Here is a 57,671-nt window from a genome sequence, read left to right on the forward strand (position 1 = left end):
TCGCCGGCCACGATTTCCTTGAGATCCGGGCCGGTTACATATTTCTCGATCTGGCGAGCCTGATCGTCCAGGCGTTTGAGAACCTGCATCTCTTCGTCGCGACCGAGCTTCGCCTTCGACACGGCCGACTTCATCACCCGGATCGTCTCGTCATAGACTTTCAGGGGCACCGGAAATGGGTGGCGGTCCTTGCCTCCATGGGCAAGCGAGAAGCGCGCCGGATCGGCGAACCGGCATGGTGCACCGTGCACGACTTCGGCCACCATCGCCAGCGCCTTGACGGTCCGCGCCCCAACGCCCGGCACCAGCAGGAGATGTTCGAAATCCTCTGGACCGCGGTCCGCAGCCGCCGCGAGCGTGGCGTGCAGACGTTTCATGTTGACGTCTTCCTGACGCACGTCGTGATGGGCAGGCATGATCAGATGCGGCAGCATCGGCTGCGCGGTTTGCCTGGCCTCGCGCCCGGGCTCGATAGCCACGACCTCCCGGACAATCCGATCCGGTCCGAGCGAAGCCAGCAGATCGAGCTGGCTGTTGCGCGAGGCCGCGGCACGGCGGTCGGCAAGATTGACGATCTCGCCCTGCCGCGCACCCTCGATCGCCGTATGAGGCGAATCCACGAAGCTGGTGATGCCCTCCGACAGCCAGTGGTAGCGCCGGGCCTGCCGCTTTTCGCCGTTCATGCCCTGTTGCACGACGACCCATTTGCCGTCATCCGTGACGATAAAACCGTGCAGATAAAGGTCGAAGCCATCCTGCACCGCCGCACTGTCGACCTTTGCGACGAGGCGACTGGTGGTCGCAAGGCCACCTCCGTCCAGACCCACGCGCTCGCCGATCGCAATCAACTCGCCGGGCGTCTCCCGAGAATTCCGCCCTCGCCCGCCGCAGACATGAATGCCGAGTTCGCCTGACAGAGGCGACAAACCACGCTTCAAGGCGCCGATGACGCTGGTGGTGATGCCGGAAGAGTGCCAGTCCATGCCCATCACGCATCCGAAAGACTGAAACCAGAACGGATGCGCCAGCCGGCGAAGAAATTCGTCTCGACCGTATTCGATGACGATCGCCTGGGTGATGATCGCGCCAAGTTTCGTCATGCGCTCGCCAAGCCACCGGGGAACCCGGCCACCGTGAAGCGGAAGATCGGCGCTGCCTGCTCTTTGGACCATTCGGCCTTATACACCGGCGGATGATCCTGTCACACAGGAAAGTTCTCCAAACGTTCTCATCTGCGCCGGCAGGCCGCAAGGCGACGGTCTCGGCCGGGAACATTAAGCACCATCGCAGGTTCTAATATAACCCTGCAGGCCCATGGCGGTTCGGCCCTGACCATGGGCGCACGACAGCATCAGAGCAGTCCCAAGAGTCTCTTCGAACGGCTCTGATGCTGTTGAGGATACGGCGACCACGCAAGGACTTCGAAATGAACCACAAGCACAGATACGACAAGCCGCGGAGGTCTTCGACCGAACTGCCAATAGGCTTGATGCTGCTCGCTGTCTTGGGGATTGCTGCGTATCTGTTCGTCGCCGGCGCGTTCTCCGGCGACAGTCAGAATGTCGCTGTCTATCTCCCGCAGACGGCGGCATCGAATCCGCGGTGAACACATCAGACGTCGGCCCACGCCGCTTGGTCATTGCCGAGATGAAACTCCGGCTCTCGGGGCATCTGAAAACTCAGCCCTTCCACACCGGCAGACAATGGACAGCTAGAAGCGAGCGCGCAGAAGGTTCAACTTGCCGTTCAGCCAATACTCGGCCCGTCTGGTCGCGGATTGAACTTCGTGCCCAAGCTCCTGGGTGTAGCGGCCTTTACACATGGTCGTGTCAGCCACCCACAATCCGCCAGCGAAAATTGCCATCAGGAGGAAACCGCGCATGGCCGCGCAGTATGCACATTCGATATTTCTAAAATACTAACGGAGATTCGTGCTGCGGCATGGCGCGAAGTTGGCCGACGGGCGCCGCACTCACGGCCCAATGCTAATCTCGTCGCGCAACGTTACCTTCTCGAAATCACTGATCAGAATATCGACGCGCACCTGCCAAGTGCCTGCCAGCGGGATGTTCATGTGCTCGATGCGCCAGTCCGCATCGCTGCGCCGCACGGCTGCGCGCTTGAACGGCTCGATGCCGGAATCAGGCTTGGACAGCACGAGCGTCACCTCCTTGGCGGCAAGCGGCTCAAGTTCGCCATTGAGAGTGTTGATCGATACCTCGACCTCGCCCACTCGTCCAGGCGCGACTTCAACGAAGGCCATTACCTTGTCAGTATGGATATGAACGCTTGCGGGCTGCGCCGCCACAGCCAGGAGCACGCGCGGCGGCGGCGTAAAGCGCCAACAAGACACGGCGCCGAAAATCAGGAAGATGATAAGCATCTCCGCGGCGATCGAGCGGACCAGCTGCGTCTTCGATACCCCATCGCCGGCCATGACCGGCTCCGTCAGACGCCAGCGATTTACGATCGCCAGCAGAAACAATCCCGCAAGCAATGCCATCTTGACCATAAAGACCTGGCCATAAGCGGTTTCCAGCAGCGCTCGCGGCTTCTCCACCTGTACGATGGTCAAGACAACACCCGCCGCGACAAGCACAACGAGCACGTAAGGGATGGACGCCGAGAACCGACGCAGCGCCCGGCGGCCCATCTCGTCACCGCGCCGCAACGCCAGTCCCAGGGGAGCCAGCGCTCCAACCCAGAGACTTATCGCGGCGGCGTGCAGGAACACGGCCGGGCGCATCAGCCATTGCGGCTCGGCCGTAGAAGCGTGGCCGCTCAGCGACAAGGCGACCGATGACACGATCAGCGCTGCCAGAGATGACAGGCAGGCAAACCGCCCCCTGCCGCTAAGCGCCACGGCGGCCACGCCAAAGGCAATGAGCGCCGCCATGGCTGTGCCACCGAAGCTCGTTGCCATCGCCGTGGACCAAACGGCCGGTTCGACAATGTGCGTCAGGGGAACTCTGAGCGCATCGAGCCCCTGAAAGCCCACGGCGGCAAGCGCACCAAGGAATCCTGTACCGAGCGCGATCGCAACGACCTTGCGCCCCGAACGGGTGCCGCAGGGCAACCAGCAGAGCGAAAACACGCCGCCAACGCCGATGAACAGGCCCACATAAAGTGCGAGTTTCGATAACAGGACGCCGGCATATACAACCCAGTCGATCTTATCTCCCATCACGGGCGGCGCGGCGCTCGTTGCGCCGACCGAAAAGACGACCGATCCACCGATCGGATGGCCGTCGGCGGAGGTCACACGCCAGCTAAGCACATGCGTGCCTCGCCCAAGGTCAGCCGGTGCTGCGATCTCGACGGCTCGATCTTTGAGCTCGAACCGTTCCAGAGGGATCGCTGTCCCATCCGGTCTGACGAGCTTCAAAGACAACGGCGAAACCGGCTCGCTGAAGGTCAACACGTAGACAGACGGCGCGGTGTCGACGACCGCGCCGTCCTTCGGTTCACTGGCGTTGAGCGATGCGTGGGCGAAGGCCACGGCGGCCTGCATCAGGACCCCGCACAGCGCGATTGCCATTAGCCTCGCCAGGTGCGTGAAGCTTCGTGGTGTCAGCGCCATGTGTGGTCTCCGGTCAATTGGCCTTCGCCGCCCGTGTTGCGGCGATCAGTGCCCGCTCTTCTTTCCGAGGAGCTTGATACCGGGTGCCGGATATTCGAGATCGTCACTCGACTTGCCTTCTGCCGGGATTTCGATCCAACGCTCGCTCGCGCCGTCAGGGCATTCCTGTACGATTGGCACGTAGAGTGTCTTGCCGACCGGCAGCCCGTCCGTCAGAAATGCGCGGAAGACGAACTCGTCATATTCGTCGTCGGCCAGGCTGCCGCCTTTCCAGACAATCTCCTTCACGCCTTCCTTCATCGGGGTACCGAAGTAGTCATAGGACTTCTCGTAGGCTCCCTTGATCTTCTCCACGGTCCAGCCGGCTTTCGGCATCGGCTTTGCCGCGATCACACCTTCGGGGATCTGGACCCGCACAGCAATCGTCGGCTTACCTTCGCAGCCATGCCCGATTCGAACGACCGCCTTGTAGGATCCGCCGACATGCGCTTCCGTCGTTTCGAGCGTGGCGTGGGCAAAGGCTGCCGTGGCGCTAATCGCGATGAAGGCAGTGGTGGTGATCAGTTTTGAAAACATATGCTATTCCTTTGAGATGATTGGCTTAGTCAGTTTGGACGTTTCATAGGAGGGCGCAGGAATACCTCCCGCGGGTCTCCGGTTGGATGCGGTGATCCAGAAAAGGTTGCCGACATTTTTCATCGGTAGTGCCCGCGATCACGCACAGGATCGATGTGCGGAGTGTCCGTCGGCTCAATGCCGACCTGCAGTCAGCTTTGGACCCCGTGAAAGGAGTGATCGTTGCGATGGTGCCGGCGCGCGCCGGCGAACGAAACGCCTACAGCGCCGCGCATCTTGTCAGACGCAGGACGGCCGAACGCAATCGATCAGGCAAGCAACCGTGGAGGCGCGCGAGGATAGCCGAGCCGGTGTTCGCCTGTCGGCAACGGACTTGCTGCGGGCCACAAATGCTGCTCCGCAGACGCGACTTGACGTGCAACAAACCCGTCGGCATCGGGCGCAGCCGCCAGGAACGGCGAGGACACGCAGCATCCGAGAAGGCAGCAATCGGCGGCGGTCCCATGATCGGTATCTTGATTGCCGTTGGCGGAATGATCCGCGCTGACGCAGAGCGTGTTGCCGAAAGCGTCGAGTTGCGGCAAGGCGAGCATCGAACTGGAGGCAAATGCGCCAGCCATCGATTGCAGCACGAACAGGCAGGCAGCGATAAACGCCAGTCGCCAACCGTTGCGTCGCCTCACCACAATCAAACTCCTTCTGCGCTGTTTTTCGGCAGTGTCCAGAGCCACCGCATAGCTATCGGTTACACGCGCGCCCGTCCTTGTTCCATAGCAAGTATGAAACCACGAGGGTATCGGAAAGCCGAGCGGACCCCATTATTCGAATTCGTCAGCAAAATCAGGTCGAAGGGGTGCGGTTCGTCAATCGGAGGGTGACGGCCCGCAAACGAGCACCGAACCGGCTGATCATCAGCCACTCTATGCCCGTCCTCAAGGCGCAACGCTGATCTGGTGGCGACGGCGGAAGAACTGTCAAAGGACTAATTCGCGACACCCAGTTTGCGCAACGGACTTGAGCCCAAGGCTCTGCCAAGTTTGCGATGAGAGACTTTTCCCTGGGAGCGATCGGGAGGGCGCCAGAAACGATCTGGCTCAGCCGCCGTCGGCGCGCAACGCCGTGCCCGTCACAGCCCGGCGGTATCCCGTGCCAGGTAAACGACGCCCGCCTGCAAAATAGATGCGGCTCAACCAGGGAGCGCACCGTGTCTTGGCAGCGTAATCAAACTTTCATTTTTCCATCATGCAGATTGGCAAGGACTGTCACACTCAGCTGTTAGCAAGCGCCCGGCTTCATTCGTGCCACCGATCCTGGTGTCCGCCAATCTGCAAGGAGCGTTTTGCAATGAGAGTCTCCGTCACTACGTCCGTATTCATCGGCCTGATGGCAAGCGTCGCGTTTGGCGCGTCGGCGGCAGCAGCCGAAAAGACGAAATTCGAATTCTGGTATGGCCTTTCGGGCGATCTTGGCGAACGTGTCCAGGATGCCTGCAAGAAGTTCAACGACAGCCAGTCCGAGTTCGAGATCGTCTGCACCTCGCAAAACGGTTATGACACGACCCTGCAAAACACGATTGCCGCCTACCGCGCCAAGAAGCAGCCGGCGATCACCCAGATCTATGATGCCGGCACGCTCGACATGATGCTGTCCGGCGCCTTCGTGCCCGCCAAGAAGCTGATGGCCGACAACGGCTACACCATTGACTGGGACAATTATTTCGGCGGCATCGCCAACTATTACGCCACTGCAAAGGGCGAGCTGAATTCCTTCCCGTTCAATTCCTCGACGGCCATGTTCTATTACAACGTCGACGCCTTCCAGAAGGCCGGCATCGACTTCAAGCCGGACACCTGGGAGCAGGTCGAGGAAGCGGCTCGCAAGCTGAAGGCCGCCGGCTACGAATGCCCGCTTGCTTTCAACTTCGACACCTGGCCGCTGATGGAGCAGTTCTCGGCCATCCACAACCAGCCGATTGCGACCAAGGCGAACGGCTATAATGGACTGGACGCCGAACTCGTCGTCAACAAGACCAAGTTCGTCGACCATGTGAAGTTCTTCAAGAAGATGGCCGACGAGAAGCTCTTCGTGGTCAAGACCAAGCAGCTCGGCATGGACATCGTCCCCGCCTTCACGTCCCAGACCTGCCAGATGATCCAGACCTCGATTGCCGACCATGGCACGATCGGCAAGACCCTTCCCGAGGGTGTGAAGTGGGAAGTCGCCATGTTGCCCGTATGGAAGGGCACCGAACGGCAGAACTCGCTCGTCGGCGGCGCATCGCTTTGGGTGCTCGCCGGTCGTCCGGAAGCGGAATACAAGGGTGCCGCCGCCTTCCTCAACTACCTCGCGACGCCGGAAATGGCCGAGTGGTGGTCGACGGTAACGGGCTACATCCCGGTGACCAAGACCGGCTTCGACGCCATGAAGGCCAACGGCTTCTACGACAAGGCACCGTACAAGGGGCGTGAGCTCGCCATCCAGAGCCTCTCCTTCACCCCTACCTCGGAAAACACCCGCGGCATTCGCCTCGGCGGCTTCACGCAGATCCGCAAGGAATTCGCGACCGCCCTTGAAGCGATCTTCATGCAGAACGCAGACGTGCAGGCCGAGCTCGACCGGACAGTGGAACGCGGCAACGCCGTTCTGCGTCGCTTCGAGAAGACCTACGCCGGGCAGACGCTGAACTAAAAATCTGATCCGTCCGGAGCCTGCCGCAGCATCGGCGGGCTCCGATTTCTATTCTTGCGCATCGGAAATTCGACATGGACAAGCGTGCGGCCTTTCGCAGCTGGTGGCTGCCCAGCCTATTCGCCCTGCCGCAGATCATTTTGATCCTGCTCTTTTTCTATTGGCCGGCCGTCGCCGTGCTGCGATGGGCCTTCACGCTGGAGCCGCCATTCGGGGGCGCTGCGGAATTCGTCGGTTTCACCAATTTCCAGGAGGTGTTCGCCGATCCGCTCTACTGGAACTCCGTCGGTATCAGCCTGGCATTCGCCCTTTGCGGCACGCTTGCCACCATTTTCATCGGACTTGTTCTTGCCCTTGCGGTCGACCGGCAATTACCGGGCTCCGCGCCGTTCCGGTTCCTCTACATCCTGCCTTATGCGATCGCCGGACCTGCGGCCGGCATGGCCTTCCGCTTCATCCTGTCGCCCGAGCGCGGACTGATGGCATCGGTCAACGCCGCGTTTCCTGACTTCTGGAACCCGGCCAAGTACGGCAGCCACGCCCTCATCCTCGTCATCGTCGTCTTCGCCTGGAAATGGGCGGGTTATACCTTCATCTTCCTTCTCGCTGGCCTGCAGTCGGTTCCGCGCTCGCTCATCGAGGCTGCCGCGATGGACGGCTGCGGCCCGATCCGCCGCGCCGTCGACATTCAGATACCGCTGCTCGCGCCAACACTCTTCTTCCTGCTGGTCATCATGATGACCGAAGGTTTCGTCGGCGCCGATACCTACGGCATCGTCGCCCGCACGACCGATGGCGGCCCGAACCACGGCACGGACGTGATGGTCTACCGCATCGTCGAGGAGGCGTTCCGCGGCTTGAACTACTCCGGCGCATCAGCCCAGAGCCTCGTGCTCATCGGTCTCATCATGATCTTCACCTTCATTCAGTTCCGCTTCATCGAGCGCCAGGTCCATTACAAGTGAGGCTCCCATGATCCAGCGGACCCCTTTCGCAAACGCGCTGACCTACGGCGTGATGATCTTCGGCTTCCTGCTGCTGATCGGCCCGTTCATCGTCATCCTGTCCGGCGCCAGCCAGACATTCCAGCAGGTCAACGCCATACCCTTCAGCTTCGTGCCGCAGGATCGCCTGTTCGAGAACATCGGCGCGGCCTGGTCGCGCGCCAACCTCGGAACGGCGATGCTGAACAGCTTCGTCATGGCGAGCCTCGTCACCATCGGCAAGGTGGCGCTGTCGGCGCTGACGGCCTTTGCCATCGTATTTTTCCGGACGCCGCTGAGAGGTTTCTTCTTCTGGATGGTGTTCATCACCCTGATGCTGCCGCTCGAGGTGCGCGTTGTGCCGACCTATGCGGTCGCCGCCGATCTGTTCCAGCCGGTTCGACTTCTGATCTCCGCCGTAACGGGCCTCGAGGTTTCGGTCGACTGGAACCTTCTCAATTCCTATGCCGGCCTCACACTGCCGCTGATCGCGACCGCGACCGGGACATTCCTCTATCGCCAGTTCTACCTGACCCTGCCCGACGAACTGGCGGAGGCCGCGCGCATGGACGGGTCGGGCGCGATCCGCTTTTTTATCGATATGCTCCTGCCGCTTTCGCGCACCAACATGCTGGCGCTGACGACGATCATGTTCGTCTATGGGTGGAACCAGTATCTCTGGCCGCTCCTGATGGTAACGGACCCCCAATACAAGACCACGATGATGTCGCTGGTTGCGCTCCTTCCGGCCGACAATGGCACTCCGGACTGGAACGTGACGCTCGCCGGATCGCTGATCATCATGCTGCCCCCGCTCATCGTCGTTGCCGTCCTGCAGCGGTGGTTCGTGCGCGGCCTCGTGGCCACGGAAAAATGACCCTGCTTTCCCCAAACAGAACAGACAGAGAGGTCCGCGCTCATGGCTGACATCACAATTCGCGCCGTTCGTAAATCCTACGGAAAGAACCCCACCCTGCACGGCATCGACCTCGCCTTCGCATCGGGAGAATTCGTCGTGATCCTCGGCCCGTCCGGCTGTGGAAAATCAACGCTTCTGCGGATGATCGCAGGGCTGGAGGAGATCACTTCCGGTGAGATCGCGATCAACGGGAAGGTTGTGAACAAGCTCGAACCGCGCGAACGCGGCTGCGCCATGGTGTTCCAGAACTACGCCCTCTATCCCCATATGACCGTCGCAGGAAACATCGGCTACGCTCTGAAGGTGGCAGGCGTCCCAAAGGCGGAGCGCCTGCGCCGGATCGAGGAAACGGCGAAGATCGTCGGACTTTCCGATTATCTCGATCGCAAGCCGGCAGCGCTTTCCGGTGGTCAGCGGCAGCGCGTCGCCATGGCACGCGCGATCATTCGCGAACCGAACGTCTTTCTTTTCGACGAACCGCTGTCAAACCTGGACGCCAAGCTGCGCGTCACCATGCGGGCCGAGATCCGCAAGCTGCATCAGCGTCTCGCGGCAACGTCCATCTTCGTCACCCACGATCAGGTGGAAGCAATGACGCTCGCGGACAAGCTGGTCGTGATGAACAAGGGCGTGGTCGAACAGGTGGGCCAGCCGCTCGATATCTACCATCGTCCGGCAAGCATCTTCGTTGCATCCTTCATCGGCTCGCCGGCGATGAACCTGTTCGATGCCACCGTCGACGTCGACAATGCCTGCCTCACATTCGGCGGCACGAAGATGCCGATCGACAGGGGCCTTGCCACGCGACTGGGCGCAAGGCAGATCACGGTCGGTATTCGCCCGGAACAATGCGTCGTTGCACCTGAGGGCATCTCGCTAAAGGTGGATTTCATCGAGGAGCTCGGCTCCGGCCGCGTCATCCACTCGGAACTGAACGGCTACCCCTTCGCCGCCAGCATCGACGAGCATACACGCGTGCGGCCCGGCGATCGGATCACCCTGGAACTGCCACCGGCGCACCTGCATCTCTTCGACCGGGAGACCGGCCGACGGATCGAGATCGATCTGGCGCCGCGCGCCATCCGCAGCCCTGCCAGCCAAACGACACTCCAAGCAGTCTGATCACACTTCAATAATCAGGAGACACAGTGATGAACGATATCATTTCCGCCGTAGGATTCTGCAACCGGACAGGCAAGGGCGATCTTTCGAGCCTTGATGCCTCCTTGCGTGAAGTTGCCGAGACGGGCGCCGACGCCTGTGAGATCGGAATCTACGCCGAAGAGATCGTCAGTGGCGGCCGCATCATCGAAGACCGCGTCCAGCACGTCGCCGAGATCACCCAAAAGTACACTTTCAACAGGCTTTCGCTTCACGGCCAGATCCTATCCAACTTCATGGATCGCCAGCACCATCATCTGCAGAAGAAGGTCGTACGGGCGATGCTCGAACTGTGCGACCGGCTCGGCGCGGGGATCCTCGTGCATCATTCCGGCGCAGCGCAGCTTGCCGCCGGAGAAAACGCCGCGGATCTCGACAAGATGGAACGCGACGCCCTTGCAGAGATGGCGGAGATCGCAAAAGGCTACGGCGTCCGCATCGCGCTCGAAAACATCTTCACGACGGAAAGCGGCCAGTACCGGCAAACCCCGAGCCAGGTCGCAGAAACGGTGCGGGCGATCGGTTCCAGCAACGTCGTCGCGCTCATCGACTTCTCGCATGCCTATATCGAGGCCACGCATCGCGGGCTGGATTTCCGTGACGAGCTGCGGGCTATGGCCCCGGTGGCTGGCCACCTGCATGTGCACGACAGTTTCGGTCTGCCCTATTCCATGAACCGCTTCTATCATCCGGCCGAGGCAACGGCGCTCGGCATCGGCGACCTGCATCTGCCGATCGGCTGGGGCGACATTGCCTGGGACGACATCTTTTCCGAACTGACCTTCCTTCCGGATACGACGCTGATCATGGAAATCGGCGCCGAGCGCTTTGCCGACCAGCAACCGGCCTGCCTGGAGCGGGCAAGGCGCCTTGCCGCAGCGGTTGGACAGCGTTCCGTCGCATGATGTTCCCGATTGCTCCACCGCACACGCGGTGGAGCAACCGAATGCACCCAACCGAAGCTTACCCTTCGGCCGCCTTGCGCCAAGACGGTCAACATGGAACGCGACCAAAGCCGCCCACTTCGTCCGAGATCGAATTGCTAGGCGAACACCATGCCGGGACAACCAGCAAGGATTGCCTGTCAATCCGAGCATCTTCCCCAGCTCAAGACGGCAAAAAGTTGCGGCAAGCGGCTCCCGGTCCCTCGTAGGCCAACCTGGCTCAGCCCGGATCCCTGACCTGGTCACCTTGCACAGGCCATGAACATTCTCGTTTGCGCACAATAATTAGAATATATGTATGCAAAATAACGCCAATCCTGTCGACATAACCTTCCCTTTCGCCGACACTTGCGAAATAACTTGGGCACCGAAGGCATTCGAGGATGGGGTGGGACAGCATGGACGGGACGCTCGCAAGGCGCGACAGCAATTTATTCGACAGGCTCGAAGGCATCATCAACAGACTGCCTGAGCCCTTCACGCTGCTGCTGGCGCTGGCGGCTCTGACGGCACTGGCATCTTTCCCATTGGCGCAAGCGGGCGTGTCGCTGGCTTTCTCGACGGTGGATCCGGCCACGGGCCAGGCCGTGGCGAAGACGGTCGCGATCGAGAACATCCTGACGGCCTCCTACTTTGCCAACCTGATCGTCGAATTCCCGAAGCTGCTGGTCGGCTTCCCGCCGATCGCCCTGACGCTGGTCGTGATGATGGGCATTTCGGTTGCCGAACATTCCGGCTTCCTCTCCTCGGTCATTCGCGGGCTTTTGCGACGGGTGCCGAAGTTCGCGATCATCAGCGTCGTCTCGTTCGTGGCAATCAACGGCGACCTCTTCGGCGACGCGGCGATGTTCGTACTGATGCCGCTTGCTGCGACGCTTTTCTACCAGATGGGGCTTAATCCCTGGCTCGGCATCATCCTGGTTTTCGTCGGCAACACCGCCGGATTTTCCGCTTCGCTCGTCATCAACCAGACGGACACGGTGCTCTCGGGCATCACCGCGAGCGTTCTGCCGCCGCAGGCGGCGGCGACCGTCTCGCCGATCATGAACTGGTATTTCAACGCGTTCAGCGCCTTCACCGCGACTGCGGCGATGCTGTTCATCACCTACTTCTTCGTTCCGTCGAAGCTCGCGCCGAACCGGGTGAGCGAACTGGAAATCGAAACGGAGGTCGTAGACGAAGCTGGCACCGGTCACGGCCGCGAAGGGCGGGGCCTTGTCGCAGCCGGCATCTTCACGGTGATCTATCTCGGACTCATCCTTGCCTCTCTCCTGCCGGAGGGCGGGGCGCTACGCGGCGAAGGCGGGCAGATCGTGCCGAAGTCACCCTTCATGGGCGGGATCGTCGTTCTGATTTCGCTCTACTTCGCGCTGTCGGGCATCGCCTACGGTTGGGCGTCCGGTCGGCTGAAATCGCTCGGCGAGGCGGCGGAATGGATGAAGAACGGCATTTCGTCGATGTCCTATTTCCTCGTGGTTTCCGCGGCAGCGGTGATCTTCCTAAAGCTCTTCAACGACAGCCACATCGGCGAATATATCGGCAGCTACGGTGTCGTGATGCTGCAGGGCATGCAGGCATCACCCGGTGTCGCGATCTTCCTCTTCCTGCTGCTTGTTTCGGTATCGAACCTCTTCATCATCTCCGGCAGCGTCCTGTGGATCATGTATGCGCCGATCTTCGTGCCGCTGATGCTGGCGCTTGGCTACAGCCCGGCCGCGACCCAGATGATCTACCGCATCGGCGATGCGCCGCTGAACGCGATCTGCCCGGTCAACCCCTTCCTCATCCTCGTGATCGGCCTGCTCAACAAGTGGCGGCCGAAGGGTACGGAGGCGGTAAAGGTCGGAACGCCGCTCATGCTGGCCATGCCCTACGCACTTGCCATCCTCGCGGTTCTCGTACTGCAGCTCGTCTTCTGGGTGCTGTGGGACCTGCCGCCTGGTCCCGGCGCAACGCTGATGGCACGGTGAACCGCGATGCGCTTTCTCAGTGAAACCAAGGTCCTTTCCCGCCACGAACTGCGGCGCGAGGGCGCGCGCCGTTGGCTAAGGCTGGAAATTTCCGGCCTTGCCCCGGTAAACCCCGGAGAGACCGTGCTCTTCTCCGAGGAGCGGCACAGCCCCCGCTGCCGGATCGCGACGGTCGAGACGTTTTCGGACGGCCATGCCGCGCTGGTCGCGAAGTTCGAGGCCGATGACCTCGTGCCAGCGGTGGGTGGCGGCCTGACGGTCTGGTCGAATGAAACCCCCGCCGTTTCTGTCGGAGCAGATTCGCTCATCGTCACCACGCCTGCCTTCCTCTACCGTGTCGCACCCTTCGAGCGGCGCGGGGCGACGGTGCTCGTCGAGGATGAAGGCGCGGACCTTTGGGAGGATTTGCGCCAGCGCTTAGAAGACGGCCTCGCTTGGACCTCCATCTTTCTCGCGCTCGAACCGGCCCGACTTCAGGCCTTCGCCGCCGAGTTCCCCGACGCCAACCCCTATCTCTTTGCCAATATGGACATGAGCTGCGGCATCGGAGCCTGCCGGAGCTGTCACGTGACGGTTTCGGACAACAAGGACGGCGAGGCGAGCTGTCGCGTCGGACCTTGGTTCGCACTGAAGCGGGTGAACCTCGTGCGCCTGCAATTTGCCTCCGCCCCCTTCATTTGAGGATCGCCGCCATGGATCTTTCCGTAACCGTACCGATGGGCGCAGGCAGCGTGACCTTCAAGAACCCGGTCATGTCGGCCGCGGGCACCTTCGGCAACATCGTCGAGTATCTTGACGTCTTCGACATCACGCGGCTCGGTGGAGTCGTCGCAAACTCCTTCCTTCCCTGGCAGGGCGAGCCGAACCGTTGCCGCCGATTTGCCCATACGGAGAGCGGCTATCTCTCCGCCTTCGGCATCAACAACATGACGCTCGATCGCTTCATTGCCGAGGTGCTGCCGCATCTCCCGGCGGAGGAGGTTCCAGTCTTCGTCAACATCAAGGCGCCGACGCGCGCGCAGCTCGTGGAAATGATCGGCGCCTGCGTCGAAAGCGGCCGGATCGCCGGGGTCGAGGTCAATGGCAACTTCCCCTATGCCGGCCGTGACGAACCCTCCTACTGGGACAATCCGCACGAGAACGAGGAGATGTTCCGCGCGCTTTCAGCCGCGGCTAAGGGCAAAGTGCTGCTATGGTCGAAGGCGGCCACGTCCGCAAAGATGATCATCGAGGACTTCGTATCCGCCTCGGAGCGAGGCGGCGCGGATGGAACGGTGCTCTTCAATGCCATTCCCGGCGCGCGCATCGATATCGAACGGCGCACCTTCGCATGCGGTTCCACGGGCTTTGGCGGTTACTCCGGTTCTGGGGTAAAGCCCTTCGCGCTGTGGCGCTGCGTGCAGGCGGCGCGCGTCGCCACACGTCCGGTGATCGGCTCGGGTGGGATCACCACGGCCGAGGATGTCGTTGAGTTCATCATGGCGGGCGCGCATCTCGTACAGATCGGCGCTGCCAGCATGAGCCGGCCCGATTATTTTCCTCGCCTGCTCGATGATCTCTATGCGCTTCTGGAGCGCCTCGGCGTGCGCTCGCTGGATGAAATCCGCGGATGTGCGCGAGCGGAGGCGGCCCCGGATATTTGAGCCGCAGGAGGGTAGAGCTTCGTCCACGCGGCGTGACGCCACCCTCCCCGGAGAGCCGTTCACATCACTGCAAAGTGTCGGCCTTCGATGTCCGTGAGCTCGGCACGGTATTCCCTATTCGTACGGTCAGCGCCGACGCGCGTGAATTCTAATGCGCCCGGGCAACGTCACGAGCTGTTGCGACATCACCCGACTTGTCGCGAGGATAAGCGTAGGCGCCGGCCTTTGAGGTGCGGAAGCCGCCACTTGCCAGTGCCTCGGCGAGCTTGACGGCGGCCACCACGCCATCGATGACCGGTACTCCGGCTTCGCGGGAAAGCCATTCGCACAGCTCCGCCATGCCGGCGCAACCGAGGACGATGGCATCGACGCCGTCCTCGCGTATCGCGATGCGCGCTTCGTCGAGGAGCTTCGCGCGCGCATTTTTCGGGTCGGCCTCGAGTGCCAGAACCGGCAGATCGACCGAGCGCACGCGGCGGCAGCGTGAGGCCGCGCCATATTGCGCTACGAGATCTTCGATCACCGGCACCGACCTCGGCAATGTGGTGATCACCGCGAAGCGGGTTGCCACCGTCATGGCAACCTGCACCGCGGCCTGGCAGATACCGATAACCGGGCCGGTGGCCACCTCGCGCGCGGCCGCAAGACCAGGATCATCGAAGCAGGCGATCACATGCGCCGACGCACCCCGCTTCTCCGCCGCGCGGATCGCCGCCAGCATCGCCGGGACGGCCCTTGCCTCATCGGCATAGCCTTCGATCGAAGCCGGTGTGCCCATCGCAGTTTCGGCATCGATGACGAAGCCTTCCAATCGCACAGCTTCGGCCGCACGTACAATCTGATCGGTCATGGACGCTGTCGAGTTGGGATTGATGACGTGTATGCGGATCATCGGGTGGCCCTTTCCGGCCTGGGATTCACTTGTGCGTGCTCGAAGGGCAACAGCTCCTCCGGCTTCTTGAGCTCGAACTGTCGATCTGAGGTGATGTAGTTGTCGGCATGCAGCCGAGCGATCGGCTGATAGGTCTCGGGATTGGCATAGCGCCCCTGCGCATCAAGGCACCGGTCCTGGATATGCATGTGCACGACCCTGCCGATGACCAGCACGCGCTTGTGATAATCGAGGATCTGCTCGACCCTGCATTCGAAGCTGCAGGGACTTTCGGCGATGCGGGCGGCGTCGATCTGCTCGCACGCTATCGGCGTCAGACGGGCGAAATCGAGCTCATCGACTTCTGAGGCGAAATTGACACCACAGACGATCATCGCGTCGGCGAGCGCCATGTCGACCATGTTGACGACGAATTCGCCGGTTCGGCGGATGTTCGCGACAGTATCCTTCTCGTCGCCATTGCCTCGGTTCTGGATCCCGAGCACGACCAATGGCGGTTCATGGGAGAACACGTTGAAGAAGCTCATGGGCGCTGCATTGTTGTGTCCGGCTGGCGATCGCGTGCCAACAAGCGCGATGGGGCGCGGGCCGATGAAGTTGGTCAGCAGCCGATAGCGATCGGGAGGCGGAAGCGTGGTGAAATCTATATTCATGTCCGGATCTCCTGCTTGCTAGGTCAAAGAATTCATCGCGGCAGCGCGAAGACAGCGCACGCCCTCACCGTCGACCGCATTGGGAAACGGCGTCGGTGCACGGCCAAGCGCGGCCAAGAGCATTGATCGCTCGAGCGCACAGACACGGCCGGCATCGGCATATATCTTTCGGCAGGAACGATAGATTTTCACGAAAGCATCACCGGCCCTCCGGCCGGCAACGGGTACGTTGCGCGTGGAGCTCTCCCCGACAGCACCAATCGCCGATACAGAGCTATATTGCATCCCTTATTCTGTCAATATCGTATCCACTTATTGCATACAATTAGACGCGAATCCGCGAAAGAAGTGGCCATCCACCTGCACGAAAACGAACCGCCACCGTAAAGCGCCGAGAACTATATTAAAAAAAAATCAGCCCGTTACGGCAATAAGACGAGATCTGGAGACCCATAGAGCGAGAAAGCGCACCGGCTCCCTTACACCGCGACACGGACCGCCCATTCCGATCTCCGCCACACGGAATTGCATACGATGCGCACTAACATGGCATTGGCACGATTGAGCATTCCCAGCTCCAACAGCAAGCCAGAGGGCGCTAGGGCCTAAAGACCTTCTTCTTTTGCGTAAGCAGCAAGCAGATTGGCCAAGTCGTCTTCATCTTTGCTTTTCAGCAGGGCTCGGACCGTTATGGCTTCGATGTGATGGCCCATCAAATCACGTGCTTTTTCGCGGTCATTCCGCGCAAGGGCAGCAATCAGGGTGCGATGCTCGGATACGGCGCAATCGGAAGAATGGGGGCGTCCGTAGAGTGACAGTATCATAGACGAGCGCGAGACGAGTTCCGTGACGTATCGTGATAGAATCGCGTTCTCCGTCAGTCTTGCGAGCAGGACATGAAACTCGCCGGCGAGCTGAATCGACGCCGAGGGATCGCTGACCCTTGCCTTGTCCTCGGCATCGAGATGCGCTTCAAGCGCCTGGATCTTCGGGGGTGTCAGCCTGCCGATCAGGCTTTCAACGACCAACGTCTCCAGCGCTCGCCGCACAGCAAAAATGTTGTGGCCGTCCTCCACACTGGGATGGCTCACGCAGGCGCCCCTGTTCGGACGCAATTCGATCAAGCCCTCACCGTTCAGGCGGGCGAGAGCCTGGCGGACAATCGTACGACTGACGCCGAGCCGTTCGCCGATCGAATCCTCCGGAAGCTTCATTCCCGCAGCGAACGCCTGGTCGAGGATGGCGCGCTTCAAGATGCGATAGACCACGTCCGACTTCGGGACCGAGGGCTTTTGATTGCCGGCGCTTGATTTGGGCATCATGACGATCCTGAAGACGGCGAGACGCGGATCATGCGATCATTCGATGGACGGCAGGTCGCCAGCCAGTTCGCCGCCATTCACGAGCACGCGGCCGCGCCGGATGACGGTGCGCCTTTGGGGCGTCAGGGCGACGGCTTCCGCCAGCGTGCGCGCCGGCACCAGCACCAGATCACCGAAACAACCTTCGGTGAGGCCATAGCTGCCAAGCCCGATGCCTTCAGCGCCACCAAAAGTGCAGATGCGGGCAACATCGTCGAGATCGGCATCGTTGGCCATTCCGTTGCGTTGCGCCAGGTACTTCGCCCGCTCCAGCATGTCGCCGTTCCCGTACGGCTCCCAGGTTCCCTGAATGCCGTCGGAGCCGGAGGCTACGATGAGACTGCTCCGGCGCATCAATCTTAGCGGCAATGCGGGCGCCGACGGGCTCCCTACGGTCATGACCGCGATACGTTCCGCAGCCAGCCGGTCGATCAGCGCCGTTTGCCGGGAGGTATCGAGCGTGCCGAGGCAATAGGCATGGCTGACCATGACCCGCCCTTGCAACGACAAGGCGCGGGTCCGTTCAACGATGAGTTCAAGGCAAAATGCTCCGAGGTCGCCGGGTTCGTGCAAGTGGATGTCGACCGGTTTTCCATGACGATCTGCAAGGGCGAAGATAGCATCGAGATGACGCACCGGATCGCGCTCGATGGAGGCAGGATCGATACCGCCAACAATGTCGGCACCGGCCTTCAAGGCCGCATCCATCAACTCGAGCGTGCCGGCGCGCGGCAGCATGCCACTTTGCGGAAAGGCTACGATCTGCACGTCGACCAGATCGCGCAGCGCCTCGCGCGTTTCGAGTACGCCTTCGATATTGGCAATGCCGATCTCCGTGTCGACGTCGACATGGCTGCGAATGCTCAAAACGCCGAAGGCCAGCGTCTGCATGATCTGGCGGGCGGACTGCCGGCGGGCGTCGATGCCAAGCTCGCGCTTGGCGTTGCGATCGGCGAGGATCCGGTCATTGCGGGTCGGGCCGACCCGGTTCTCGAACCAGTCCATGCCGATGAGCGTCTTGTCGAGATGCGTGTGGGCCTCGACAAACCCTGGCAGGGCGATGTGTCCGGCCGCGTCGATCTCGACCGCAGCAGGAACGCGGTCTGCCGCGACGAACCGGCCGTCACGGATGAAAAGGTCTTCTGTGGGCCCGCCGAGGGGACGGACGTTGCGGATGATTAGGTCTGCAGTCACCTTGAGATCCTCCTTGTCGCCAATGCTTAGGTACGAGCGCTCAGCCCGGCGCGGGCCATGGCGAGATGAAAGGCACGCAAGGCGCGATCCAGTATTGCGTCCTCGTCCTGGGCCACGAGGCGCCGCCCGCGCATCAGAATTCGTCCACTGACAATGGTCGTATCCACGTCCGCCCCGTTGGCGAACCGCGCGAGGCGTTGCACCGGATCGTGCGGCGGCCAGAGATGCGGCTGACGCATGTTCATGAGCAGGATATCAGCGCGCTTGCCGGCCTCGAGCGAGCCGAGTTCATCCTCCATCATCAGGGCGCGCGCACCCTCGATCGTTGCCATCTCCAGCAGCCGCTGAGGCGGCAACACGGCGTCGTCTGCGAAATGACGCGCGTGGTAACGATGCGCCTGGAACAGGTTGCGAAACATGTCGAAGGGTCGGTCGGGTGCCGCAGCATCGGTGCCGAGCGACACCGTTACGCCATCCGCCATCAATTCTGGCGCCGGGCAGCGGCCATAGACCGACATCAATGCACTGGGATTGTGTGCAACCTTGGCGCCCGTCCGTTTGAGGACGGCACGATCGGCCTCGGTGAGGTCTATGCAATGCGCAAGGAGCGATCGCTCGTCAAAGAGGCCGAGACGCGCATCATTGGCGGCAATGGATCCGTCGCGATGGCCGTCCTGGACCAGAAGGCCGCTTCTCTCACGCGCCCGATCACGGACCTTGCATGCGATCCTGTATACCGCTTCATCCCGCAGTTCTTGCTCATCGAAAACGGGTAGAGAAAAGACGACCTGCAGGCGGTCGTCGCGCCCGGCCCAGGCGTCGACCAGCTCCGTGGCCACGTCAATTTGCCGGTCTGGGGAGACGACGATGTCGTCGTGCGATGTCGACATATAGTGACGATACACATGCCTTTGCCCGGGCCGGTTTGGCCCGACCGCCAGAACCTCCCGCACGCCCATGGCGGCAACCGCGGCAAGGTGGGCCTCCGCTGCCTCCGGCGCCTCACTGCGCATGATATCCGGGCCGCCGCCGAACAGCAGCGCCGCGGTCGTCGTGCCGCACTTGATCCTCTCGGCCGCCGACAGCGCCGCCTCCGCCGCCCAGAATTCAGGATCGGTCGCGGTTGCGTAGATACGGCCGGTCACGGACATCCAATCCTCGGCCTCACTGCCGAGCCCTTTGGTCAGCATATGTCCGGCATGGGCGTGCGTATCGATCAATCCGGGCATCGCGACCATGCCGGCAGCGTCGATGCGCTCGGCCTGCCGTTCTCCGGCGAAGTCTTCCTCACCGATGGCGGCGATGCGCCCATTCTCGACCAGGATATGGCCGCGCTCGATGATGCGCCGGTCCGGGTCCATGGTGATGATCGTGGCATTTTCAATCAGTAGTGCGTTCGTCATGACAGGTTCCCTCTCCGGCTGCTGGGTTTGGCGTCTTTTTTGACAAAGCGGCGCCAAAACGACCTTCGCCATCTTGATCTTGTTCGCAGCAGATGTACACTATTTATGGGAACATTCGTATCCAATAGCAAAGACAATATGTATACGTTAAACGGGAGAAACCAGTGAAGACCTCTATAAAGACCCTCTTGGCAGGGCTCGCCCTGCTGGCGCCGCTGTCTGCGCCCGCATTTGCCGAAACGTTGCGCTGGGCCTCATCCGGCGATGTCATTTCCTACGACCCGAACGCCCAGGTCGACAGCTTCACCCAGAGCGTTCATCACATGGTTTTCGATCCGCTGGTGCGCCGTAACAAGGATCTGAAGCTGGAGCCTGCGCTCGCCACCTCCTGGGAAGTCATCGACCCCAAGCGCTGGCGCTTCAAGCTGCGCCAGGGCGTGAAATTTCATGAAGGCCAGCCCTTCAACGCCGACGATGTGGTGGCGACGATCCAGCGCCAGATCGACCCCGGCGCGCGCAACCGCGAGAACCTTTCCACCGTCGTTGGCGTCGAGAAGGTGGACGACTATACCGTCGACCTTATCCTGCGTGGTCCTTACCCGCTGCTCCTCAACGATCTTGCCGCCATCTACATCATGAGCAAGCCGTGGATGGAGGAGCATGACGCGCTGAAGCCGGGCAATGCGTCCACCGGTGTCGTCACCTATGCCAGCAACCACGCCAACGGCACGGGCGCCTTCAAGCTGAAGAGCTACGAGCCGGACTCGCGCTCGGTCTTCGAAGTGAACAAGGAGTGGTGGGACAAGCCGCAGCATAATCTGGACGAGGTCGAATTCCGCCCGATCGCCTCCGACGCAACCCGCGTCGCGGCGCTGATGTCGGGTGAAGTCGACATGATTGCACCGGTTCCTCTGCAGGACATCGACCGCATTGCCGCCACCGATGGCCTGAAGGTTGTCGAAAACCCGTCGCTTCGCACCATCTTCTTCGTATTCAGCTACCGGCCGGAACTGCATGCAACTCCAGGTCAACCCAACCCGCTGCGCGATGTGCGCGTGCGCCAGGCATTGTGGCAAGCGATCGACACCAACACGATCCAGAAACGCCTGATGCGCGGCAAATCCCGTACAGCCGGCATGCTGGTTGCACCGGCGGTGACCGGTTACGATGAAGACATCGATGTGCCTCTGCCTTACGATGTCGCCAAGGCCAAGGCGCTGCTCGCCGAGGCCGGCTATCCAGATGGCTTCAAGACAGGGCTCGCCTGCCCCAACGACCGTTATATCGCCGACGAACAGATCTGCCTTGCGGTCGCTTCCATGTGGGCGCAGATCGGGGTCCAGGCCAACGTGAGTGTCGAGAGCAAGACGACCTATTTCCCGCGCACCGACAAGGGAGAGTTCGACATCTACCTTCTCGGCTGGGCCTCGCTACCGCCGATGGATGGCTTTAGCCCGCTGCAAGCGCTCCTGGCGACGAATGACGGCACCTTCGGCGGCAGCAACGCCGATGGGCTTTCCAATCCCGAGATCGACAAGCTGGCCTATGCCGCTTCGGTGGAACTCGACGAAACCAAGCGCATCGAGGATCTGAAGCAGGCCTTCCGCATTACCCATGATCAGGTCCTCTACCTGCCGCTGCACCAGCAGCCGGTCGCCTGGGCGATGAGCAGCAAGGTCGACATGCCGCAGTTCCCGGACGAGTACGTGCGTCCGTGGTTCGCACAGATAAAGAAGTAGTCGGGATTCTCCCAAGGCCAGTCCTGGTGAGCGAAAGCAAGCCGGGACTGGGCCCTAATCCGGGTCAGACCCTCCACGACCGGCAACGGCGCGGAGGATGCGGGAGCGCACGACCCGGTGGCCGCCCCTTTGGGCAAGATCGCTCCCCGTAAGGACTATCCGATGATCAGACTCCTTTCAGTCAGGCTGCTTCAGGCCATCCTCGTGATGGTTGCGGTGACCGCCATCGCCTTCGTCATGTTTCGCTTCGTCGGCGATCCCGTCGCCTCGATGGTGCGTGAAGGCGCAACCCAGGCGGAAAAGGACGCCGTGCGCGTCGCGCTCGGCCTCGATAAGCCGGTCCTGGCTCAGTTCGTCAATTTCCTGGGCCAGGTGGTGACCGGCGATCTCGGCACAAGCTATCGCTACCAGCAGCCCGTGACGAGCCTGTTGCTCAGCCGCCTTCCTGCCACGCTGGAACTGGTAATCGTTGCCACCGTGCTGGCGCTGTCGCTCGGCATTCCGCTCGGGGTGCTCTGCGCGCTGAAGCCGCACGCCTTTTTCTCACGGCTGACCCAGTCTGCGACACTCGTCGGCATTTCCATGCCCACCTTCGTCACCGGCCTGCTGCTGATCCTGATTTTCGCGGTAAACCTGCGATGGCTGCCATCCTCAGGACGCGGAGATCTCGTCGATATCGGGCTCTGGCAGACCGGCTTCCTCTCGCTTTCAGGCCTGAAGTCATTGATCCTGCCGTCGATCACGCTGGCCTTGTTCCAGCTCACGCTGATCATGCGGTTGGTGCGCTCGGAGATGATCGACGTCTTGTCGTCGGATTACATCCGCTTCGCCTTCGCGCGCGGGCTGCCGCGAACCTATATCTATGGGCGGCTTGCCTTGCGCAACGCATTGATGCCGGTCGTCACGGTCACAGGACTGCAGATCGGCCAGCTCATCGCCTTTGCGATCGTCACCGAGACGGTGTTCCAATGGCCGGGCATGGGCCTGCTCTTCACCAATGCCGTCGGCTATCCTGACGTGCCGGTTTTGGCCGCCTACCTTCTCTTCGTCGGCTTCCTCTTCGTCATGATCAACATGATCGTCGACATTCTCTACACCTTCATCGATCCGCGCCTGAGGACACGATAATGGCTACGCAATCCGTGATGCGCCGGCTTCCCCCGGTTTCCGTTATCATCGCCAGCCTGGTGCTCGTCATCATGCTGATCCTCGTCATCTTCGCACCGCTGATTGCGCCGATGGATCCGCGCGACGTCGCCTCCTACTCGCTGATGGATATGGAAATCCCGCCAGTGTTCATGGAGGGCGGCGATTCGCGCTTCCTGCTCGGCACGGACAACCAGGGACGCGACCTCGTCTCCGTCATCCTGTTCGGGCTGAGGATTTCCGTCGTCATCGGCCTCGGCGCCGTGGTCTTTGCAGCCATGCTTGGCGTCGTGCTCGGCCTTATTGCCGGTTTCTTCGGTGGCATGGTCGACGGCATCGTGATGCGCGTCGCCGACATATTCGTCAGCTTCCCGACCATCCTCGTTGCCTTGCTCATCAGCGGTATCGCCCGCGCACAGCTTAGCGCCGATGCGATGCTTGCCTGGGCGCCGCTGGTGCTGATCTTCTCTATCGCCATCAATGAATGGGTCCAATACGCGCGAACCGTGCGGGCCTCGACCATGGTGGAGATCGCGCGAGACTATGTGCGCGCCGCCAAGGTCATCGGCCTGCCGTCGCCCCGCATCATGGCCCGCCACATCCTGCCGAACATCATGAGCTCGGTGATGGTCATCGCCACGATCAACCTCGCCGGCGCAATCCTGACGGAAGCGACGCTCTCCTTCCTCGGCGCGGGCATGCCGCCGACCTATCCTTCGCTCGGCACACTGATCCGCATCGGCAACCAGTTCCTGTTCTCCGGTCTCTGGTGGATCGCGGTGATGCCCGCGGCGGTGCTGGTCATCCTCGTGCTGGCCGTCAACGTGATCGGCGACTATCTGCGCGACCACTTCAACCCGAAACTGATGGCGAGATGAGATGACCGAAACTACGCGCCCCGTTCTCGACATTCGCAAGCTCCGTGTCGAGTATCCGTTGGCCAACGGCAACACGCTGACGGCCGTCAAAGACATCGATCTGACCATCCGCCCTGGAGAGATCCACGCCCTCGTCGGTGAATCCGGGGCCGGCAAGACCACTGTCGGCAATGCGCTGATGGGCCTCCTGCAGGCCCCCGGCAAGATCGCCGCCGGCTCGATCGTGATCGCCGGCAAGGAAATCAACCTGCGCACCGGCCGTACCGAAGGCATCGTTCCCGGGCGCGATGTCGGCGCAATCTTCCAGGACCCGATGACGAGCCTCAACCCGCTCTTCACGGTGGAAAGCCAGCTCTGCGAAGGCATGCTCACCCACCTGAAGCTCTCCTCCCGGGAGGCGAAGGCCCGGGCGCTGGAATTGATGAAGGCCGTCGGCATCCCTGAACCCGAGCGCCGGCTCGGCAGCTATCCGCACCAGCTTTCCGGCGGCCAGCGCCAGCGTGTGGTCATCGCCACGGCCCTCGCCTGCAATCCGCGGCTGATCGTTGCCGACGAGCCGACGACCGCGCTTGACGTCTCTGTGCAGGCGCAGATCCTCAAGCTCATTCGAGACCTTGCCGACGAGCGGGGCGTCGGCGTTCTGCTCGTCACGCACAATATGGGCGTTGTCGCCGAGATCGCCGACCGCGTCACCATCATGCAAAATGGTGCGGTCGTGGAAAGCGGCTCGACGCGCGAGGTGCTGACGGCACCGAAGGCACCTTACGCCCGTACTTTGATCGCAGCCGTGCCGCCAATTGATACGCGCCTCGATCGCCTGCCGGTGCCGAGCGAAGAAACGCAGGTAACTCTCGACGCGCGCGCCTCGGTTCGCCGCAAGAGCGCGAAGAGCGAGACGGGCAGCCGCGACGAAGTGGTGCTCTGCGTGCGCGATCTTGCCGTGGAATACGGCGGGCGCGGATTGCTTCGCAAGGCCTCGGTGTTCAAGGCCGTCAGGGGCGTTTCATTCGATGTACGGCGCGGCGAGATTTTCGGACTCGTCGGCGAATCCGGCTGCGGCAAGACGACCGTTGCCAACACCATCGCGGGCCTTGTCACCCAGAGTGCAGGTTCCATCGATTTTCAGGGCACGGCGCTCGGCGGCCGTCGTGAAAAATCGGTTCGGCAGTCCCTGCAGATGGTCTTTCAGGATCCCTATTCGGCGCTTAATCCCCGCCTGCGGATCAACGCCGCCATTGCGGAGCCGATCCTGTTCTACAAACTGGCCTCCAATGCGCAGGAAGCCCGCCAGGACGCCAGAACCCTGCTTGAAGCGGTCGGCCTTCCCGCCGATGCCGGCGCGCGCTTCGCGCACGCCTTCTCCGGCGGCCAGCGCCAACGCATCGCCATTGCCCGCGCGCTCGGACCGCGCCCGTCGCTGCTCATTTGCGACGAGCCGACCTCGGCGCTCGACGTCTCGGTGCAGGCGCAGCTCCTCAACCTGCTGAAGGATCTGCGTGATCTCGCCGGCCTCTCCATGCTGTTCATCAGCCACGACCTCGCCGTGATCCGTCAGATGTGCGACCGCGTCGCCGTGATGAAGGCTGGGCAGATCGTCGAGCTCTCGGATACCGAAACGCTCTTCACCGCGCCGAAACACGAGTATACGCGCGAGCTTCTCCGCCTTGCTCCGTCCGTCGAGCGCATCATGGGGCGGGAGCTGGCTTCGGCTTAAGCCTGGAGGACAACCGACCGATACTCCCTCCCTGCGCTTCGCCGGCCTAAGCCGGCGCGCTCGGGGACCTGTCGCCAGCATCCTCATTCGCCCGCCGCTACCGCGGCTTGCGCCGCTCGCTTTTGTGTATTGCGCAATCGCCAACGATTGACGCGCCAGCGCCCAAGTACCCCTTCGGGCCCCAAAACAAGAAGAAGACGTAAGGACATACCCCATCATGCCCAAATCATCAAAGCCCACGACGGGCCGTCAATGGACGCTGCTCATTCTCGTCGTGCTGGTTGCCGTCAACCTGCGGCCATTTCTCACCGCTCCGGGGCCTGTGCTGTCCGAGATCGTCGCCGATACCGGCATGGGATATGGCAGCCTGGCCCTGCTGACATTGTTGCCGATGATGCTGATGGGTGTGGGCGCCTTCGTGTCTCCTTCTCTACAGGCCTTGATCGGCACGCGGCGCGGCATTCTCATCGCCCTATTTGTGCTGGCGGCCGGCTCGCTGCTCCGCCTCGTCGCTCCGGGCGGCGCAGCACTGGTGATGACAGCTGCCCTTTGCGGTGCCGGCGTCGCTTTCATCCAGGCGGCTTTCCCGGGCATCATCAAGGCGGAGTTTCCCCGCAGCATACCGGTGGTCACCGGCCTCTATTCCGCGGTTCTAATGGGTGGTGGAGCCTTGGGGGCGCGGCTGACGCCATTTCTCGTCAATCACGGTTTCGGCTGGCGCCCGGCCCTCGCCTGGCTCGCAGCGCCGGCGCTTGTTGCTCTCAGCGCCGCCTGGCTGATCCTGTCGAACTCACGCAGCGATCGCCCGGACAAGGCGCTCACCGTCCGGCTGCTCCGTCGGCCTCGAACGTGGACACTTATCCTCGCCTTCGGCCTGGTCAATGCCGGCTACTCTTCCGCCGTCGCCTGGCTCGCCTCCTATTATCAGTCCCTCGGCTGGAGCAGCGGAGACAGCGGCAATCTCGTGGCGCTGATGGCGATCTGTCAGGCGGTGGCGGCCCTCGCCCTGCCGATTTTGGCCCGCCGCAGCATCGATCGCCGCGCATTTCTGCGCTTGACGCTGGCGATGCAGGCGATCGGTTTTGCCGGTCTTGCGTTCCTGCCCCAGGCAACGCCGGCGATCTGGGTCGGCCTGTGCGGTGCCGGCCTTGGCAGCAGCTTCTCGTTGGCGATCGTCACCGCCCTCGATCACCTGCCACGCCCGGAAGAGGCGGGCGTGCTGGTGGCATTGATGCAGGGCGGTGGTTTCCTGATCGCGTCTCTCGGCCCGTTTGCCACGGCATATCTGCACGATGTCAGTGGCAGCTTCGCCCCTGGCTGGACGCTGCACCTTGCCTGCGTCGTCGGCGTGTTCTTTCTCTACATGCGCTTCAACCCATCACGCTACGCGCAGGCCATGCAGTCACCCATCTAAGTGACGTCTTGCTCTGCGCGCTCGGACAGTCGACGCGGGCGGCGGCTCTTGCCGTTCCGCGAATACGGATGACGAGACCAATTCACTAGACATCCCGCCGTTTTGTATGCAATTCGAAGAGATAATTGTGACGACGCGGAGTAACCACCATGGCAAAGAAAGAGAACGAAACGGGCGGTGGCCGCGCTCAGGCCGTTCATCGCGTCCTGAAACGGGCAATCCTTGATCAGGCGCTGTCTCCGGGATCGAAGCTGCCGGAAGACTCGATCGGCGAAAGGCTGGGGGTCAGCAGGACCCTGGTGCGCGAGGCGCTGGTTCGCCTTAGCGAGGAAGGGCTGGTGGAGCTCCGGCCAAACAGGGGAGCGGTGGTTGCGCGGCCGACCCTTGAGGAAGGGCGCAATCTGTTCCTTACCCGAATGGCGTTGGAACGTCTTGTGGTGGAGACGCTTTCCGGAAAATTGACGCAGGAGCAAATCGGCATTCTCTCGTCTCATATTGAAGCCGAGGAAGCCGCGAAGAGGGAGCGCGCTCAATCGATCCGGCTGGCGGGCGAATTCCATACGCTCCTTGCTCAGATGACGAACAACGCCAGCCTCATTCGCTACGTGAACGAACTGGTCGCCCGCAGTTCCCTGATCCTTGCGCTCTATGGCCGGCCGCATTCTTCGGAATGCGCCGTATCGGAGCACCAGGAGCTTCTGGACAAATTGATCGCCGGCAAGACCGACGAGGCGGCGGCCCTCATGGCACATCACCTCGACTCGGTGACGACGCGTGCGCTGCTTCCGACCGACGGGGACAGAAACATCAAGGAGGTGCTCTCCGCCTACGCTGTGGCGGAGGGCCTTGCCTAGGCGAAGCGCGGCGCTCCCGGAGGATATCCGGGAGCCTTGTGCGGCAGTCGGCGCGCGAGCCTTCCTCGGACATCCGCGCGACGGGCCCCTTCCCCACTTCGTCGATCGGCAGAGCAGGCGCTGCCCGGCTCCGCGATGACGAACGTCGAAGTGGCCACAGGCAAACCCTTTAGCTTTATCAGGCCTCGCCGACTCCGCCCGAGACCAGACGTCCCTTATGGAATGTCGCGGTCCTCGCCGGCACGCGGGCCACAGCCTCTGCCGAGCAGCTCGCCGCGACAAGCGTGAATGAGGCCTCATCGCCGACATTTGGCCACGCCCGCTTGCCCTCGTTGTCGAGGGGCAGAATGCCGCCGGTGGCAATCGACATGGACCGCGAAAGCCGGAATTCGTCCGACCCACGATAAAGCTGCGCGTAGAGATACGCCTTTTCCAGCATGTCCCCGCTGCCGAATGGCGACCAGTGGTCGATGACGCTATCGGTTCCGGTCATGACGAAGACACCCTTCTCAGACAGTTGCGGCAAGGGCATCATCAGCGCTCCGATCGGCACCGTCGAGGCAATCGAAATCTTCTGTTCCGCCAAGCGCGAGGCTGTCTCCTCCAGGGCCTCCGGAGCAAGTGTGGTCAATGCGAAGGCGTGGCTGATCGTGACTTTTCCGCGCAGAGCGGGATTTTTCTCAACAGTATCGATCATGTAATTGACCGCGGCAACACCAGCAGGGCTCGTTTCATGCAGATGAATGTCCACCCCTTTGCCGTTGTCCAGCGCGATCTGGAACATCGCATCGAGTGATTTTTCCATGGCGCCGTCGACATTCGTCGGGTCCAAGCCACCGACATACTGAACACCCATCTGCATCGCTTCGCGCATCAGGCCGTCGACCTTGGAGTGAAGCAGGCCATGCTGTGGGAAGGCGACGATCTCGCACACGAAATCGTCACGATGGTTCTCCAAGGCCTGTTGCAGGTGCTCGAGGCTCTTGAGGCCACTCACCGGGTCGATGTTGCAATGGCTGCGCGCGACGGTTGTTCCCTTGGACTGCAAGAGGGCGATCAGCCCCTCGGCCCGCTCTCGCGAGGTCGGCAGCAACTGAGGAAGCAGCTTCTCCTCGAGCGCGATCATATCCATGATGGTTTTGCCCTGACGCGGGCGCGGCGCCTGCCAAGGGCCGCCATAGAACGTCTTGTCCAGATGGATGTGCATGTCGCGCATCGCCGGCAACAAAAGCTGGCCATGAGCGTGATACTGCGGCACACCTTCGGGCAAGGTCGCCTTTTCCGGATGCAGGGCGACGATCGCGCCGTCCTTGATCTCCAACGCGTAGAGCGCAGTCCGCGTGGCGACGACGATATCGCCGTCGCGCTCAAACCCCTCCTCCAACCGCACGCCGGTCAAAACGTAGTGGCGATCCGCGAGCGTCTTGGTATTCGTCTCACCGGTGCTGTCGCCGGCGCCGGCCGATGCCTCGCGAACCGCTCCGCCAGCAAAGCCAGCGACAGCGCAAGCGGTGGTGAGCGTCCCGGTTCGGCTGAGAAAGGTCCTGCGGCTTTGCGGTAGCATCTGTTCCAACATCATTGCCTCATCATGGATAGTTATTCGGGTCGGCAATCTACCGAACAGCGTCACGGCATGGCAGCGACATTTGCCAATGCTGGCTATTCGATTTGCCAATGCATGCGGGCAGCTTCGTAGTGATTGCAAATGACGGGAGGGCGGAGACGCCTTCCGTCTACGACCGCCTCAGGCCACAATACTCGATAAGGCGCTCCGCCAGCGCGAGCGTGGCGGCACTGGCGTTGTCGCGATAAAAGAGAGCCAGCTCGAAGTCATCGACAGGCGGCATGCGCTCGGCAGCACCTAGCACGCGATGGGAAGGCAGCCTGCAGCTCGCGGGCAACAGACTGACGCCAAGACCGGCAGCGGAAGCGGCGGCGAGAGCCGCGAGACTGGCGCTGCTGTAGCTAATGCGCCAGCGTATTCCAAGACTGTCGAGCGCCTGGCACAATTCCTCGCGGTAGAGACCGTTGAGCGGAAACACTGCCAGCGGCACCGGCAATTGTTCGATCGCCGGACGCACGACGCTGTCCAACCACAGCAGCGGCTCGGGTCTCGCGGCGCGCGGCAATTGCTTGCGGCGCTGCTTGACGAGAATGAGATCGAGCTCTCCCTCCCGGTAGGCAAGTTGCAGATCCGCGCTCAGGCCGCTGGTGACATCCAATCGCAAGTGTGGGTGCTGGCTATTGAACGACGCCAGCAGGTCGACCGTCGGCACCGTGAAATCCTCAGGCATTCCCAAGCGGAGCACGCCGTCGCGCCAGGGACCAGCCAAGGCATCATGCGCCTCTTCGTTCAACGCGATGATGCGCCGTGCATAGCTCAGCAACTTGACGCCCTCTTCCGTCAGTTGCACCAGATGCGATGAGCGCTCGAAAAGCGCTTTCCCGAGCATTTCTTCCAGCCGGCGAATTTGCTGGCTGACTGTCGATTGGGAAAGGTTTACCCGCTCGGCAGCGCGGGTGAAGCTGTTGCTTTCGCAAATGGCGACAAAGCTGAGCAACAGCTGGGGATTGAACATGGGATAACGGTTCATTCGTCCCCCGAATGCGCTGGAGCCGGTTGCCGGGCGAGGATGAAAGCTCGTCGCCGTGCGATCCTAAGGCAATCCAGATCACGCGTAACGCCACGATTGAATGCATTGAATTTATTATCTTGTATACAACCTGCATGCAAAGGGAAAAGTTCGGGTTTCACTGCGGAACGATGACCACGCTCCACCGGAGCCGGCCCGAGAAGCCTTGAAGCGGGGCCTGTTCCATTCGCTAACACAATGGTTTCCATCGGTTTTCTTAATTTCCGATCGATCAAGAACCTCCCTATAGACGAGACCATATCGCGCTCTTGTCGCGAATTGCGCAATGCGGCAGCGGCGAACATCGCATTGGCACCCCAGACGCCGCAACGAGAAGCTGCCCCTCGAAGAGATTTAGCCCGAGGCGAACGGCTGCCTGGGAAGGTGCAATGGACATGCAAGAACGCGAAGGCGCAGTGCGTTGTGATACCATCCCAAGCGAGCGCTCCTCCTCATGCAGCTCATGCGCATCTCATGCCGGTTTCCTGGCCAGGATCGCGTCGTCTCTTCTCCTTTATCCTGGATATCGACGGCTCTGGATATCCAATCTCTTCTTCTTCGCGGGCGTGTGGACGCAGACGCTCGTGCTCGGCTGGCTGGTGTTTGACACCACCCGTTCGGAGTTTTCCGTCGCCCTGTTCACGGCGGCGAGACTGGGACCGATGATGCTCGGCCCTCTCGCAGGCGTGGTCTCGGACCGCTTCGACCGGCCCAGGCTCCTATTGGCTGCGTCCGGCTGGGCCTTTACGGTGCTCAGCGCGATTGCGCTTCTCGTCGCGCTGGACAAGATATCCTTCTGGGGCCTGGTCTTTGGTGGCTTCTGCATTGGCCTGGCGCAATCTCCTTCCCAGCCGGCACGTTTCGCGCTGGTCGCCGATCTCGTCGATCGCGAGAGGCTCAGCAACGCGAATGCTCTGAACTCGCTTGTGCTGAGCATGACGCAGATGATCGGGCCGGCGCTTGGGGGAGCGATGATCGTCGCCTTCGGCGCTGCATCTGCACTTGCCATCTCGGCAGGCTGGTACCTCGTTTCGTTCATGGCGCTCTGGCCGATGAGGAAGCTGAAGTGCAGGCGTCAACCCGTTCGAGAAGAAGAGCTCGTGAGCCTCGTGGCGGCAGGCTTTCGTACGATTTCCGAGAACGTCCTTCTCAGGTCTGTCCTGGGGGTCACGTTCCTGGCGAATATCCTGTTGTGGCCGATCTACCAGGGCTTCATGCCTGTTATCGCGAAGGAGCATCTGGATCTGACGCCAACGGGGCTGGGCTGGCTCCTGGCATGCGCGGGCACCGGCAGCCTGGCCGGCGCTCTCGTCATCGCCAGTCTCGGAGACTTCCGCTACAAGGGCGGCCTCTTCCTGATTGGTACGGCGATCTGGGGCGGTCTCTGGGCGACCTTCGCATTGTCGTCGTCAATGCCTCTTTCGTTTGTTCTCATGGGGCTCATCGGATTGTCGGCGTCGCCGTTCGGTGTCCTGCAGACCACGCTCATGCTGATGATGACAGAACCGCACGTGCAGGGACGCGTGATGGGCATTCAGGAATTGACCATTGGCGTGATGCCGGTCTCGAGCCTGGTGCTTGGCGCCGCGGCAGAAATCGTCGGTATCGCCAATGTGGCACTGATCAGCGGGACCCTGTTGGTCCTATCACTCACGGTCTTGGCCCTGCGCGTCCCGGAACTGCTTCGCTACAGCGGCCATGACTGCTGAACATGCGAACGGACGCTGCCTTCGCGATCGGATTGAGATAATCGCGCTCAGCGGGATCGACGGCTTGCGGCTTCCGCGAATGCGTCAAATACGCGGGCGCCCGGATGGCTTTCGGCATCCAGCAACTCCGGATGCCATTGAAGGCCCATGGCAAAAGACTGCGCGCCGATCTCGATCGCCTCGACGACTCCATCCGGTGCCCGAGCCGTAACGGTTACGGTGCTGGATACCTCCACAATGGCCTCTCGATGAAACGTGTTCACGGCGAACGTTTCGGCACCGAAAATATCGGCCATTCTCGTGCCGGCGACGGCGCGCACCTCATGTGAAAAATTTCCCTGATCGTGAATGAGGGCTTCCGGCCACGAAGAATGGACATCCGAAACCATCCGGCAGCCGTTGAGGCATCCAAGCATTTGCATGCCATTGCAGATGCCAAGCACAGGCTTGTCACGCGCAAGAAACCCTTCCATCAATGCCATATCGACGGCAAGACGATCCGAGGGCGGGTACTGGGATTGGTCCCCTTCGACGTACCAATCCTTCGGAAAGTTGATACGGCCGCCGACGCTCAGGAACCCGTCGAACTCCTCGATGACCTGGCCGACCATGTCAGGGATGTAGGGAATACCGAAGGCGAAGGCGCCCGCGCGGCGGAGCGCAGAGAAGTAATTCTTCGAGGTATCATAGCGTCCGCCCCCTGAGCTGGTGTTTTCGTCCATGATCACAGCGATCTTCGGCAGGCGGCTCATTGGTTCATCCTGAATTCTGGAAGTTCTACGCATATTTATCCCATCCGGATCGCGCGGATAGTCGTTTTCGAGCCGACGCCGCCTCTACCTTCGAACGGGAGTTTGCCGACCGCGCTCCACAGGCTAGGCCAAAGCCATCCGGACCCTATGGTTCCCGGCGATTTCGATCAATTCGGATCGCGCGGGGGCAGTAAAGACATCCGGCGCCATGCTGCCGTCGGAAACGAAGCGGCGGCCGGCAAGCTGCGGCATGGCGGCAAAACGATCCTGCTTTGCCGGCGGGCTCAGCGCTGCATCCGGGTCGGGAATGGCGGCGATCAACCGCTGCGTATAGGGATGGGTGGGGGCTTCGAAAATCTCGCGCCAACCGCCCTCTTCCACGATCTCGCCGAAATACATGACCAGCACCCGGTCGCTCATGTGCTCGACCACGCTGAGGTCGTGGCTGATCATCAGATAGGAGAGACCGAGCTTTTCCTGAAGGTCGAGCAGGAGGTTGATGATCTGCGCGCGGATCGATACGTCGAGGGCAGAGACCGGCTCGTCGAGCACGACGATCTCAGGTTCGAGGATCAGCGCGCGGGCAATGCCGATGCGCTGGCGCTGGCCGCCGGAGAATTCGTGCGGATAGCGCCCCGCCTGTTCAGGCGTCAAACCGACATTCTTCAGCATCGCCTCGATGCGGCCGTCGATTTCCGAAGTGGCGGTAATGCCGTGCAGGCGCAGCGGCGCCGCCAGCGATGTGCGCACGGACTGGCGTGGGTTGAGTGAGGCGTAGGGATCCTGGAACACCATCTGCACCGCCTTCGCTCTCTCCATCCGGCCAGGGGCGCCGGGGCCGGAGAGCGGCTGACCGCGATAGCGGATCATGCCTGCGGTCGGCTCCTGAAGGCCGAGGATGGAGAGCGCTGTCGTCGATTTGCCGCAGCCAGATTCGCCGACGATCGACAGGCATTCGCCCTTGGCGAGCTCGAAGCTGATGCCGTTGACGGCGTGAAGCGTGCGCCGCCCGGCGCCGAGCAGGCCGCCGCCGGAAATGGGGAAGCGAACGTGCAGATCGTCCACCTGCAGCAACGGGGCGGTCATGGCTGGCTCCCTTCGAGTTCGCGCGGCGCGATGAAGCGGCTCTCGGTCAGCTTCGAGCGATCGGCGATGATGCTGTCGATGTCGACGAGCCGCTGCCGGCCGTGTTCGCTGCGGCTGCCAAGGCGCGGCAGGGCGCCGAGCAGGCCGCGGGTATATTCATGCCTCGGATTTTCGAAGAGTGCCCGCGTCTCGTTCTCTTCGACCAGGCACCCCGAATACATCACACCGACGCGCTGGCAGATGCTGGCGATGACGCCGAGGTCGTGGCTGATGAAGAGGACAGCTGTGCCACGCGCCGCGCAGAGCTCCTTGATGAGGCGCAGCACCTCGGCCTGGACGGTGACATCGAGCGCCGTCGTCGGCTCGTCGGCGATGAGCAGATCCGGGCTGCAGGCAAGTGCCATGGCGATCATTACGCGCTGGCGCAAGCCCCCGGACATCTGATGCGGATAGTTCTTGGCGCGGCGATCGGGGTTCGGTACGCGCACGTTGCCAAGCGCCTCGACGGCGAGCTTTTCGGCTTCCGCCCAACTTTTTCCCTGGTGCAGCACGAACATTTCGGCGATCTGCCGGCCGACGGTCGAAAGCGGGTTCAGCGCGGTCATCGGCTCCTGGAAGATCATGGCGATGCGGTTGCCACGCAGGCGCCGCATCTCGCGCTTCGGCAGCGCCAGCAGGTTCTGCCCCTTGAACACTATCTCGCCGCCGGAAACGGCAAGCGGCCTTTTCAAGAGCCCCATGACCGCAAGCGACGTGACCGATTTGCCCGAACCGGATTCGCCGACGAGACCATAGGCTTCGCCGGGCATGATCTGGAAGGAGACGCCCTTGAGCAGCGGATGGTGGACGGAGCGGCCGAGCGAAACGCCGAGGCGCAGATCCCTGATATCGAGAAGCGGCATGGTCATGGCTTGCGCGTCCTCATATGCGGGTCGAGGCTGTCGCGCAGGCCGTCGCCGAGTAGGTTGAAGCCGAGCACCGAGAGGAAGATGGCAAGGCCGGGGAAGAGTGCAGCCCAGGGCGCAAGCTGGATGAGTTGGCGCGCATCGGTCAGCATCGAGCCCCAGCTCGGGAACGGCGGCTGGATGCCCAGCCCAAGGAAGGAGAGTGCGGCTTCCGACAGCACCGCCGACCCCATGCCGAGCGTCGCCATGACGAGGATCGGTCCCATCATGTTGGGCAGGATCTGCGTGAACATGATGCGCAGGTCACCATAGCCGAGCGTCTGTGCCGCCTGCACGTAGCCCTGCGATTTCAAGGACAGCGTCGAGGACCGGGCAATGCGGCAGGTCCAGCTCCAGTTGGTGAGGCCGAGCGCGATCAGGAGGGATGGCAGACCGGGACCGAGCACGGCCATCACGGCGAGCGCGAAGATCAGAGACGGGATGGCAAGCATGACGTTGGTCAGTCCGTTCACCAGATCGTCCCACCAGCCGCCCCAATAACCAGCTGTCATGCCGAGGGTGACGCCGATGATGGAATTGATAACCTGCGAAACGATGCCGACGGTCAGAGAGATCTGCGCGCCGTAGAGAATGCGAGTATAGACGTCGCGTCCCTGCCCGTCCGTGCCGAACCAGAAGGTGGCGTCCGGCGGCAGTTCGGAATTCATCAGGTCCGCATCGAGCACCGGGTCGAAGGGTGCAATCCAGTGGGCAAGGATACCGGCGAGGATGACCAGCGCTGTCAGCGTCGCACCGAGCCAAAAATTGAAGCCGAGGCGCACGCGCGTCACTCCTGCTTGATACGCGGATCGATCGCGGCATAGACCAGATCGACGGCGGTATTGATGATCAGGAACCAAAGTACGATGATGAGGATCGTGCCCTGGACCACGGGAATATCGCGGATCGCCACGCTATCGACCAGGAGCGAGCCGATTCCCGGCCAGGCGAAGAGCTTTTCGATGACGACGGCCTGGCCGATCAGCGAGCCGAACTGCAGGCCGACCGTCGTGACGATCAGCACCAGCGCATTGCGGGCCACGTGCCAGCGGACCACCTTCACCTCGCTCATGCCCTTGGAATGGGCGGTGCGGATGAAATCGGCGTTCAGTACGTCGAGCACGCCCGCCCGGGTGGTTCGCGCAAGCAGCGCCAGCGGTGTGACGCCAAGTGTCACGGCAGGAAGGACGAGGTTCTGCAACGAGCCGTCGCCATAGCCGAAACTGGGCAGCCAGTTCAGTTGCAGGGCGAAGAGATACATCATCAACAGGCCGAGCCAGAATTGCGGCATGGAGAGCCCCGAGACCGCGCCGACCATCGTCACCGTATCGAGGATCGAACCCGGCCTAAGCGCGGCGAGAAAGCCGAGCGGCACACCGACGACAATGGCAAAGATCATGGCGGCGACGGCAAGCTGCAGCGAAGCGCCCATGCGGTCGTTGATGAGGTCGATGACGGGCTGGCGCGTGCGGAAACTGGTGCCGAGGTCGAACTGCGCAAGATCCGTGACATAGGTCACGAAGCGCTCCACCAGCGGCTTGTTCAGCCCGAACTCCTCGTTGAGGCGCGCAATCATTTGCGGATCGGCAGCGCGCTTGCCATCCGCAAAGAGGCTGGCCGCGAAGGTGCCGGGCACGACGGAGAAGATGACGAAGATAAGGAGCGCCACCACGACGATCGTCGGGACGACCTGCAGGATGCGGCGCAGGGTAAAACGAAGCATGAGCGGTTCCATTTTGGCCACCCGGACGGGTGCGACAACTGTTGTGCGGGGCGACCGAAGCCGCCCCCGAACCTCTCAGGCCTTACTTGCGCCCATCCGGCGCCGTTTCGTCGATCCAGATCTCGTCATAGGGCTGGACCGCCAGTTCGGTTGCGTTCGGAACAAGGCCGTGGATCCACGGCTGATAGGCCATGACCGCCTTGTTGTAGTTGAAGAACCAGACCGGCGCGTCGTCCTGCACGATGTTGTTGGCCTGGCGCAGCAGGTCGTTCTGCTTGGCCGGGTCGCGTTCCTGCTGGGCCGCCTCATAGAGCTTGTCGAACTCCGGGCTCGCATAGCTCGCGTAGTTGCAGGCCGACTGCTGCGTCTTGGAATAGTAGCAGCGCAGTGCGTTCAACGGATCGGGACCGGAGAGGTTCGACCAGATAAAGGCCTGGAAGTTGTTCGACGTCACGGCGTCGCCGAGCGCGGAGCTTTCGACGGGTTTCGGCTTTACGGTGATGCCCACCTTTTTCAGCATCGGCAGGATCGCTTCGACGATCGGCACGCCCCAGCTTTCATTCGGGCTTGCCGTCACTTCGAACTCGAAGCCGTCGGCATAGCCGGCTTCCGCCAGGAGGGCTTTCGCCTTTTCCGGATCAAAGGCATAGGGCGCCTTGTCCTTGTCGAAGGCAGGCGAGGAAATCGGCAGCCAGCCGGAGGCAGGATATGCCTTGTTCTTCACGAGACGTTCGATGATCAGCGGCGCATTGATCGCGTGGTTGATCGCCTGACGTACCCGCTTGTCCTTGAACGGTTCGAAGGCGGGATTAAAGCCGATATTGCGCGTATAGACCTCGGCGACTTCGAGCAGGTGATCCTTCAAGGCATCGTCGCCCTGATAGGCCTGGTACTGGGTGGGCCCGAGGATGGAGACATCGATTTCCTTGTTGCGGAAGGCGACGTCGCGGGCCGCGTCTTCGGCCATCAACACGATATTGATGCGGTCGAGATAGGGCTTGCCCTCTTCGTAATACTTGTCGAACTTCTCGACGACGACCTGCGAACCCGGCACATGCTCCTTGAAGACAAAGGCGCCGAGGCCGACGGGGGTCTTGGCGAAGCTCGTTTCATCCGCGACATTCGACGGATAGATCACCGTCGTGTTCTGCATCAGCGGGAAGCCTGGATTGAGCGGTCCGGTATAGGTGATCTCCAGCGTGTGGTCATCGATCTTCTTGAGACCGGAGATCTCCTCAGCCTTGCCGGCGATGTATTCTTCCGCGCCTTTGATGACGGCAATGTAGCTGGCGCCCGGGAATGCGTTCTTCGGATTGGCGATGCGCTTGTAGCTGTAGATGATGTCATCGGCCGTCAGCGGCTTGCCGTTGTGGAAGACGGCATTGTCGCGCAGGTGATAGGTGTGCACCGTGCCGTCTGCGGAGACCTCTTCCGAGCTTGCCAATTCCAGCACCGGCTTGTTCTGGATCGAGTCCCAGCTGTAGAGCGCGCGGTGGATCGCCTGGGTGATGAATTCTTCCTGCGTGTTCGGGCTTGCCTGCACGTCGAGCGTGGCAAAGCTCGAGCCATAGGGTGCAGTGAAGACGAGCGTGCCGCCATGGCGCTCGCCGGCGGCCAGCGCCCCGGTAGCCACGCCCAGGCTGAGCATTGCGGCCAGTGTCAATCTTTTCAGCATGCTGTTCTCCCTCTCGTGCCGTTTTCGGCTTTGCGTCGATCAGTCCGGCAGGCCGTCAGCGCGCGTCATGCACGACGCGGCCTGCAAGCAGGGTCATCAGGCAGCGCGTGCCTGACAGGATGGTGTCCGCCGGCGCCTCCAAGAGGTCGTTGTCGAAGACTGCGATGTCGGCCCATTGGCCCGGCACCAGCTTGCCCTTCACGTCCTCGGCTTTTTGCGAATAGGCGCCGTATTCCGTATAGGCCTGCAAGGCCTCCTCGCGGGTGAGCTTCTCCGCCTCCACCATCACGGTACCCTTGCCAGTTTTGCGCGTGATCATGGCGTGCAGGTTCGGGAAGGGATCGGGCGAGCAGACAGGAGAATCCGAGCCGGTTGAGGGCTTGAGGCCCATGCGCATCCAGGTGCCGATCTGGTAGGAGGCCTTGCCACGCTCTTCGCCAAGTACGGAAACGTAGCTGTCGCCGAAGTCGTGGATGAAGGCCATTTGCGGAGCGGGAAGGATGCCGGCAGCCTTCATGCGCTGATCTTGCTCGGGCGTCGAGAAGCCGCAATGCTCGATGCGATGACGCCGGTCCGGATCGGGATTGGCGGCAAGCGCTTTTTCATAGGCGGTGACAAGCTGCTCGATGGCGCCGTCACCGATGGCGTGGCAGGCCATCTGATAGCCCCGGTCGTGGCAGGACTTGACGATCGCATCGACGTCCGCATCTGGCAGCATCTGCACGCCGATATTGTCGGGCTCACCCAGATAGGGTTTCGTCATCCAGGCGGTGCGCCCGCCGGCCGAGCCATCGAGAAAGATCTTCACCGCGCCGACGCGCAACATGTCGTCGCCCGCGCCGGAAATGAGCCCTGCACGCCAACAGTCCTCGACTATCGAGACACCGGGATCGCCGAGCAGCGTCAGCCAGACACGCACCGGCAGGCGGCCGGAAAGCTTGGCCATCTCATAGGCCTGAATTTCGGCAAAGCCGGCGAGTTGGCCGACCGCCGCATCCATGCAACTTGTGATACCGAGCGAGAGAAGATAGCGCCCCGCCCGCTCGATGCCGTCGATCAATTCCTCCGTCGTCACCTCGGGCATGGCGGCCTTGATGAGGTTCTGCGCGTTTTCGGCGAGGAAGCCGTTGAGACGGCCGTCAGTGGTGCCAATCACGCCGCCCTCCGGCACCGGCGTCGCCTCGGTAACATCGGCCAGCCTCAGTGCCTGCGAATTCGCGATGGCGACATGACCGCAGGCGCGGGTCAACAGCACGGGATGATCCGGCACTGCGCGGTCGAGCTCCTCGCGGGTCGGATGTCGGCCGACATCGAGCTTGACCTGATCATAGCCGCGCGCCCGTACCCAGCTTCCCTTCGGCGTGGCGGCAGCGCGTTCGGCAAGCTTCTCCAGCAAGACGGCAAGCGTCGGCGCGGCGGCAGGCGTCGCATCGACCCAACCCATGGTGATACCGGTGGAGATGAGGTGCAGGTGGTTGTCGATGAGGCCGGGGCTGGCGAAACGGCCTTCAAGGTCGATGACCTCGGTGCGCGGTCCCTTGAGGCTCAGCATATCGTCGTCACTGCCGGTGGCCAGAACCTTGCCTTGCCAGATGGCGAGAGCCTCGCTGATCCCCTCCTCCCGTCCCCGCCAGATTCGACCATTGTGCAGGATGAGATCGGCGTGAAGTTGCCAGGCCATTAACAATCCCCCTTTTGTTATCAGCCTGGCTTCGCGGCCGCCTCCGCCGCCGTGAAATCAGAACTGTTTGCCTTGGGCGCAACGTGAAAGGTTTGATTGGATTTGGCCAATTCGCTTTTAGCAAAAGCCGATGCAATATCGGCATAGCGATTTCTTTCTAACAACTTATGATCCCCCACAACTCTCGCGCACAAGGAGCTGGGCATGGAGATCAAGTGGCTGGAGGACTTCGTGACGCTCGCCGACACGTCGAGCTTTTCGCGTGCCGCCGAGCTGCGCAACGTGACCCAGCCGGCCTTCAGCCGCCGTATCAAACAGCTCGAGGCTTGGCTCGGCGCAACGCTGATCAGCAGGGCCACCATGCCGGCGGAACTGACGTCGGCAGGTCGCAATTTCCTCCCTATCGCGCAGGAGGCAATCCGGACTTTTTACGCGGCGCGTGAGTCGCTACGGCCGTCTCACGAAGAAGGCCTCGTCCGCTTCGCCGCGCTCCATACGCTGACGGTAACGATCTTCCCGCGCTGGCTCAAACTCCTGGAAAAAGCCGGCGGCGCCTTCAGCACCTCGCTGATGCCGGACCGCGGCGGCATCGAAGCCAATCTTGACGCCCTTATCGGCGACGAGGCGGATTTCTTCCTGACCTACGCCCATTCGGAGGTGCCGTTCCATCTCGACCGCGGACAGTTCTCCTCGCTGACGATCGCGCATGACCGGCTGATCCCGCTTGCCGCCGCAAACGTTTCCATGGCCGGGAGCACACAGCCAGGGCTGCATATTCTCGACCGCGCCGTCGCACAGCCGCGGCTCGCCATTCCCTATCTGAGCTACGGATTCAACTCGTTTTTCGGTGTCGCCCTGTCACGCCTCATGCTCCGTCGCCCGGCCTTCCGGCGCCGAACGGTGCACGAGAACACGATCAGCGCCGGGCTGATGAACATGGCGGTGACAGGTGCAGGCGTGTGCTGGCTACCGGAGAGCCTCGCACGCGACGTGATCGAGACCGGAGGCCTCGTGCCGGCGTCCGCGGATACGGGCTGGAATCTCGACCTCGAAATACGCCTCTATCGTCACGCCGCGACGCGCAGCCGCAGGGTCGAAGACCTCTGGCAAACGGCAAAGCTGCTGCTGGAACGCGAGCCCGCCTGATCAGGCCTTCAGGAAGACCAGTGCCCGCAGGATTTCCGCAAAATCCGCGTGTTTGAAGGCGACTGCGCGAGGGCCGTGCGCATAGGCACCGGGATACCAGCCGGCACGATAGGCATCCGTCGGATTGTTGAACTCGATCACCACCTCGTAGCGCTCGGCCCTATTGGGCAGGACCTGCGCGAAATCACCGGAAAGCGCCTCCGCTACGCCTTCGCGGATGAGTCGGCGCGACCAGGCCGGAGAGATCGAGGTCGCGGAACGACCTTTGCCTTCCAGCGTTTCCACCGCTTTCAGCCCCGGCACCATCGCCTGCGCCTCAGAGCAAATGCCCGCATCACCGGCAAGGAAGACCGACGGGACGCCGTAACCGGCCGCACAGAGCGCGTTGACGGTGAACTCGGAGGCGACCTCGCCATTGAGGAGCAGACGCGAGATGCGCATGGTGGAGGTATGGGCGAGCGGATTGTCCTCGCTGCCGGCCTTGGAGTGATAGCCCGTATAGATCGCCGCGGCGAAGCCGGCATCGAGGCCGAACATCATGGCATCGGGATGACCGGACCAGCCGCGCACGATGCGGACGTAGTCCGGCAGACGGTCGAGAATGAGGTTGCGGCCGCTGTCATGGGCGTCTTTCACCACCACTTCGGTCACGCCGGCGGCGCGCGCACCTTCGCAGGCAGCAACCACCTCGGCGGTCATCAGGGCGCGGAATTCGGCCCAGTCGGCGTGGGTGCGCTCGGCCTCGTCCCAATGCGCGATGCCGGCAGTGCCTTCGATGTCGGCGGAAATGAAGACCTTCACGGGTGCGTTCTCCTTCAGTCAATCGGCAAGAGCGGAGTCGACGCGACCGTTTCGAGTCGGCGTCTCAGTGGCCACGCAGAGCGCGTTCAGAACCGGCGTGGTCTCGGCGGCCGCGCGGGAGGCAAAGTCGATACGGGTCATAGGAGAGGCGCTTCTGGCTGGCCGTCGTGTCGTTGGCACGCGACATTGGTGCAATTTGCCTCAACTGACCAATTCAATTTGGGCAGAACTCCATGCAAAAATCGCCTAATTCTTTATATTTCAATTACTTATTGACTAACCCCAAGGACAGCATCCCCGCCTGGTCGACAGACGGTCGGAGTCTCGCCGACCCGCCTTCGTCTGTCGCCGGCGGCAGCAAGCCTCGGCCGCGACATTCGCACCAGGAGCTTCGATGGCGGCGTGGCCTTTCAGGTCCAAAGAAGCTCGACCATCGACGGCAAAAGCCGGGCGATCTGACGAGGCGTGTGCCCGGAAAACACGGCAAGGCTGGGCGTCCCAGTCGCCGCTCGAACGCGCGACGATCGACGGCTTAAAGCTCTTCCCCGACACTTTGCCCCTGCCCACACATCATCGGGAACCGTCCTCGTTCTCGCAGCGTTTCCTGTTCCTCCGGTGCTTTCACGCGCCGGACCGCAGGAGAAGACCTGGGTTAGGTACCAGACGGACCACAGGTCAGAGCAAAGGACATGAAACGATATGGGTTTGGTACAACTCGGCCGGGCTCGCCTTGCGTTGGTGCTTCCACGGCATCGCGAACTTCTGCGCATCACAAAGAACCATGAACTCTACGATCTGTTCGAGGCCTATGCCCGCGAGTCGATGACACTCGACACCCTTTTGCGGGAACTTCCACGCCGCGAGAAGCAAGTATCGGAGCATCAGCAAACCTGTCTGGATCTGCAGGCCGAAGTGGTAGCGCTGCTGGCGCGGCTGACAGAGCGGGTCAAACCGGGGGCGGTGTAACATTCTGTCCCGCAGGCGCCGAGGCTGGCGCTCCGCGCATTTAAACCGTCGCTACTTCCCAAACAACGCCGACTGCGCCAAACGGCGACAAAGGTGCATGAAGATCGAGCGTGGCGGAAGTATGCGCCGGCGATCAACAACGGTCGCAAGTTGCAGAGCCGGTTGTCGAACCAGGACAACAGGTTTAAAATTCGCTCCGCTAATGACGGTATGCCTCTCGCCGAAGTTAGATTCATATGGCGCCAAAGAACTGGTGACGACAGTTGTCGTCAAGCTTTCGCCTGACAACAGCGGTCAGACAGGCAACCTGGAATTATATTGGACGACCACGTCAGTGGCCTCCCCGTTGTTGGCGACGAAAGCCCGCTCGCGGATCTTATCAGCGGCGGGGAAGAACCGCACGGATGCTCGCCGGAGCGTCCGCAGCGCCGCGGCGTAGTTAAAAGCAACTCGGATTCGTATCCGCAATAGCCAGTACTGGCACTACTGCCCACGAAATACGTCGAAGTCATACAAGCTGGAGGAGCATGGAAATGGCAAAGACGATGAAGGCGGCTGTCGTTCGACAGTTCCGCGCTCCGCTCACCATTGAAGAAATGGCCGTTCCGACACCCGGAGCAGGACAGATACTGGTCAAGTACGAGGCGACAGGCGTGTGCCACACGGATCTCCACGCGGCCAATGGCGACTGGCCGGTAAAGCCATCACCGCCTTTTGTACCCGGACATGAGGGCGTTGGCTTCGTCTCAGCGGTCGGAGCCGGCGTGAAAAGGGTGAAGGAAGGCGATAGGGTTGGAGTGCCTTGGCTGCACACCGCCTGTGGTTATTGCCCTTACTGCCGGACCGGTTGGGAAACACTGTGCGCCTCGCAGTCCAACACAGGCTACTCCGTGAATGGAACCTTCGCAGAGTTCGGACTGGCGGACCCGGATTTCGTCGGCAGCGTTCCAGATAAACTGGAATTCGGTGCAGCCGCACCAGTCCTTTGCGCGGGGGTTACCGTTTACAAGGGTTTGAAGGAAACCGAGGTCCGTCCCGGGGAGTGGGTGGCCATCTCAGGTGTCGGCGGTCTGGGCCACATGGCCGTACAGTATGCCAAGGCGATGGGCATGAACGTCGTCGCCGCGGACATTTTCGAGGAAAAGCTGGCGCTGGCAAAACAGCTCGGTGCCGACATCGCAGTCAACGGCAAGGCCAAAGATGCTATCGAGCAGGTGACACAAGCAACCAATGGCGGCGTGCATGGTGTCCTTGTGACCGCGGTATCTCCCGCCGCGATGGAACAAGCCTTCGGCTTCATGCGGTCGAAAGGGACGATGGCACTGGTCGGCCTTCCTCCAGGAATGATGTCCCTGCCCGTCTTCGAAACGGTCCTGAAACGCATCACCGTGCGCGGATCGATCGTCGGCACACGTCAGGATCTGGAAGAGTCACTGGTGTTTGCCGCGGAAGGAAAAGTGAAGCCGCATTTCTCCTGGGATCGCCTTGAGAACATCAATGAGATCTTCCATCGGATGGAGGCAGGCAAGATCGACGGCCGTATCGTCATGCGGCTGCACTGACTTGCACACCGGGCCACCCGGAGGAATTTCAAGACAGGTCTAGTTGCACGGGAGGCTCAGATGGCCTTACCCGAACAACATCAATGGACCGACCTCTGACTTGAAGCAAGCTGCTGTCGATTTGAGGGATCCCGCGATGGCCCGGTCGATTGAAAAAACTGAAAATCTGGCTTCCCCGCATCGAACGGGCTCGGCTGCCGAAACCGCCCTGCTTTCGAACGGTAGCTATCATGTGCTCCTCACAGAGAATGGGTCAGGATACGCAAGCTGGCGCGGCCTCGATGTCACGCGTTGGCGAGAGGATGTTACGCGCGATTGCTGGGGCCAGTTCTTCTACATCCGGGATCTCGACAGCGATGATGTCTGGTCGGTCGCCGGGCAGCCGATCCGGCGGCCGGACGCAAAATACGAGCGTGCCTTTCATGGCGACCGCGCAGAGTTTCTGTGTGCGGTCAACGATATCGAAATCAGCTCGCAGATATGCGTCGCGGTCGATTGCGATGCCGAAGTGCGCTTGCTTCAGTTCGTCAACAGGGGAACTGCGACAAGGAAACTTGCTGTAACGAGCTACTGCGAAGTCTGCCTGAACGGTCGCCGCGGCGACAGTGCGCATCCCGCGTTCGCCAAGCTTTTTGTCGAAACCTGGTTTGACCCGGAAACGACTGCGCTGTTCGCAAGGCGACGGCCGCGCAGTGCCTTGGACAAGCCGAGCTTTGCGGTGCACGTTTCGGCGTCAAGCCAAAGCGGCGGTCCTTCGGTCGAGTACGAGACAGATCGCTACCGATTTCTTGGCCGAGGGGGAACGCCATCGAACCCCGGCGCCCTTGAGACCGGCCAAAGCCTTTCAGCGACGACGGGCCCTGTCCTTGATCCGATCTTCAGCTTGCGCAGGGTTGTGGTTTTGGAACCCTCCGAGACTGCGCAACTCGCTTTCGTGACGGGTGCGTCTGAGGGAGAAAATGCTGCACTGGCGATTGCGAGGCGGTTTTCTGACATCGCGGCGGCAGGTCGGGCACTGTCGCTCGCGATGGAAAGCTACACCAATGCGGCCGCCACCTTCATGTTTACGGCCGACAAGGTGGCCGACTACTATCAACTCGCAGGAGCCTTGGCCCGTTCGAATCCTGACCTTCGGAATGGCGGCGTCCATGGTGAGCCGCCCCTGGAGATCGGCGTGTTGTGGTCGAACGGGGTCAGCGGCGAACTTCCAATCCTGCTGCTGCGGCTCGACCAAAAAGGCAGAAATTCGCTTCTCCGGGATGCCCTTGATGCGCATACATTCCTGACCGGGCATGGCCTCGCCTTCGACCTTCTTCTGCTCGATGAGAGTGGTGCAGATGAGACTGCACGATTGCGCGAACAGGTCGCAGAAAGCCAGCACGAAGAACTCCTCGATAAACCGGGTGGAATTCACGCCCTTTGTGGCGCCAAACTTCCCAGCACCGCGATTGCGACGATCGTTGCCGCCGCGCGTGTCGTCCTTGCTTCTAGCCTTGGGTCGCTTGGCGCTCAGATCGCGCCGAGGACAAGCGTTCCACTCTCTGCGTTGCGGCCCGAAACAACCTCCCGCCGCCAACGAGGACAGCCAGGCGAAACTCCAACGGGCCTTCTTTTTTGGAACGGACATGGGGGCTTCACTCAAGAGGGCCGTGAATATGTGATCGCCGCGCAGCGCGTGACACCGGCGCCGTGGTGCAACGTTATCGCCAACCCCGAATTCGGCTGCATGACGAGCGAAAGCGGCCTTGGATATACCTGGGCGGCCAATAGCCAACTGAACAGGCTTACCCCATGGTCGAACGATCCGGTTTCAGACCCTCCGGGCGAGGTCGTCTATCTGCGTGATGATCGCACCGGAGAGATCTGGACGCCGACCCCTCTGCCGCTCGGACAATCGTGGTCCACCACTATTAGCCATGGGCAGGGCTATACGCGCTATGAAGGCGCCAGCAGGACTCTTCACCACGAAATGACGGTGCATGTTCCCGTCTCTGCCCCGCTCAAGATCATCCAGCTTGTCATTCGCAATGAGGGAACCGAAGCGCGCGCGGTTAGCGCAACCTACTTCCTTGAGTGGGTGCTCGGAACCTTGCGTGAGGACGCTTCGGCGCGGATCGCCTGCGAACATGACACCAAGACACACGCGATCATCGCCAGACACATCTGGCAAGGTCCATTCGCGGGACGACTGGCATTCGTTGCATCAAGCATACCCCCACGATCATTCACCTGCGATCGCAGCGAGTTCCTGGGGCGCAACGGCTCCGTCATAAAGCCCCTGGGGCTGAACGGCTCCGAGCTGAGCGGATCCACCAACGCCTTGCGCGACCCGTGCGCTGCGCTAACAGTCGAGATGTCGGTCTTGCCTGGCCAGAGCGTCGAGCTTGTGTTCGTGCTCGGGCAAGCAACCAGTCGCGACGACGTCCGCAGGCTCGTTCGGGAATATGCCGAGCCGAACGGCGCACGGCGTTCTCTGGAAGCCGCCACCCGGCAATGGGACCAGACCCTGAGTGCGATCACGGTTCGCACGCCAGATAAAGCCTTTGACCTCATGATGAACCGGTGGCTGCTTTACCAGGTACTGGTATGCCGTGTTTGGGCGCGGACCGGGTTTTATCAATCTGGGGGGGCGTATGGTTTTCGAGACCAGTTGCAGGATGTCTTGGCGTTGGTTCACTGTGCGCCCCAAGAGGCGCGTGCGCACATCCTGCGCGCCGCGGCGCGCCAGTTCACGGAAGGCGACGTTCAACACTGGTGGCACCCGCCGACAGGCGTTGGTGTTCGGACCCGCATCACCGACGACCTCTATTTTCTCCCCTATGTCGTCCAAAACTATGTGTCGGTAACAGGAGACTATGCACTTCTAAGCGAGCGCGTGCCTTTCATCTCGTCGCCGGTCCTTACGGACGAGCAGGAGGAGACCTTCGGCGTGCCCGAGATCTCTTCCGAGACGGCAACGCTTTATGAACATTGCTGCCGCGCCCTTGAACGCGGTCTTCGCACCGGTCGTCATGGCCTCCCGCTGATGGGGACAGGCGACTGGAACGACGGCATGAATAAGGTGGGCGCGGAAGGCCTGGGCGAAAGCGTCTGGAACGGGTGGTACTTCCTGACGGTCCTGAAGTCGTTCGCCACGTTGGCAACGGCCAGGGGAGACAATGAACGGGGCGCATGGTGCGAAGACCGCGCCGAGGCGCTGCGCGTTTCACTGGAGACACACACCTGGGACGGCTCCTGGTACCGCCGTGCGTACTTCGACGACGGAACGCCACTTGGCTCCTCGGTGAACGATGAATGTCAGATCGACGCCATACCTCAGGCGTGGGCCGTCATATCGGGTTCTGCCGACGCAGAACGTGCTTCAAAGGCGATGCAGGCGGTCTGGGAACGATTGGTTCGTCCAGAAGACAAGTTGATCCGCCTATTTGATCCACCGTTCGACAAAGGAGCTCTGCAGCCGGGCTACATCAAGGGCTATGTTCCGGGAATTCGGGAGAACGGTGGTCAATATACCCATGCGGCCGCATGGGTTGTACTGGCAACCGCACTGTTGGGGGATGGAGACAGAGCGTTTGATCTCTGGAGCATGCTTAACCCTATCAATCATGCTCTCTCCGCCGAAGACTCAGAGCGCTACGTGGTCGAACCCTATGTCGTGAGCGCTGATATCTACGGTGCAGCCCCCCATACAGGCCGCGGTGGATGGACCTGGTACACCGGATCGGCCGGCTGGCTCTACCGCGTCGGTCTCGAAGCGATCCTCGGCATCCGCCGGCAAGGCGGGCAGCTCTTTATCGAGCCCTGCATGCCGACCAATTGGCCGGGCTTTGAGGTCGACTTCCGATTTGGATCGGCGACCTATTGCATCAAGATCAGCAGGAAACGGGGGCACCGACGAACGCTCATGATGGATGACGAGGAACTCCACGACCTCAGCGTCCCGCTCGCGGACGACGGGCGTAACCATCAAATCCTCCTGATTGTCGGCTGACCATGTCGGAGCTCTTGTCGACAGATCCAGAACTGGGCGGAAGCCGACCCCGGGCAGGGATTCGCTCAGTGCAATTCACGACATTAGCGGCAGGTTACAGATCCGCTGCAACGTTCAATCCAACGCGGTACCGACCTTTTGCAGAAAGGAAGTGGCCATGACGAAGGGCCCGTTCTCTCATCAGCATGCCGGACCATCCGGAGTATACAGAAGAGACCTCCTGATCATTGCCGGAACTGCCGCTGCCGCGCTCGCGACCTCCGGCCACAGAGCCGCGGCAGCGCCGCCTGGCGAAAAGGCGATCCGGATTGAGGACATCAGGCGCGACGAGGATGTCTTTACCTACCTCAACAGGATCAAAGGCGGCTTTGATCAAAAGGCCTACCAGCAGGTGATCGGCGCTGCCAACGAGTTCAAGGAGGGGGACCAAACGATTGGCGTGGGCGCCGAAGACGACGCGACGCGGCGCAACGCACGCGCTCTGCTGACAAACACCAAAATCGGGGACCTCTACGGGCATCCATTGTTTGAGGACAACTTGCAGCACCTGATCTGGCAGACCACCGACCAAGCTCAATTCGAAAAGGTCAAAGACTGGACGATGGGACGACTGAAAGAGTTTCTTCTGAACGAACCGGAAGAAAACATCAAAGCTGTTATGATTGGGCTGACCAGCGATACCATCGGATGCGTCCCGAAACTGATGAGCAATGAGGAGCTCATCTCCGTCAGCAACAAGATTTTCAATCCGATGCCCGGCACAAAGTTGGGTGCGAAAGGGTATATGGGCGCCCGGATTCAACCGAATTCCCCCACAGACCACCCCGAAGACATTGTCTGGCAGGTGTTTGATGCGTTTTCCTATGCGACCGGCGATATCGTCATCGGCACCAATCCGGTGGACAGCACGGTGGACAGCGTCGTCACCGTCGAGCGAGCGCTCAAGGACATCGTCGATACGTTTGCGCTCGGTGACGTAATCCCCTGGTGTGTGCTCGCGCACATCGACGTTCAGGGCGAGGTCGGCGAGGATTTCCCAGGAACGGTTTCAACCATGTTCCAAAGCCTTGCGGGAACGGACGATTGCAACAAGATCTTCGATATTACGAACGACAAGATCCTGAGGTATGCGCGCGCCAAGGCTGGCGAACGATACGGCCTCTACTTCGAAACCGGGCAAGGCTCGGAATTCACCAACGGCGTCGCAAACGGCGTCGATATGATGGTTCTTGAGGCCCGCAAATACGGGTTCAGCAGGGCGGTGGGACTCGAACTCGCAAAAGTTCAGCCCAGAGGCCCATGGCTTCACGTCAACGATGTCGCGGGTTTCATAGGTCCGGAGGTCTTCAAAACTCGCGAGCAGCTCGTCAGATGTTGCCTCGAAGATATGGTCATGGGCAAGCTCCATGGGCTCACCATCGGGCTCGATATCTGCACGACCTTGCATATGACAGTCAGTCTCGAAGACCTGGATTGGTGTCAGGACCAGGTCCTTCCAGCCAACCCCGCCTATTTAATTGCGCTGCCGACCAAGAACGACCCGATGTTGAGTTATCTCACCACATCGTTCCAGGACCACGTGCGGGTCAGAGAAAAGTTCGGTTTCAAGGTCAACGATGCGATGTGGGAATTCTACAAGCGTATTGGGATCATTGGCGAGGATGGCAAATACACGGCGAACTACGGTGATCCTCTCTGGGTCTACTATCAGTACCGACTCGCCAAAGGTGACGGAAGAACCAAGGACGCCGTCTATGCCGAGGGCCGTGAGAAGATGCGGGAGGTCGAAGAGCGAGGTGTCGACCTTGCAACGGGTCACGGAGCGGAAATCTGGGATCTCAACCCGGCGCTCGCAGCCAAGGTGAAGAGCCTCTACGATGACGCCAAGCAATCCCTTTGGGCTGAACTGACGCCCGAATTCATCGCTGCCGTGCCCAACGTCGTGCAGGTGCGCACGCTCTCCAGAGACCGCAACGATTACATAGCCCACCCGAGCACGGGCGAAACGATCAGCGCGGAAACAGCCGCGGAGATTGAGAAAATACGGGATCTCTGGGGCAATGACATACCGAAGGGCCAGATCGTCATCTCAGACGGACTGAACGCCAAGGCCATTATGGATGAGGGACACCTCGCCCCCTTCCTCGAAGAAATGCGCAGGCTTCTCTCGGACGCGGGTGTCTCGGTGGGGGACAAGAACATCGTTGTCACAAGCGGAAGAGTTCGGGCCGGCTACCGCATCGGCGAGATGCTTTACGCGAAGGCTGACCCCGACAGCCTAAGAGGAATCCTCCACATTATCGGCGAACGCCCCGGCACCACGCATCACGCCTACTCCGTCTATATTACGGTCGCAAAGGGCAAGCGATGGGCAGAGAAGAATATCGACCACGACATCACGAGGCTCGTAAGCAATGTCGCGGATACGGCCCTGGATCCGAAGAAAGCCGCCAGGGAAACCCTGACCATTATTCGCGAGATCGTCGGCAAAGAGGTCAATGGCAGCCGTCGATACGGATGACCGTGCCTTGCTTCTATCGAGGGTCTCGGCCGCGATAGCCAACCGCGATCAGTAGCCGGAACGGGATCTCCATGCGCACCGGCGGCGCAATGAACCATCAGACCATGGATCGCTCCGTCTACGCGGCAAATACCTTGGCACGGCGCAGCGTGACGAAACCATTGTCGCCGGATGTCACGGCGCGTTCCGGTTCCAGGTCGAGTTCCAGATGCACGCCGTCGCGAGTGGTCGCAATCACCCGGCGACCGCCCGGCCGGTCCATGACCCGACTGATCGTGGCCGCGATGCCCGCCCCTTTCGGCGCCCAGTCAAGATCGCCGGGACGGGCGTAGAGTTCGGCCTTGCCATCTGCCAAACCCGTTGCGTCGATCACCGCGCCATCGGCATAGGCCTTGCCGTCGCGCACGTCGGCGGTGAGCATGTTGGCATCGCCCAGGAACTTCATGACAAATGCCGACTTGGGGTCGCGGCAGACCGCCTCCGGCGTTCCCTGTTGGACGATGTGGCCATCCTTCAAGATCACGACGCGATCGGCGAGGTCGAGAGCCTCTTCCTGGTCATGGGTGACGAAAAGCGTCGTGATGCCGAGCGTGGTGTGGATCTCGCGCAGCCAACGGCGAAGCTCGCGTCGGACGTTGGCGTCAAGCGCGCCAAAAGGTTCATCGAGGAGAAGCACTTTTGGATCGACCGCGAGCGCACGGGCAAGCGCAACACGTTGACGCTGTCCTCCGGAGATCTGCGCCGGAAACCGGTCACCCAGCCCTTCGAGGCGTACCAGCCGCAAGAGTTCCGTCACACGCGCATGGATCGCGGCCTTCTCGCGTTTCACCTTCGACACGTCCATGCCGAAGGCGATGTTTTCCGCAACGGTCATATGCGGGAAAAGCGCATAATGCTGGAACACGAAGCCCACGCCGCGGTCGCGCACCGGGATGTCGGTCGCATCCTGATCGCCGAAATAGATGTGGCCGCTATCGGCGAATTCGAGACCTGCCACCATGCGCAGGATGGTCGTCTTGCCGGAACCGGAGGGCCCGAGCAGCGCGACGAGTTCGCCGCTCTCGACCTCCAGGGAGACGTCCTTGACGGCGCGAAAGGTTTCGAAAATCTTGACGACGTGATCAAGGCGGATCTTCATGAAGTTTTCTCCGCAGGATTGACTGGCGGACGGACACGGCCCGCGCCGCGGCGCTCCAGCGCCACCTTGGCAATGATGGTAAAGACGGCGATAAGCGCCAGAATGGACGCGGACGCGAAGGCGCCGGCTGCCTGGTAGTCGTGGTAAAGCAGCTCGATATGGAGCGGCAGCGTGTTGGTTTGGCCGCGGATATTGCCCGAAACGACCGACACCGCGCCGAACTCGCCCATGACACGAGCATTGCAAAGGACGACGCCATAAAGCAGCGCCCATTTGATGTTTGGCAGCGTAACGGAGAAAAAGGTGCGCCAGCCGGATGCCCCGAGCGAAGTCGCGGCCTCTTCGAGATCCCTGCCCTGGGCCTGCATGAGCGGAATAAGTTCACGAGCGACGAACGGCGCTGTGACGAACATCGAGGCCAGGATGATGCCGGGGATGGCGAAAAGGATCTTGATACCGTACGCGTCGAGCGTCGGGCCGAATAGGCCTTGCAGTCCATAGACGAAGAGGTAGGCGACACCCGCAACGATCGGCGAGACCGAGAACGGGATTTCGATGACGACCAGCAGGAAGGCTTTGCCGCGGAAGTCGAATTTGGTGATGGCCCAGGCCGCGGCGATACCGAAGGCGGTATTGACCGGAACTGCAACGAGCGCGGCGAGCACGGTCAGCATGATCGCGTGCCGGGTGTCGGGATGAAGGATCGTGTCGCGATAAACCTGCCAGCCTTTGGCAAAGGCTTCGACGCCAATAATCAAGAGGGGTGCGAGGATGAGGAAGGCACCGACGATAAGGACGATGCCGATCAGCATACGACGGAAGAATGGTCCGTCGCCGACGCGGGGCGGGGTGCGGCCGGTTCTTTTTCTCACGGTCAGGTCCTCAGCGTGTAGCGCAGCGCTCTTGCCTGCAGCCAATTCGTGATGCCGAGCATCAAGAAGGCTGCGAACAACAGGACGGAGGCGATCGCGGCAGCGGCCTGATAGTCGTATTCCTCCAGCCGAATGAAGATCAGCAGGGCGGTAATTTCGGTAGACATCGGCTGATTGCCGGCGATGAAGATGATCGCGCCGAATTCGCCGAGGCAACGGGCGAAGGAGAGCGACACGCCCGCCAGAAGCGCAGGCGTAAGGAGCGGTAGAATGACCTTGCGGAAGATCGCCCAATCCGAGCCGCCAAGCGACTGGGCCGCCTCTTCCAGCGACGGGTCGAGATCTTCCAGGACCGGCTGCACCGTTCGCACGATGAAGGGCAGCGATGTGAAGCACATGGCGATCATGATGCCGAGCGGAGTGTAGGCAACCTTGACGCCGAAGTTGCTGAGGATCGAACCGAAAAAGCCGTTCGTCGTGAAAAGAGCCGTCAGCGAAATGCCGGCGACTGCGGTGGGCAATGCAAACGGCAGATCGACCATCGCGTCAACGATACGCCTTCCCGGAAAGCGATAGCGCACCAGGGCCCAGGCGAGCGCCAGGCCAAAAAAGAGATTGAAGACGGTCGCGGCAAGTGCGGTGAACACTGTGACGCGATAGCTCGCGACAGCCCGCGACGACGAGACGATCTGCCAGTAATCGGTAGGGCCAAGGCTTGCTGCCTTGAACACGAGTGCTGCCAGCGGCAGGACGACGATCAAGCTCACATAGAGCAGCGTCACACCCAGCGACAGGCGTAATCCGGGCAGGACATTGCGTCTCAAATGGTCATTTCCTTGTCATGATGAAACCCGGCAAACGGTTCGTCCGCCGGGCTGGCTGAAAGCGAAATCGGATGGCGCCTAGCGGCTACCGTAGAGCTTGTCCAGAACGCCGCCGGAGGCGAAGTGCTCGGTCTGGATCTTGCCCCATCCGCCGAAGACATCGTCGACGTTCACCAGGCGGATCGCCGGAAATTGATCCTTGAACGCGCCGGCCACCTTCTCGTTGCGGACGCGGTGGCCAAATTCAGCGGCGATGCGCTGGCCTTCTTCGGTGTAGAGGAAATCAAGATAGGTCTTGGACAGGGCTTCCGTGCCGTGCTTCTCGGCGACCTTTTCGACGACGGCGACGGGAAATTCGGCGAGCAGGCTAACCGATGGGATGACGCTCTCGACCTTGTCGGCGCCGTACTGCTTGACGATGCTACGGGTCTCGGCCTCAAACGTGATCAAGACATCGCCGGTCTCGCGTTCGACAAAGGTCGTCGTGGAGGCGCGGCCGCCGGTGTCGAAGACCGGAACGTTGTCGAAGATCTTGGTGATATAGGCCTCGATCTTCGCTTCGTCGCCTTCGTAAGCTTCCTTGGCCCAAGCGTAAGCGGCGAGATAGGTGTAGCGGGCGTTGCCGGAAGTTTTCGGATTGGGGAAGACGGCGTGGACGTCGTCGCGCGCCAGATCGCTCCAGTCCTTGATATTCTTCGGATTGCCGGCGCGCACCAGGAACGACGGGAAAGAATAGAAGGGCGAGGCATTGTTCGGGAAAGCCTTGGCCCAGTCCTTGGCCACGAACCCGTTCTTGGCCAGGAACTCGATGTCGGTGGTCTGGTTGAAGGTCACGACGTCGGCCTCGAGACCTTCGAGGATCGAGCGGGCCTGCTTCGAGGTGCCGGCGTGCGACTGGTCGATCGTCACGCCCGGATGCTGCTTGATGAACGCCTCGTTCTCGGCGACGAAAAGCTCTCGCGAAACGTCGTAGGAGGCATTGAGGAGCTTCGTAGGCTCCTCGGCCAGCGCGGGTGTCACGAAGTGCGCGGCAAGGGTAGCGCCGAGAATGAGGAGGCGTTTCATGCAATTCTCCGGTGTTGTTTTCCCTGAGAACCTATCGGCGCGCGTGTTGTCGCGCGAGGGAGCGAGCACTTTGGTTGTGCAAGGCTTTAGAAATTCCGTCTAGTTTTCGCCACAATTCGCAGAGTTTTTTGCCTGCGAGCCTTGTACGGGTGAGCCCGGGCACGTCGCCGGGCAGGCCGTATATGCCGAACCCGTCCACATGCACCTCGTCCTTTTGAGAGCCTGGAAAGACGCGCTGCGCTTCGTGACCATGACGGCTTCCCTGGCCAGCGGAAGCCGCTCAGCGGGTGCTTTCTGGAAATCACGCCGACCGGGCGCCCGTTGCGATTGCCCGCCGGCAGCGGGGGAACCCCGCACTTGTCGCGCACAGCGTGGCTGCTCCCGTCCTCGTCCAGGCAATATTTGACATCAAACGTCACCACATCGCCAACCCTTGCAGCGCCGCTCGCCGGGCGCTCAAAGGTCACGCGGCCGATCTCGGCGAACATCGCGAATTGCGCGGATGTCTGGAACGCAGATACGACGTCTGTCTTTGCAGACCAGAGCGACCGGCTATGCCTCTGCAAATGGTCGCCCGCAGACCTCATCGAAGCAACCATCACATCGGTTGCGTTCGGGAGGTGTCGACGAATGTCGGGGAGGTGATCGCGTTTCCTGACGTAGGAGGCCATGAGGTAGGGCGCATCATGTCCGTCCAAGCGGGCGCGGCCCATATACTGCACCCGAACCCGGGCGGTGCCACGGTGTTTCAGGTCCAGCATCTCCGCCGCCCTCCTGGAAACGTCGATGATGCGGCCCTGACGAAACGGGCCGCGATCGTTGACGCGCAGGATGAGCGAAGAACCGTTGTCGAGATTCGTCACCCGCACGTAGCTGGGCAAGGGAAGGGTCGGGTGCGCCGCAGAAAGGTGACTCGGGTTATAAACCTCGCCGTTTGCGGTCAAGCGCCCACGAAAGGCCGAGCCGTACCAGGAGGCGACTCCATTCTTGTCGTAGATGGGATCTTCCTTCGGAAAATAGTGCGCGCCTTTCATCCGATAGGGCTTGCCGACAGTGTAGCGACCACCGCTCTTGCGAATGTGCTTGCTGTGGGGAGCTCGTTGGCTCACCTCCACGCCGTAAACCTTCTCGGAATATCCTCTGATGTGGTAGCCGTCCGGGGCTTGTGTGATCGTGCAGGTGGCGCAGCAGGCGCAGACCATTACGATCGCCAGGCATCGCGCGCCTCTGACGGCCTTACCGACATCGATAACCATCTTTCCTACGCTGGCGACGGCCTTTCGCGCATCCGCGAGATCTCTTGACACGAAGGTTCATGCTGATTGCACGCTCGAAGCCAGATCGAGTGACAGGCTGAAAGGCGGCCGAAGCATGCGTCGACGCATTGTCGAAACCGGGAGCACGCCATTGATTCGCTCCATCCGTGATATAGTTGCCAAATCGGAATTGATGGCGAAAGTTCCATTGGGACGCACGAATTTTGCGCCGTCCTCTCGCCTGGATGGCACCCGGGAACGCCAGCCGGGGGGACTGCACCTTCACCTGGACGCAAAAGGCGGCTGCCATGGCGCGAGATTGGATCGCCGCAAGCGGGATTGGTATGTTTCGCCCGCAGCCGCTTGCAAAAAGAAGCCTGAACCGCGTTTATGGCGGGGCGGCCGCTCCCTCCCCCCGCTATTGACAATCGTTCGCGCCGAAGACACCCGCCGATTTCGCGAAGGCGGCGCACATCTCGCCGCCTTGAAATTCTCCAGGCTGCGACGAAAAGCGAAGACAGGGTCGCAAGCCGAGCATTGTTTTGGCGCGGGCCGGGTCTGACTATTTCCCGTTTGCATTTCCCGATCGTTTGGTGGCCGCCTTCAGCCCTCCTTCCTGCAAGTCCGCCTCATCGGCAAGAATGGCGGCAGCCTCGTCCAGCAAGACATCCTTTGCGTTCTTGCGGGCATTCTCAATGGCAAGCTCAGCACTCAGGCTGCGCTCGTTTGCATTGAGGCCATCGTCTTCGCCAGCATCGTCGCCATCGCTCGCTTGCGCTCGAGACTTGAACCGATTTTCTCGCGCGGTCATTTCTTTACGGCGTTCGGCTTCGTTGAGGGAGATAGTCCCTTTGTCGCGTTGCGCTTTCATGTCCGCAATGTCTTTCAACAGACGTTGGAAGTCCGGATTGCTCTCAACCCGCGCATCATGGCGGCTTTGCAGTTTCGGAAGCAGCGTCGCTACACTGTCTGCCGGCGCATATTTCGCGGGCTTGATCTGCGCCCATGGCAAAGCATTGTCGTAGCTAGTCTCGCCAAAGCGTGCCGGATCAGAAAGTCCCGGCAAATTGATGTCAGGCGTCACACCGCGCAACTGCGTCGTACCGCCGTCGATCCGGAAAAACTGGGCAATCGTCACTTTCAGCTGGCCGAATTCGGGTTTGCTGTTGCGAACCAACTGGTCGAGGTCCACGACAGTTTGAACGGTGCCCTTGCCGAAACTGGGTTCGCCTATGATCACGCCTCGACCGTAATCCTGGATGGCCGCGGCAAAAATCTCCGAAGCCGACGCCGACCCGCGGTTGATCAGAACACCCACAGGGCCGGTCCAGACGGGCGCCGGAAAGTCCGCACTTGTTACCGCGACCTTTCCGTCGCTGCCGCGCTGCTGCACGACCGGCCCCTTGCCGATGAACAGGCCGGTCAATTCGATCGCCTCGTCCAGTGAGCCGCCGCCATTGTTGCGCACGTCGATAAGAACGCTGTCGACTTTTTCTTGCTTCAGTTCGTCGAGAAGCTTTCCGACATCGCGGCTTGCGCTTCTAAAGTTCTTGTCTCCTTTGTGCCGGGCCTCAAAATCCTCGTAGAATGCCGGCAGGGTGATCACCCCGATCT

47 protein-coding genes (2 of these 47 running past the window's edge) are annotated in these 57,671 nt (G+C 61.4%); 22 read left to right on the forward strand and 25 right to left on the reverse strand.

The features are described from left to right. Positions 1–1,172 carry the 5' portion of a DUF763 domain-containing protein gene (locus ACQ5BM_RS09240; RefSeq protein ID WP_429810280.1) on the reverse strand. 112 nt of this gene lie to the left of the window's left edge, so only the first 1,172 of its 1,284 coding nucleotides appear in the window; the start codon lies at positions 1,170–1,172; the stop codon falls past the left edge of the window. Between the two features lie 254 nt (positions 1,173–1,426). On the opposite strand from ACQ5BM_RS09240, the gene ACQ5BM_RS09245 reads away from it, so the two are divergent. Next, complete coding sequence (locus ACQ5BM_RS09245) at positions 1,427–1,606, forward strand: hypothetical protein (protein ID WP_429810282.1); 180 nt, start codon at positions 1,427–1,429, stop codon at positions 1,604–1,606. Between the two features lie 366 nt (positions 1,607–1,972). Here ACQ5BM_RS09245 and ACQ5BM_RS09250 read toward each other — a convergent pair whose 3' ends face one another. From ACQ5BM_RS09250 to ACQ5BM_RS09260, 3 genes are all read right to left on the reverse strand, one after another. After that, positions 1,973–3,580, reverse strand: a complete 1,608-nt coding sequence (locus ACQ5BM_RS09250) for a copper resistance CopC/CopD family protein (protein WP_429810284.1) — start codon at positions 3,578–3,580, stop codon at positions 1,973–1,975. A gap of 45 nt (positions 3,581–3,625) precedes the next feature. Beyond that, positions 3,626–4,156 carry a YcnI family protein gene (locus ACQ5BM_RS09255; RefSeq protein WP_429810285.1) on the reverse strand — a complete coding sequence of 177 codons (531 nt, stop codon included), beginning with the start codon at positions 4,154–4,156 and terminating at the stop codon, positions 3,626–3,628. A 308-nt stretch (positions 4,157–4,464) separates the two neighbouring features. Beyond that, positions 4,465–4,887, reverse strand: a complete 423-nt coding sequence (locus tag ACQ5BM_RS09260; protein ID WP_429810287.1) for a hypothetical protein — start codon at positions 4,885–4,887, stop codon at positions 4,465–4,467. 613 nt (positions 4,888–5,500) lie between these two features. Here ACQ5BM_RS09260 and ACQ5BM_RS09265 point away from each other — a divergent pair. The 8 genes from ACQ5BM_RS09265 to ACQ5BM_RS09300 all read left to right on the forward strand — a co-directional run bounded on the left by ACQ5BM_RS09265 (position 5,501) and on the right by ACQ5BM_RS09300 (position 14,464). Further along, positions 5,501–6,844 (forward strand): extracellular solute-binding protein, encoded by a 1,344-nt coding sequence (locus ACQ5BM_RS09265; RefSeq protein WP_429810289.1) that lies wholly within the window; start codon positions 5,501–5,503, stop codon positions 6,842–6,844. Between the two features lie 74 nt (positions 6,845–6,918). Beyond that, a complete protein-coding gene (locus ACQ5BM_RS09270) occupies positions 6,919–7,809 on the forward strand; it encodes a carbohydrate ABC transporter permease (RefSeq protein ID WP_429810291.1) in 891 nt (296 codons plus the stop codon). A 7-nt stretch (positions 7,810–7,816) separates the two neighbouring features. After that, positions 7,817–8,704 (forward strand): ABC transporter permease subunit, encoded by an 888-nt coding sequence (locus tag ACQ5BM_RS09275; RefSeq protein ID WP_429810293.1) that lies wholly within the window; start codon positions 7,817–7,819, stop codon positions 8,702–8,704. 42 nt (positions 8,705–8,746) lie between these two features. Continuing rightward, on the forward strand, positions 8,747–9,868 hold the full coding sequence (locus ACQ5BM_RS09280; protein ID WP_429810295.1) for a sn-glycerol-3-phosphate import ATP-binding protein UgpC: 1,122 nt from the start codon (positions 8,747–8,749) through the stop codon (positions 9,866–9,868). Between the two features lie 29 nt (positions 9,869–9,897). After that, the gene (locus ACQ5BM_RS09285) at positions 9,898–10,812 is read left to right on the forward strand and encodes a TIM barrel protein (protein ID WP_429810297.1); all 915 of its coding nucleotides are present in this window, start codon (positions 9,898–9,900) and stop codon (positions 10,810–10,812) included. A gap of 437 nt (positions 10,813–11,249) precedes the next feature. Next, positions 11,250–12,821 carry an AbgT family transporter gene (locus ACQ5BM_RS09290; RefSeq protein WP_429810298.1) on the forward strand — a complete coding sequence of 524 codons (1,572 nt, stop codon included), beginning with the start codon at positions 11,250–11,252 and terminating at the stop codon, positions 12,819–12,821. Positions 12,822–12,827: 6 nt separating this feature from the next. After that, the gene (locus ACQ5BM_RS09295) at positions 12,828–13,502 is read left to right on the forward strand and encodes a hypothetical protein (RefSeq protein WP_429810300.1); all 675 of its coding nucleotides are present in this window, start codon (positions 12,828–12,830) and stop codon (positions 13,500–13,502) included. Positions 13,503–13,513: 11 nt separating this feature from the next. Next, entirely contained in the window at positions 13,514–14,464 is a 951-nt protein-coding gene (locus tag ACQ5BM_RS09300) for a hypothetical protein (RefSeq protein ID WP_429810302.1), read from the forward strand. Between the two features lie 148 nt (positions 14,465–14,612). Here the strand turns inward: ACQ5BM_RS09300 and ACQ5BM_RS09305 are convergent, their stop codons facing one another. The 5 genes from ACQ5BM_RS09305 to ACQ5BM_RS09325 all read right to left on the reverse strand — a co-directional run bounded on the left by ACQ5BM_RS09305 (position 14,613) and on the right by ACQ5BM_RS09325 (position 19,967). Further along, positions 14,613–15,353, reverse strand: coding sequence for an aspartate/glutamate racemase family protein (locus ACQ5BM_RS09305; protein ID WP_429810526.1), 741 nt, complete (start codon positions 15,351–15,353; stop codon positions 14,613–14,615). Further along, a complete protein-coding gene (locus tag ACQ5BM_RS09310) occupies positions 15,353–16,009 on the reverse strand; it encodes a flavin reductase family protein (protein WP_429810304.1) in 657 nt (218 codons plus the stop codon). The genes ACQ5BM_RS09305 and ACQ5BM_RS09310 overlap by 1 nt, the downstream gene beginning before the upstream one ends. Before the next feature lie 605 nt (positions 16,010–16,614). Next, positions 16,615–17,328 carry a GntR family transcriptional regulator gene (locus tag ACQ5BM_RS09315; protein WP_429810305.1) on the reverse strand — a complete coding sequence of 238 codons (714 nt, stop codon included), beginning with the start codon at positions 17,326–17,328 and terminating at the stop codon, positions 16,615–16,617. 39 nt (positions 17,329–17,367) lie between these two features. Continuing rightward, complete coding sequence (locus ACQ5BM_RS09320) at positions 17,368–18,564, reverse strand: amidohydrolase (protein WP_429810307.1); 1,197 nt, start codon at positions 18,562–18,564, stop codon at positions 17,368–17,370. 26 nt (positions 18,565–18,590) lie between these two features. Beyond that, positions 18,591–19,967, reverse strand: coding sequence for an amidohydrolase family protein (locus ACQ5BM_RS09325; RefSeq protein WP_429810309.1), 1,377 nt, complete (start codon positions 19,965–19,967; stop codon positions 18,591–18,593). Positions 19,968–20,131: 164 nt separating this feature from the next. Between ACQ5BM_RS09325 and ACQ5BM_RS09330 the strand changes: the two genes are divergently transcribed. From ACQ5BM_RS09330 to ACQ5BM_RS09355, 6 genes are all read left to right on the forward strand, one after another. Then, on the forward strand, positions 20,132–21,706 hold the full coding sequence (locus ACQ5BM_RS09330) for an ABC transporter substrate-binding protein (RefSeq protein WP_429810311.1): 1,575 nt from the start codon (positions 20,132–20,134) through the stop codon (positions 21,704–21,706). A gap of 162 nt (positions 21,707–21,868) precedes the next feature. Next, positions 21,869–22,834, forward strand: coding sequence for an ABC transporter permease (locus tag ACQ5BM_RS09335; protein ID WP_429810312.1), 966 nt, complete (start codon positions 21,869–21,871; stop codon positions 22,832–22,834). Beyond that, positions 22,834–23,730 carry an ABC transporter permease gene (locus tag ACQ5BM_RS09340; protein ID WP_429810314.1) on the forward strand — a complete coding sequence of 299 codons (897 nt, stop codon included), beginning with the start codon at positions 22,834–22,836 and terminating at the stop codon, positions 23,728–23,730. Before ACQ5BM_RS09335 ends, ACQ5BM_RS09340 begins: the two co-directional genes overlap by 1 nt. Position 23,731: 1 nt before the next feature. Next, positions 23,732–25,444, forward strand: a complete 1,713-nt coding sequence (locus ACQ5BM_RS09345; RefSeq protein ID WP_429810316.1) for a dipeptide ABC transporter ATP-binding protein — start codon at positions 23,732–23,734, stop codon at positions 25,442–25,444. Positions 25,445–25,661: 217 nt separating this feature from the next. Then, positions 25,662–26,858 (forward strand): cyanate transporter, encoded by a 1,197-nt coding sequence (locus ACQ5BM_RS09350; RefSeq protein WP_429810318.1) that lies wholly within the window; start codon positions 25,662–25,664, stop codon positions 26,856–26,858. Between the two features lie 149 nt (positions 26,859–27,007). Continuing rightward, on the forward strand, positions 27,008–27,712 hold the full coding sequence (locus tag ACQ5BM_RS09355) for a GntR family transcriptional regulator (RefSeq protein ID WP_429810320.1): 705 nt from the start codon (positions 27,008–27,010) through the stop codon (positions 27,710–27,712). Positions 27,713–27,890: 178 nt separating this feature from the next. Here ACQ5BM_RS09355 and ACQ5BM_RS09360 read toward each other — a convergent pair whose 3' ends face one another. After that, on the reverse strand, positions 27,891–29,288 hold the full coding sequence (locus ACQ5BM_RS09360; protein WP_429810322.1) for an amidohydrolase family protein: 1,398 nt from the start codon (positions 29,286–29,288) through the stop codon (positions 27,891–27,893). Between the two features lie 157 nt (positions 29,289–29,445). Beyond that, positions 29,446–30,306, reverse strand: a complete 861-nt coding sequence (locus ACQ5BM_RS09365) for a LysR family transcriptional regulator (RefSeq protein WP_429810324.1) — start codon at positions 30,304–30,306, stop codon at positions 29,446–29,448. A gap of 428 nt (positions 30,307–30,734) precedes the next feature. On the opposite strand from ACQ5BM_RS09365, the gene ACQ5BM_RS09370 reads away from it, so the two are divergent. Beyond that, positions 30,735–32,054: an MFS transporter gene (locus tag ACQ5BM_RS09370; protein ID WP_429810326.1), complete on the forward strand. Its 1,320-nt coding sequence runs from the start codon at positions 30,735–30,737 to the stop codon at positions 32,052–32,054. Between the two features lie 47 nt (positions 32,055–32,101). Here ACQ5BM_RS09370 and ACQ5BM_RS09375 read toward each other — a convergent pair whose 3' ends face one another. The 7 genes from ACQ5BM_RS09375 to ACQ5BM_RS09405 form a co-directional block, all read right to left on the reverse strand. Beyond that, entirely contained in the window at positions 32,102–32,806 is a 705-nt protein-coding gene (locus ACQ5BM_RS09375; RefSeq protein WP_429810328.1) for a gamma-glutamyl-gamma-aminobutyrate hydrolase family protein, read from the reverse strand. 123 nt (positions 32,807–32,929) lie between these two features. Next, entirely contained in the window at positions 32,930–33,892 is a 963-nt protein-coding gene (locus tag ACQ5BM_RS09380) for an ATP-binding cassette domain-containing protein (protein ID WP_429810330.1), read from the reverse strand. Continuing rightward, on the reverse strand, positions 33,889–34,800 hold the full coding sequence (locus ACQ5BM_RS09385) for an ABC transporter ATP-binding protein (protein WP_429810332.1): 912 nt from the start codon (positions 34,798–34,800) through the stop codon (positions 33,889–33,891). Before ACQ5BM_RS09385 ends, ACQ5BM_RS09380 begins: the two co-directional genes overlap by 4 nt. Continuing rightward, complete coding sequence (locus ACQ5BM_RS09390) at positions 34,797–35,618, reverse strand: ABC transporter permease (RefSeq protein WP_429810334.1); 822 nt, start codon at positions 35,616–35,618, stop codon at positions 34,797–34,799. Before ACQ5BM_RS09390 ends, ACQ5BM_RS09385 begins: the two co-directional genes overlap by 4 nt. A gap of 5 nt (positions 35,619–35,623) precedes the next feature. Next, entirely contained in the window at positions 35,624–36,559 is a 936-nt protein-coding gene (locus ACQ5BM_RS09395) for an ABC transporter permease (RefSeq protein WP_429810336.1), read from the reverse strand. Positions 36,560–36,641: 82 nt separating this feature from the next. Then, entirely contained in the window at positions 36,642–38,234 is a 1,593-nt protein-coding gene (locus ACQ5BM_RS09400; protein ID WP_429810338.1) for an ABC transporter substrate-binding protein, read from the reverse strand. Positions 38,235–38,289: 55 nt separating this feature from the next. Beyond that, entirely contained in the window at positions 38,290–39,915 is a 1,626-nt protein-coding gene (locus ACQ5BM_RS09405; protein ID WP_429810339.1) for an amidohydrolase, read from the reverse strand. Positions 39,916–40,119: 204 nt separating this feature from the next. Between ACQ5BM_RS09405 and ACQ5BM_RS09410 the strand changes: the two genes are divergently transcribed. Continuing rightward, a complete protein-coding gene (locus ACQ5BM_RS09410) occupies positions 40,120–41,061 on the forward strand; it encodes a LysR family transcriptional regulator (RefSeq protein ID WP_429810340.1) in 942 nt (313 codons plus the stop codon). On the opposite strand, the gene ACQ5BM_RS09415 is transcribed toward ACQ5BM_RS09410, so the two are convergent. Next, complete coding sequence (locus ACQ5BM_RS09415; RefSeq protein ID WP_429810342.1) at positions 41,062–41,862, reverse strand: M55 family metallopeptidase; 801 nt, start codon at positions 41,860–41,862, stop codon at positions 41,062–41,064. A gap of 699 nt (positions 41,863–42,561) precedes the next feature. On the opposite strand from ACQ5BM_RS09415, the gene ACQ5BM_RS09420 reads away from it, so the two are divergent. The 4 genes from ACQ5BM_RS09420 (at position 42,562) to ACQ5BM_RS09435 (ending at position 50,902) form a co-directional block, all read left to right on the forward strand. Next, a complete protein-coding gene (locus tag ACQ5BM_RS09420; protein WP_429810344.1) occupies positions 42,562–42,828 on the forward strand; it encodes a hypothetical protein in 267 nt (88 codons plus the stop codon). Between the two features lie 533 nt (positions 42,829–43,361). Beyond that, the gene (gene adhP, locus ACQ5BM_RS09425; RefSeq protein ID WP_429810346.1) at positions 43,362–44,390 is read left to right on the forward strand and encodes an alcohol dehydrogenase AdhP; all 1,029 of its coding nucleotides are present in this window, start codon (positions 43,362–43,364) and stop codon (positions 44,388–44,390) included. Positions 44,391–44,526: 136 nt separating this feature from the next. Beyond that, positions 44,527–48,381: a GH36-type glycosyl hydrolase domain-containing protein gene (locus ACQ5BM_RS09430; protein ID WP_429810348.1), complete on the forward strand. Its 3,855-nt coding sequence runs from the start codon at positions 44,527–44,529 to the stop codon at positions 48,379–48,381. A gap of 157 nt (positions 48,382–48,538) precedes the next feature. Then, a complete protein-coding gene (locus ACQ5BM_RS09435; RefSeq protein WP_429810349.1) occupies positions 48,539–50,902 on the forward strand; it encodes an ethanolamine ammonia-lyase in 2,364 nt (787 codons plus the stop codon). A gap of 118 nt (positions 50,903–51,020) precedes the next feature. Here the strand turns inward: ACQ5BM_RS09435 and ACQ5BM_RS09440 are convergent, their stop codons facing one another. The 5 genes from ACQ5BM_RS09440 to ACQ5BM_RS09460 all read right to left on the reverse strand — a co-directional run bounded on the left by ACQ5BM_RS09440 (position 51,021) and on the right by ACQ5BM_RS09460 (position 56,057). After that, positions 51,021–52,040, reverse strand: coding sequence for a sulfate/molybdate ABC transporter ATP-binding protein (locus ACQ5BM_RS09440; RefSeq protein ID WP_429810351.1), 1,020 nt, complete (start codon positions 52,038–52,040; stop codon positions 51,021–51,023). Beyond that, the gene (cysW, locus tag ACQ5BM_RS09445; protein WP_429810528.1) at positions 52,037–52,852 is read right to left on the reverse strand and encodes a sulfate ABC transporter permease subunit CysW; all 816 of its coding nucleotides are present in this window, start codon (positions 52,850–52,852) and stop codon (positions 52,037–52,039) included. The genes ACQ5BM_RS09440 and cysW overlap by 4 nt, the downstream gene beginning before the upstream one ends. A 62-nt stretch (positions 52,853–52,914) precedes the next feature. Further along, complete coding sequence (cysT, locus tag ACQ5BM_RS09450; RefSeq protein WP_429810353.1) at positions 52,915–53,736, reverse strand: sulfate ABC transporter permease subunit CysT; 822 nt, start codon at positions 53,734–53,736, stop codon at positions 52,915–52,917. Positions 53,737–53,814: 78 nt separating this feature from the next. Further along, the gene (gene cysP, locus ACQ5BM_RS09455) at positions 53,815–54,801 is read right to left on the reverse strand and encodes a thiosulfate ABC transporter substrate-binding protein CysP (protein ID WP_429810354.1); all 987 of its coding nucleotides are present in this window, start codon (positions 54,799–54,801) and stop codon (positions 53,815–53,817) included. 86 nt (positions 54,802–54,887) lie between these two features. Beyond that, positions 54,888–56,057: a septal ring lytic transglycosylase RlpA family protein gene (locus ACQ5BM_RS09460; RefSeq protein WP_429810356.1), complete on the reverse strand. Its 1,170-nt coding sequence runs from the start codon at positions 56,055–56,057 to the stop codon at positions 54,888–54,890. A gap of 115 nt (positions 56,058–56,172) precedes the next feature. Between ACQ5BM_RS09460 and ACQ5BM_RS09465 the strand changes: the two genes are divergently transcribed. Next, on the forward strand, positions 56,173–56,619 hold the full coding sequence (locus ACQ5BM_RS09465; protein WP_429810358.1) for a hypothetical protein: 447 nt from the start codon (positions 56,173–56,175) through the stop codon (positions 56,617–56,619). Here the strand turns inward: ACQ5BM_RS09465 and ACQ5BM_RS09470 are convergent, their stop codons facing one another. Further along, positions 56,620–57,671: the final stretch of a carboxy terminal-processing peptidase gene (locus tag ACQ5BM_RS09470; RefSeq protein WP_429810360.1), read on the reverse strand. 1,066 nt of this gene lie beyond the right edge of the window; the window shows 1,052 of its 2,118 coding nt (coding positions 1,067–2,118); the start codon falls outside the window, past its right edge; it ends in the stop codon at positions 56,620–56,622.

The organism is Ensifer sp. B1-9 (assembly GCF_050474445.1).
GTDB lineage: Bacteria > Pseudomonadota > Alphaproteobacteria > Rhizobiales > Rhizobiaceae > Ensifer.

Coding starts and splice junctions, on each gene's coding strand:
- ACQ5BM_RS09245 (WP_429810282.1), top strand. CDS start 1,427: ATGAACCACAAGCACAGATACGACAAGCCGCGGAGGTCTTCGACCGAA.
- ACQ5BM_RS09250 (WP_429810284.1), bottom strand. CDS start 3,580: ATGGCGCTGACACCACGAAGCTTCACGCACCTGGCGAGGCTAATGGCA.
- ACQ5BM_RS09255 (WP_429810285.1), bottom strand. CDS start 4,156: ATGTTTTCAAAACTGATCACCACCACTGCCTTCATCGCGATTAGCGCC.
- ACQ5BM_RS09265 (WP_429810289.1), top strand. CDS start 5,501: ATGAGAGTCTCCGTCACTACGTCCGTATTCATCGGCCTGATGGCAAGC.
- ACQ5BM_RS09270 (WP_429810291.1), top strand. CDS start 6,919: ATGGACAAGCGTGCGGCCTTTCGCAGCTGGTGGCTGCCCAGCCTATTC.
- ACQ5BM_RS09275 (WP_429810293.1), top strand. CDS start 7,817: ATGATCCAGCGGACCCCTTTCGCAAACGCGCTGACCTACGGCGTGATG.
- ACQ5BM_RS09280 (WP_429810295.1), top strand. CDS start 8,747: ATGGCTGACATCACAATTCGCGCCGTTCGTAAATCCTACGGAAAGAAC.
- ACQ5BM_RS09285 (WP_429810297.1), top strand. CDS start 9,898: ATGAACGATATCATTTCCGCCGTAGGATTCTGCAACCGGACAGGCAAG.
- ACQ5BM_RS09290 (WP_429810298.1), top strand. CDS start 11,250: ATGGACGGGACGCTCGCAAGGCGCGACAGCAATTTATTCGACAGGCTC.
- ACQ5BM_RS09295 (WP_429810300.1), top strand. CDS start 12,828: ATGCGCTTTCTCAGTGAAACCAAGGTCCTTTCCCGCCACGAACTGCGG.
- ACQ5BM_RS09300 (WP_429810302.1), top strand. CDS start 13,514: ATGGATCTTTCCGTAACCGTACCGATGGGCGCAGGCAGCGTGACCTTC.
- ACQ5BM_RS09310 (WP_429810304.1), bottom strand. CDS start 16,009: ATGAATATAGATTTCACCACGCTTCCGCCTCCCGATCGCTATCGGCTG.
- ACQ5BM_RS09315 (WP_429810305.1), bottom strand. CDS start 17,328: ATGCCCAAATCAAGCGCCGGCAATCAAAAGCCCTCGGTCCCGAAGTCG.
- ACQ5BM_RS09325 (WP_429810309.1), bottom strand. CDS start 19,967: ATGACGAACGCACTACTGATTGAAAATGCCACGATCATCACCATGGAC.
- ACQ5BM_RS09335 (WP_429810312.1), top strand. CDS start 21,869: ATGATCAGACTCCTTTCAGTCAGGCTGCTTCAGGCCATCCTCGTGATG.
- ACQ5BM_RS09340 (WP_429810314.1), top strand. CDS start 22,834: ATGGCTACGCAATCCGTGATGCGCCGGCTTCCCCCGGTTTCCGTTATC.
- ACQ5BM_RS09345 (WP_429810316.1), top strand. CDS start 23,732: ATGACCGAAACTACGCGCCCCGTTCTCGACATTCGCAAGCTCCGTGTC.
- ACQ5BM_RS09350 (WP_429810318.1), top strand. CDS start 25,662: ATGCCCAAATCATCAAAGCCCACGACGGGCCGTCAATGGACGCTGCTC.
- ACQ5BM_RS09355 (WP_429810320.1), top strand. CDS start 27,008: ATGGCAAAGAAAGAGAACGAAACGGGCGGTGGCCGCGCTCAGGCCGTT.
- ACQ5BM_RS09360 (WP_429810322.1), bottom strand. CDS start 29,288: ATGTTGGAACAGATGCTACCGCAAAGCCGCAGGACCTTTCTCAGCCGA.
- ACQ5BM_RS09365 (WP_429810324.1), bottom strand. CDS start 30,306: ATGAACCGTTATCCCATGTTCAATCCCCAGCTGTTGCTCAGCTTTGTC.
- ACQ5BM_RS09370 (WP_429810326.1), top strand. CDS start 30,735: ATGGACATGCAAGAACGCGAAGGCGCAGTGCGTTGTGATACCATCCCA.
- ACQ5BM_RS09375 (WP_429810328.1), bottom strand. CDS start 32,806: ATGAGCCGCCTGCCGAAGATCGCTGTGATCATGGACGAAAACACCAGC.
- ACQ5BM_RS09380 (WP_429810330.1), bottom strand. CDS start 33,892: ATGACCGCCCCGTTGCTGCAGGTGGACGATCTGCACGTTCGCTTCCCC.
- ACQ5BM_RS09385 (WP_429810332.1), bottom strand. CDS start 34,800: ATGACCATGCCGCTTCTCGATATCAGGGATCTGCGCCTCGGCGTTTCG.
- ACQ5BM_RS09395 (WP_429810336.1), bottom strand. CDS start 36,559: ATGCTTCGTTTTACCCTGCGCCGCATCCTGCAGGTCGTCCCGACGATC.
- ACQ5BM_RS09400 (WP_429810338.1), bottom strand. CDS start 38,234: ATGCTGAAAAGATTGACACTGGCCGCAATGCTCAGCCTGGGCGTGGCT.
- ACQ5BM_RS09405 (WP_429810339.1), bottom strand. CDS start 39,915: ATGGCCTGGCAACTTCACGCCGATCTCATCCTGCACAATGGTCGAATC.
- ACQ5BM_RS09410 (WP_429810340.1), top strand. CDS start 40,120: ATGGAGATCAAGTGGCTGGAGGACTTCGTGACGCTCGCCGACACGTCG.
- ACQ5BM_RS09420 (WP_429810344.1), top strand. CDS start 42,562: ATGGGTTTGGTACAACTCGGCCGGGCTCGCCTTGCGTTGGTGCTTCCA.
- adhP (WP_429810346.1), top strand. CDS start 43,362: ATGGCAAAGACGATGAAGGCGGCTGTCGTTCGACAGTTCCGCGCTCCG.
- ACQ5BM_RS09430 (WP_429810348.1), top strand. CDS start 44,527: ATGGCCCGGTCGATTGAAAAAACTGAAAATCTGGCTTCCCCGCATCGA.
- ACQ5BM_RS09435 (WP_429810349.1), top strand. CDS start 48,539: ATGACGAAGGGCCCGTTCTCTCATCAGCATGCCGGACCATCCGGAGTA.
- ACQ5BM_RS09440 (WP_429810351.1), bottom strand. CDS start 52,040: ATGAAGATCCGCCTTGATCACGTCGTCAAGATTTTCGAAACCTTTCGC.
- cysW (WP_429810528.1), bottom strand. CDS start 52,852: ATGCTGATCGGCATCGTCCTTATCGTCGGTGCCTTCCTCATCCTCGCA.
- cysP (WP_429810354.1), bottom strand. CDS start 54,801: ATGAAACGCCTCCTCATTCTCGGCGCTACCCTTGCCGCGCACTTCGTG.
- ACQ5BM_RS09460 (WP_429810356.1), bottom strand. CDS start 56,057: ATGGTTATCGATGTCGGTAAGGCCGTCAGAGGCGCGCGATGCCTGGCG.
- ACQ5BM_RS09465 (WP_429810358.1), top strand. CDS start 56,173: ATGCGTCGACGCATTGTCGAAACCGGGAGCACGCCATTGATTCGCTCC.